This window comes from Thermovirga lienii (genome assembly GCF_036847465.1).
In the GTDB taxonomy this organism is placed as follows: Bacteria; Synergistota; Synergistia; order Synergistales; family Thermovirgaceae; genus Thermovirga; species Thermovirga lienii.
Genome location: NZ_DAITZW010000002.1, coordinates 57,173 through 114,843 on the forward strand (window position 1 = coordinate 57,173; position 57,671 = coordinate 114,843).

The 57,671-nt window shown below is 44.8% G+C and carries 55 protein-coding genes, 4 tRNA genes, 1 other RNA gene and 1 other annotated feature (2 of these 61 running past the window's edge); of the genes, 18 read left to right on the plus strand and 42 right to left on the minus strand.

The window, feature by feature from the left end:
• Positions 1-764: the 5' portion of an L-seryl-tRNA(Sec) selenium transferase gene (gene selA / locus V7Z69_RS01500; RefSeq protein ID WP_014163290.1), read on the minus strand. 637 nt of this gene lie to the left of the window's left edge; the window shows 764 of its 1,401 coding nt (coding positions 1-764); it begins with the start codon at positions 762-764; its stop codon lies off the left edge, out of view.
• Positions 765-899: 135 nt separating this feature from the next.
• Between selA and yedF the strand changes: the two genes are divergently transcribed.
• Complete coding sequence (yedF, locus tag V7Z69_RS01505) at positions 900-1,502, plus strand: sulfurtransferase-like selenium metabolism protein YedF (RefSeq protein ID WP_014163291.1); 603 nt, start codon at positions 900-902, stop codon at positions 1,500-1,502.
• Between the two features lie 7 nt (positions 1,503-1,509).
• Here yedF and hemW read toward each other — a convergent pair whose 3' ends face one another.
• Together hemW and lepA are read right to left on the minus strand one after the other, a co-directional pair.
• Positions 1,510-2,640, minus strand: a complete 1,131-nt coding sequence (gene hemW, locus V7Z69_RS01510; protein WP_014163292.1) for a radical SAM family heme chaperone HemW — start codon at positions 2,638-2,640, stop codon at positions 1,510-1,512.
• The gene (gene lepA, locus V7Z69_RS01515) at positions 2,637-4,454 is read right to left on the minus strand and encodes a translation elongation factor 4 (protein ID WP_334138180.1); all 1,818 of its coding nucleotides are present in this window, start codon (positions 4,452-4,454) and stop codon (positions 2,637-2,639) included. Before lepA ends, hemW begins: the two co-directional genes overlap by 4 nt.
• Before the next feature lie 265 nt (positions 4,455-4,719).
• On the opposite strand from lepA, the gene purC reads away from it, so the two are divergent.
• From purC to mnmL, 11 genes are read left to right on the plus strand one after another with little or no spacing between them, the layout of a single operon-like run.
• Complete coding sequence (purC, locus tag V7Z69_RS01520) at positions 4,720-5,439, plus strand: phosphoribosylaminoimidazolesuccinocarboxamide synthase (RefSeq protein WP_014163294.1); 720 nt, start codon at positions 4,720-4,722, stop codon at positions 5,437-5,439.
• On the plus strand, positions 5,439-5,693 hold the full coding sequence (purS, locus tag V7Z69_RS01525; protein ID WP_014163295.1) for a phosphoribosylformylglycinamidine synthase subunit PurS: 255 nt from the start codon (positions 5,439-5,441) through the stop codon (positions 5,691-5,693). The genes purC and purS overlap by 1 nt, the downstream gene beginning before the upstream one ends.
• Positions 5,690-6,397, plus strand: a complete 708-nt coding sequence (gene purQ / locus V7Z69_RS01530) for a phosphoribosylformylglycinamidine synthase I (RefSeq protein ID WP_014163296.1) — start codon at positions 5,690-5,692, stop codon at positions 6,395-6,397. Before purS ends, purQ begins: the two co-directional genes overlap by 4 nt.
• Complete coding sequence (purL, locus tag V7Z69_RS01535; protein WP_334138185.1) at positions 6,398-8,551, plus strand: phosphoribosylformylglycinamidine synthase subunit PurL; 2,154 nt, start codon at positions 6,398-6,400, stop codon at positions 8,549-8,551. It abuts the gene before it with no gap.
• A 7-nt stretch (positions 8,552-8,558) separates the two neighbouring features.
• Complete coding sequence (purF, locus tag V7Z69_RS01540) at positions 8,559-9,941, plus strand: amidophosphoribosyltransferase (protein WP_014163298.1); 1,383 nt, start codon at positions 8,559-8,561, stop codon at positions 9,939-9,941.
• Complete coding sequence (gene purM, locus V7Z69_RS01545; protein WP_014163299.1) at positions 9,925-10,914, plus strand: phosphoribosylformylglycinamidine cyclo-ligase; 990 nt, start codon at positions 9,925-9,927, stop codon at positions 10,912-10,914. Before purF ends, purM begins: the two co-directional genes overlap by 17 nt.
• The gene (gene purN, locus V7Z69_RS01550) at positions 10,911-11,504 is read left to right on the plus strand and encodes a phosphoribosylglycinamide formyltransferase (protein ID WP_014163300.1); all 594 of its coding nucleotides are present in this window, start codon (positions 10,911-10,913) and stop codon (positions 11,502-11,504) included. The genes purM and purN overlap by 4 nt, the downstream gene beginning before the upstream one ends.
• Entirely contained in the window at positions 11,504-13,033 is a 1,530-nt protein-coding gene (gene purH, locus V7Z69_RS01555; protein ID WP_334138187.1) for a bifunctional phosphoribosylaminoimidazolecarboxamide formyltransferase/IMP cyclohydrolase, read from the plus strand. The genes purN and purH overlap by 1 nt, the downstream gene beginning before the upstream one ends.
• Positions 13,034-13,068: 35 nt before the next feature.
• Positions 13,069-14,352, plus strand: a complete 1,284-nt coding sequence (gene purD / locus V7Z69_RS01560; RefSeq protein WP_014163302.1) for a phosphoribosylamine--glycine ligase — start codon at positions 13,069-13,071, stop codon at positions 14,350-14,352.
• Complete coding sequence (gene purE / locus V7Z69_RS01565; RefSeq protein ID WP_014163303.1) at positions 14,345-14,863, plus strand: 5-(carboxyamino)imidazole ribonucleotide mutase; 519 nt, start codon at positions 14,345-14,347, stop codon at positions 14,861-14,863. Before purD ends, purE begins: the two co-directional genes overlap by 8 nt.
• A gap of 29 nt (positions 14,864-14,892) precedes the next feature.
• Complete coding sequence (gene mnmL / locus V7Z69_RS01570; protein WP_014163304.1) at positions 14,893-15,831, plus strand: tRNA modification radical SAM protein MnmL/YtqA; 939 nt, start codon at positions 14,893-14,895, stop codon at positions 15,829-15,831.
• Positions 15,832-15,844: 13 nt separating this feature from the next.
• Here mnmL and V7Z69_RS01575 read toward each other — a convergent pair whose 3' ends face one another.
• The 6 genes from V7Z69_RS01575 to V7Z69_RS01600 all read right to left on the minus strand — a co-directional run bounded on the left by V7Z69_RS01575 (position 15,845) and on the right by V7Z69_RS01600 (position 21,787).
• Complete coding sequence (locus V7Z69_RS01575) at positions 15,845-16,057, minus strand: hypothetical protein (protein WP_014163305.1); 213 nt, start codon at positions 16,055-16,057, stop codon at positions 15,845-15,847.
• A 21-nt stretch (positions 16,058-16,078) separates the two neighbouring features.
• Entirely contained in the window at positions 16,079-17,062 is a 984-nt protein-coding gene (locus tag V7Z69_RS01580; protein ID WP_014163306.1) for a threonine ammonia-lyase, read from the minus strand.
• A 17-nt stretch (positions 17,063-17,079) separates the two neighbouring features.
• Entirely contained in the window at positions 17,080-18,075 is a 996-nt protein-coding gene (locus tag V7Z69_RS01585) for an ornithine cyclodeaminase family protein (RefSeq protein WP_014163307.1), read from the minus strand.
• A gap of 37 nt (positions 18,076-18,112) precedes the next feature.
• Positions 18,113-19,369, minus strand: coding sequence for an OmpP1/FadL family transporter (locus V7Z69_RS01590; RefSeq protein ID WP_334138193.1), 1,257 nt, complete (start codon positions 19,367-19,369; stop codon positions 18,113-18,115).
• Positions 19,370-19,488: 119 nt separating this feature from the next.
• The gene (locus V7Z69_RS01595) at positions 19,489-20,517 is read right to left on the minus strand and encodes a homoserine dehydrogenase (protein WP_014163308.1); all 1,029 of its coding nucleotides are present in this window, start codon (positions 20,515-20,517) and stop codon (positions 19,489-19,491) included.
• A 25-nt stretch (positions 20,518-20,542) separates the two neighbouring features.
• A complete protein-coding gene (locus tag V7Z69_RS01600; RefSeq protein ID WP_014163309.1) occupies positions 20,543-21,787 on the minus strand; it encodes a cysteine desulfurase-like protein in 1,245 nt (414 codons plus the stop codon).
• A gap of 131 nt (positions 21,788-21,918) precedes the next feature.
• On the opposite strand from V7Z69_RS01600, the gene V7Z69_RS01605 reads away from it, so the two are divergent.
• Positions 21,919-22,518 carry an HD domain-containing protein gene (locus tag V7Z69_RS01605; RefSeq protein WP_014163310.1) on the plus strand — a complete coding sequence of 200 codons (600 nt, stop codon included), beginning with the start codon at positions 21,919-21,921 and terminating at the stop codon, positions 22,516-22,518.
• A 5-nt stretch (positions 22,519-22,523) separates the two neighbouring features.
• Here V7Z69_RS01605 and V7Z69_RS01610 read toward each other — a convergent pair whose 3' ends face one another.
• The 5 genes from V7Z69_RS01610 to V7Z69_RS01630 form a co-directional block, all read right to left on the minus strand.
• Positions 22,524-23,681 carry an iron-containing alcohol dehydrogenase gene (locus tag V7Z69_RS01610; protein ID WP_014163311.1) on the minus strand — a complete coding sequence of 386 codons (1,158 nt, stop codon included), beginning with the start codon at positions 23,679-23,681 and terminating at the stop codon, positions 22,524-22,526.
• Positions 23,682-23,713: 32 nt separating this feature from the next.
• On the minus strand, positions 23,714-24,706 hold the full coding sequence (locus V7Z69_RS01615) for a 2-hydroxyacid dehydrogenase (RefSeq protein ID WP_014163312.1): 993 nt from the start codon (positions 24,704-24,706) through the stop codon (positions 23,714-23,716).
• Between the two features lie 26 nt (positions 24,707-24,732).
• Positions 24,733-25,920 carry a trans-sulfuration enzyme family protein gene (locus tag V7Z69_RS01620; RefSeq protein ID WP_014163313.1) on the minus strand — a complete coding sequence of 396 codons (1,188 nt, stop codon included), beginning with the start codon at positions 25,918-25,920 and terminating at the stop codon, positions 24,733-24,735.
• Between the two features lie 95 nt (positions 25,921-26,015).
• Positions 26,016-26,498: a hypothetical protein gene (locus tag V7Z69_RS01625; RefSeq protein WP_014163314.1), complete on the minus strand. Its 483-nt coding sequence runs from the start codon at positions 26,496-26,498 to the stop codon at positions 26,016-26,018.
• Positions 26,499-26,535: 37 nt separating this feature from the next.
• A complete protein-coding gene (locus V7Z69_RS01630) occupies positions 26,536-27,723 on the minus strand; it encodes an alanyl-tRNA editing protein (RefSeq protein ID WP_014163315.1) in 1,188 nt (395 codons plus the stop codon).
• Positions 27,724-27,841: 118 nt separating this feature from the next.
• On the opposite strand from V7Z69_RS01630, the gene V7Z69_RS01635 reads away from it, so the two are divergent.
• Entirely contained in the window at positions 27,842-28,120 is a 279-nt protein-coding gene (locus V7Z69_RS01635; protein WP_014163316.1) for an acylphosphatase, read from the plus strand.
• Positions 28,121-28,130: 10 nt separating this feature from the next.
• Here the strand turns inward: V7Z69_RS01635 and V7Z69_RS01640 are convergent, their stop codons facing one another.
• The 10 genes from V7Z69_RS01640 to hpf form a co-directional block, all read right to left on the minus strand.
• Complete coding sequence (locus V7Z69_RS01640; protein WP_014163317.1) at positions 28,131-29,372, minus strand: argininosuccinate synthase; 1,242 nt, start codon at positions 29,370-29,372, stop codon at positions 28,131-28,133.
• Positions 29,373-29,426: 54 nt separating this feature from the next.
• Positions 29,427-29,644 (minus strand) — a binding site (T-box leader).
• A 167-nt stretch (positions 29,645-29,811) separates the two neighbouring features.
• Positions 29,812-30,600: a 5'/3'-nucleotidase SurE gene (gene surE / locus V7Z69_RS01645; protein ID WP_334138200.1), complete on the minus strand. Its 789-nt coding sequence runs from the start codon at positions 30,598-30,600 to the stop codon at positions 29,812-29,814.
• Between the two features lie 26 nt (positions 30,601-30,626).
• Positions 30,627-31,232: a site-2 protease family protein gene (locus V7Z69_RS01650; RefSeq protein WP_014163320.1), complete on the minus strand. Its 606-nt coding sequence runs from the start codon at positions 31,230-31,232 to the stop codon at positions 30,627-30,629.
• A 15-nt stretch (positions 31,233-31,247) separates the two neighbouring features.
• Positions 31,248-33,869: a CBS domain-containing protein gene (locus V7Z69_RS01655; protein WP_014163321.1), complete on the minus strand. Its 2,622-nt coding sequence runs from the start codon at positions 33,867-33,869 to the stop codon at positions 31,248-31,250.
• Positions 33,866-34,756 (minus strand): dephospho-CoA kinase, encoded by an 891-nt coding sequence (gene coaE, locus V7Z69_RS01660; RefSeq protein ID WP_014163322.1) that lies wholly within the window; start codon positions 34,754-34,756, stop codon positions 33,866-33,868. Before coaE ends, V7Z69_RS01655 begins: the two co-directional genes overlap by 4 nt.
• Complete coding sequence (locus tag V7Z69_RS01665; protein WP_014163323.1) at positions 34,716-36,695, minus strand: ATP-dependent helicase; 1,980 nt, start codon at positions 36,693-36,695, stop codon at positions 34,716-34,718. Before V7Z69_RS01665 ends, coaE begins: the two co-directional genes overlap by 41 nt.
• Positions 36,692-37,348, minus strand: coding sequence for a hydrogenase nickel incorporation protein HypB (gene hypB / locus V7Z69_RS01670; RefSeq protein ID WP_014163324.1), 657 nt, complete (start codon positions 37,346-37,348; stop codon positions 36,692-36,694). The genes V7Z69_RS01665 and hypB overlap by 4 nt, the downstream gene beginning before the upstream one ends.
• Complete coding sequence (gene hypA, locus V7Z69_RS01675) at positions 37,332-37,697, minus strand: hydrogenase maturation nickel metallochaperone HypA (protein ID WP_014163325.1); 366 nt, start codon at positions 37,695-37,697, stop codon at positions 37,332-37,334. The genes hypB and hypA overlap by 17 nt, the downstream gene beginning before the upstream one ends.
• Before the next feature lie 31 nt (positions 37,698-37,728).
• Entirely contained in the window at positions 37,729-39,615 is a 1,887-nt protein-coding gene (locus V7Z69_RS01680) for a molybdopterin-containing oxidoreductase family protein (RefSeq protein WP_334138204.1), read from the minus strand.
• Positions 39,616-39,735: 120 nt separating this feature from the next.
• Complete coding sequence (gene hpf / locus V7Z69_RS01685) at positions 39,736-40,284, minus strand: ribosome hibernation-promoting factor, HPF/YfiA family (RefSeq protein ID WP_334138206.1); 549 nt, start codon at positions 40,282-40,284, stop codon at positions 39,736-39,738.
• A 189-nt stretch (positions 40,285-40,473) separates the two neighbouring features.
• Here hpf and V7Z69_RS01690 point away from each other — a divergent pair, with 189 nt between their 5' ends.
• The gene (locus V7Z69_RS01690) at positions 40,474-41,664 is read left to right on the plus strand and encodes a pyridoxal phosphate-dependent aminotransferase (RefSeq protein WP_014163328.1); all 1,191 of its coding nucleotides are present in this window, start codon (positions 40,474-40,476) and stop codon (positions 41,662-41,664) included.
• Between the two features lie 78 nt (positions 41,665-41,742).
• On the opposite strand, the gene arcC is transcribed toward V7Z69_RS01690, so the two are convergent.
• From arcC to rpsB, 5 genes are all read right to left on the minus strand, one after another.
• Positions 41,743-42,687: a carbamate kinase gene (gene arcC / locus V7Z69_RS01695; RefSeq protein WP_014163329.1), complete on the minus strand. Its 945-nt coding sequence runs from the start codon at positions 42,685-42,687 to the stop codon at positions 41,743-41,745.
• 221 nt (positions 42,688-42,908) lie between these two features.
• Complete coding sequence (gene frr / locus V7Z69_RS01700) at positions 42,909-43,466, minus strand: ribosome recycling factor (protein WP_014163330.1); 558 nt, start codon at positions 43,464-43,466, stop codon at positions 42,909-42,911.
• Between the two features lie 5 nt (positions 43,467-43,471).
• Positions 43,472-44,194 (minus strand): UMP kinase, encoded by a 723-nt coding sequence (gene pyrH / locus V7Z69_RS01705; RefSeq protein WP_148256343.1) that lies wholly within the window; start codon positions 44,192-44,194, stop codon positions 43,472-43,474.
• A 76-nt stretch (positions 44,195-44,270) separates the two neighbouring features.
• Entirely contained in the window at positions 44,271-44,864 is a 594-nt protein-coding gene (tsf, locus tag V7Z69_RS01710; RefSeq protein WP_014163332.1) for a translation elongation factor Ts, read from the minus strand.
• A 3-nt stretch (positions 44,865-44,867) separates the two neighbouring features.
• The gene (gene rpsB, locus V7Z69_RS01715; RefSeq protein WP_334138209.1) at positions 44,868-45,725 is read right to left on the minus strand and encodes a 30S ribosomal protein S2; all 858 of its coding nucleotides are present in this window, start codon (positions 45,723-45,725) and stop codon (positions 44,868-44,870) included.
• A gap of 195 nt (positions 45,726-45,920) precedes the next feature.
• Here rpsB and V7Z69_RS01720 point away from each other — a divergent pair, with 195 nt between their 5' ends.
• Entirely contained in the window at positions 45,921-46,250 is a 330-nt protein-coding gene (locus V7Z69_RS01720) for a metal-sensitive transcriptional regulator (RefSeq protein ID WP_014163334.1), read from the plus strand.
• 26 nt (positions 46,251-46,276) lie between these two features.
• On the opposite strand, the gene V7Z69_RS01725 is transcribed toward V7Z69_RS01720, so the two are convergent.
• The 9 genes from V7Z69_RS01725 to V7Z69_RS01765 form a co-directional block, all read right to left on the minus strand.
• On the minus strand, positions 46,277-46,774 hold the full coding sequence (locus V7Z69_RS01725; RefSeq protein ID WP_014163335.1) for a hypothetical protein: 498 nt from the start codon (positions 46,772-46,774) through the stop codon (positions 46,277-46,279).
• A 31-nt stretch (positions 46,775-46,805) separates the two neighbouring features.
• Positions 46,806-46,905, minus strand: an RNA gene (ffs, locus tag V7Z69_RS01730) — signal recognition particle sRNA small type.
• Positions 46,906-46,959: 54 nt separating this feature from the next.
• Positions 46,960-47,047: transfer RNA gene (locus V7Z69_RS01735), tRNA-Ser, on the minus strand.
• Positions 47,048-47,096: 49 nt separating this feature from the next.
• Positions 47,097-47,189: transfer RNA gene (locus tag V7Z69_RS01740), tRNA-Ser, on the minus strand.
• A 15-nt stretch (positions 47,190-47,204) separates the two neighbouring features.
• Entirely contained in the window at positions 47,205-47,660 is a 456-nt protein-coding gene (gene tadA, locus V7Z69_RS01745) for a tRNA adenosine(34) deaminase TadA (protein WP_334138210.1), read from the minus strand.
• A gap of 97 nt (positions 47,661-47,757) precedes the next feature.
• A complete protein-coding gene (locus V7Z69_RS01750) occupies positions 47,758-50,148 on the minus strand; it encodes a hypothetical protein (RefSeq protein WP_334138212.1) in 2,391 nt (796 codons plus the stop codon).
• A 41-nt stretch (positions 50,149-50,189) separates the two neighbouring features.
• Positions 50,190-50,558: a GrdX family protein gene (locus V7Z69_RS01755; protein ID WP_014163339.1), complete on the minus strand. Its 369-nt coding sequence runs from the start codon at positions 50,556-50,558 to the stop codon at positions 50,190-50,192.
• Between the two features lie 129 nt (positions 50,559-50,687).
• Complete coding sequence (gene grdB, locus V7Z69_RS01760) at positions 50,688-51,998, minus strand: glycine reductase complex selenoprotein B (protein ID WP_148256345.1); 1,311 nt, start codon at positions 51,996-51,998, stop codon at positions 50,688-50,690.
• Positions 51,999-52,013: 15 nt separating this feature from the next.
• A complete protein-coding gene (locus V7Z69_RS01765; protein ID WP_014163342.1) occupies positions 52,014-53,300 on the minus strand; it encodes a glycine/sarcosine/betaine reductase component B subunit in 1,287 nt (428 codons plus the stop codon).
• A gap of 153 nt (positions 53,301-53,453) precedes the next feature.
• Between V7Z69_RS01765 and V7Z69_RS01770 the strand changes: the two genes are divergently transcribed.
• Together V7Z69_RS01770 and V7Z69_RS01775 are read left to right on the plus strand one after the other, a co-directional pair.
• Positions 53,454-54,629 (plus strand): CdaR family transcriptional regulator, encoded by a 1,176-nt coding sequence (locus V7Z69_RS01770; protein WP_014163343.1) that lies wholly within the window; start codon positions 53,454-53,456, stop codon positions 54,627-54,629.
• A 56-nt stretch (positions 54,630-54,685) separates the two neighbouring features.
• On the plus strand, positions 54,686-55,963 hold the full coding sequence (locus V7Z69_RS01775) for a B12-binding domain-containing radical SAM protein (RefSeq protein WP_014163344.1): 1,278 nt from the start codon (positions 54,686-54,688) through the stop codon (positions 55,961-55,963).
• Between the two features lie 59 nt (positions 55,964-56,022).
• Here the strand turns inward: V7Z69_RS01775 and V7Z69_RS01780 are convergent.
• The 4 genes from V7Z69_RS01780 to V7Z69_RS01795 form a co-directional block, all read right to left on the minus strand.
• Positions 56,023-56,099: transfer RNA gene (locus tag V7Z69_RS01780), tRNA-Arg, on the minus strand.
• 16 nt (positions 56,100-56,115) lie between these two features.
• Positions 56,116-56,209: transfer RNA gene (locus V7Z69_RS01785), tRNA-Ser, on the minus strand.
• A gap of 49 nt (positions 56,210-56,258) precedes the next feature.
• A complete protein-coding gene (locus V7Z69_RS01790) occupies positions 56,259-57,326 on the minus strand; it encodes a SurA N-terminal domain-containing protein (RefSeq protein WP_014163345.1) in 1,068 nt (355 codons plus the stop codon).
• Between the two features lie 98 nt (positions 57,327-57,424).
• Positions 57,425-57,671, minus strand: partial view of a DNA polymerase gene (locus V7Z69_RS01795; protein WP_014163346.1) — the end only. Its footprint extends 2,303 nt past the window's final position; 247 of the gene's 2,550 nt are visible here — the last part of the coding sequence; its start codon lies off the right edge, out of view — the gene reads right to left on this strand; its stop codon occupies positions 57,425-57,427.

Below are 57,671 nucleotides of genomic sequence, written 5' to 3' on the forward strand. Positions count from 1 at the left end.
AACACGAGGTCATTTTCCTTTGCTACTTCCGCAAGCTCTTCTCTTGAGGGCACACTTTGGAATCCAATTATACGAAAATTAGAAGGATGGACCTTTAGAAGCATTTTCGTTCTTTCCGTTATTGCTTCCCTGTAATCCTTGATATGGGTCTTATTGGTGGTACCAACCTCTACCATTTCGACTCCAGATTGGGCCATTATCTCAGGAATTCTGAAAGAACCGCCAATTTCCACCAGTTCTCCTCTTGATATTATGGCTTGGCCACCTTGGGCAAGAGCCGAAAGACAAAGAAGCACCGCACCTGCGTTATTGTTAACTACAACTGCCCCATCGGCTCCAGTTAATTGGCACAGCAACCACTCCACATGGTCCAGCCTCTGACCCCTTTCCCCTTTTTCAAGATCATACTCCAGGTTACTATAACCTCTTGCGACCTCAGAGACCGCCTTTATGACCTCTTCCGAAAGACATGACCTGCCCAAGTTAGTATGTACAACAACTCCGGTGGCGTTTATGACCCTTCTCAAACTATTTCTTTTATATCTTTCAAGCCTCTTTATAACCTCTTTCTCAAGCTCTGGTACGTTAATCCCTTTCTTGGTTCCTTTAAGAATTTCTTTACGGTATTCGCCTATCACGTCAGCGAAAACAGATTTTACCGTATTTCTTCCCAATTTCTCCTCATATGGAGCAACCCACGACCTTGCAAGGAGTTCATCCATTGAAGGTATCTCTCTGAGAAGTTTGTTTATTTCAGGCTTCATATCTACATCCTCCTAACTAAATTACCTCTTGTGACCATTTCGATTTAATCAATCTGCGTCTTGTCACTTATACTATAATAAGTTTCCTCAAAAGCTATGTTTTATTATAAACTTTTTACGAAGGAGGCCGTAAAAATGAATATAATAGACGCAAGAAACAAGCCCTGCCCTAAACCAGTCATGATGGTAAAAAAAGCAGTGGAAGCAGGACATCATCCCATTCAAGTAATTCTCAACAGCGAAATTTCAGCCACGAACGTAAAGCGATTCATGGAAACGCAAGGTTTCAATATCATGGAGGAAAATAAAACCAACGAAGAGATAACGCTCACATTTACCAAAGACACCGACACCAAGCAAAGCTCTGCCCATGATGAGGTTCAAATAGAACTTTCAACTAAAGACACAGCCCTTCTCATAACCACAGCTCATCTAGGTAAAAACGATACCGACCTAGGAGAGGTTTTAATGAAGGGATTCTTGGGCACCATTGCAGAAATGACCACCCCTCCAAAGGTTATAGCACTTATGAACGAAGGGGTTCTGTTGGCATTGCCTGAATCCAGCACTTCCGAAAGCCTATCACAAATTGAAGATAAGGGCTGCCGCATCTTAGTATGCGGCACATGCACAAACCATTTTGGAGTCACAGAAAAAATCAAAGTGGGAACCATTTCCAACATGTACGAAATCACGGAACAAATATTGGAGGCCCAAAAAACCATCACCATATCTTAAACTGAAACTAGGAAACAAGCTTCTCCCAAATCGCATTTCCGACTCTCATACCTCGCCGCGTAAGCACAAGCTTATGCGGCTTTTTTTTCAACAAATGCTCCGGGACGTCCTCAAGCCTAAGAAGAACTTCTTGAGCCTTTTCTTTGCCGAACTCCTCAATCAGGTCTATTTCATCTATCCCCCATCTAGTCCTAAGTCCCAGCATAGCAGCCTCCAATGCCCCATGAAGGCCAATCAGTCTCTCGGACCATTCTTTAATGCTTCTTCCCTCTTTAAGTCTTGATACATAATCTTTCAAAGAGGAAACGTTCTTGTATCTTCTTCCCCTTATAAACCCCCAAGCTCCCGGCCCAATGCCGATGCAGTCCCTTCTGTACCAATAACCCAAATTATGACTACATTCAAAGCCTCTTAGCGCAAAACTGGCAATTTCGTACTGATAAAGACCTTTTTTTTCTAAATAATATTGAGCCCACCTATAGAAGGGATACCCTGAAGGGATGCTTTGGGGAGGAGATTTTCCCCATTGGGTGCCCTCCTCCAATGTGAGTTGGTAACAGGAGACATGATGTACTCCAAGTCTTAAAGCCGTCTCTAGGTTTGCATGCCACCTCCTTATAGTCTGCCCCGGCAAACCAAAGAGGAGATCACAGCTGACATGAAACCCCTTTACAAGCGCCAACTCCAAGGATTTCATTCCTTCAAGCGCACCATGGGGACGACCTAAAATGAGAAGGTCTTGTTTATCGAAACTTTGACAGCCTATGCTGACTCGGGTTATTCTCCATTCTTTCCAGAAAGTCAACAAGTCTTCGTTTAAAGACCCAGGGTTTGCTTCTACGGTGGCCTCCTCCAAAAAATCCAGGTTAAAATTGCGCTCTAGTATGTTTTTCAGCCTTTCCCATTCACCCACGGAGAGCAAGGAAGGGGTTCCGCCACCAATATAAAGAGTCCTTATAGGGCGCTTGCAAGTTCTCCAGTTAGACCACTTCGAAGCTTCCAACTCCACAGCATCAAGGTAAACTCCAACAAGCTCGCGGTTGCTCATTGGAACACTGTAAAAAGCACAATAAGGGCACTTCCTAATGCAAAAGGGAACGTGAAGGTACAATGAAATGCCCTCTGAGAACTTCCTCAACTTTGCTTTTCTTCCTCCGTCTTCAGGAATGCAAGGAAGGCCTCCTGAGGAATGGATACTTTACCTATCTGTTTCATTTTCTTCTTGCCTTCCTTCTGCTTTTCCAATAGCTTCCTCTTCCTGGTCACATCGCCCCCATAACATTTAGCCAAGACATCCTTCCGCAAGGGTTTTATGTTCATTCTAACGATAACACGCTTGCCTATAGCAGCCTGTATGGGCACTTCGAAAAGCTGCCGAGGTATGATGTCTTTCAGTTTCTTAACTGCGGCATGCCCTCTGTGGTAAGCTTCGTCCTTGTGACAGATAAAGGAAAAAGCATCAACCACTTCTCCTCCTATGAGTATGTCCACCTTGACCAGGTCGGAAGCTTTATATCCTACATGCTCATAGTCAATTGAAGCAAAACCCCTGGTTAAGGATTTTATCTTATCGTGAAAATCTATTATAAATTCCGCCAGAGGCAATTCATAAACAAGCCGCACTCTCTCAGGGGTTATGTAATCCATACTTATATAGTTGCCCCTTTTATCTTGACAAAGCTGCATCACCTTGCCAACGAATTCGTTAGGAACGAACACCGTCACCTTTATGTATGGTTCCCTTATCTCCTCTATATCACCTATCTCTGGAAAATCAGAAGGCTTATGAGTTACCACTAAAGTGCCGTCTTTCTTTGTGACCTGATATACAACATTGGGCAAAGTGGCCACTAGATCTATCCCAAACTCCCTGCTCAACCTTTCCTTTGCGATATCCATATGAAGAAGTCCCAAAAAACCGCACCGGAAACCAAAACCCAAAGCAGCAGAGGTTTCCGGTTCGAAAACAATGGCTGAATCGTTCAGCTGCAGCTTTTCCAAGGCGTCCCTTAGATTTGGGTAATCATCCCTCTCCATGGGATAGAAACCGCAATATACCACTGGCTTAACGTTTTGATAGCCAGGAAGAGGTTTCTCCGCAGGCCTTTCAGCACTGGTGATGGTATCACCTACTCTAGCCTCGGACACCGATTTGATGTTTGCTATGATATAGCCCACGGCGCCAGGTCCAAGCTGTTCCACGGGAGACATGTCTGGCTTGAATACCCCCAACTCCTCAACTTGATAATTTCTACCGGTCGCCATGAAAGTGACGTTTTGTCCTTTCTTTATCACACCGTCAACGACCCTTATGGAGCATATTACCCCTCGATAGTTATTGTAAATGGAGTCAAAGATCAACGCACGAAGAGGTGCTTTTGGATCCCCTTTTGGGCTTGGTATCTTTTCGATAATGGCATTCAACACCTCTTTGATGCCTTTTCCTTCCTTAGCGCTGACTAGACAGGCATCACTTGCATCAATGCCCACTATATCTTCTATCTCCTTTTTCACTTCCTCTGGCCTTGCCGATGGTAAATCTATTTTGTTTATCACCGGAATAATTTCGAGCCCCTGATCTACCGCCATGTAAGCATTCGCTACAGTTTGGGCCTCAACTCCTTGTGCTGCATCCACGACAAGCAATGCTCCCTCACAAGCAGCAAGAGAACGGGAAACTTCGTAGGTAAAATCTACGTGCCCTGGCGTATCAATCAGGTTCAATATGTATTCTTGTCCATCATCCGCTCTATACTTCATTTGGACTGGGACCAGCTTTATGGTTATACCCCTTTCCCTCTCCAGCTCAAGGGTATCCAAAACTTGCTCTCGCATGTTTCTAGCATCTATAGTCATAGTTGCTTCCAAGAGTCTGTCAGCAAGGGTAGACTTGCCGTGATCTACGTGAGCAATTATGCAAAAATTTCTAATGTTGGCCATATTCCAATCCATAAAAGCACCTCTCATTTTCTTCTTGTTGTAAGGCATCGTAAGTCAACAGACATATATTATATACCGCCTAAACCAGGGACGACAATTTTATATCATACAACACAAAACTGAAGAATTTTATCAAAACCCAAATATATCGCAACGCCCTCCTGTCGCATTTATTATAACCACTCTTCACGCTTTATAGTCAGCTATATAGTTGACAATAATAACGATAAGTCTAATAATGTTAGGTATAATTTCGATTTTAGGGAGGTATACACCAATGGAGAAATTGGAACCTATCTATGAAGGCAAGGCAAAGAAGCTATTTGAGACCGACGACCCCGATATCCTGCTACTTGAATATAAAAACACGCTGACAGCTTTCAATGCTCTTAAAAAAACCACCATGGAGGGAAAAGGAGCTCTAAACAACAAGATAAGCTCTTATATCTTGCAGTATCTCGCATCCAGGGGCGTACCTAATCACTTTGTAAAAATGGTAGATGAAGTAAGGCAACTAGTCAGGAAGGTAGAAATAATACCTCTTGAGGTCGTAGTAAGAAACATAACCACCGGTTCGATTTGCAAGCGGCTAGGCGTTCCCGAAGGAATCAACCTTAACCCACCTCTAGTGGAGTTCTACCTCAAAAACGATGAATTAGGGGATCCGATAGTCACAGAGGATCAGGCTATATCCTTTGGCTGGGCCTCAGAGGAAGAGATACAAAAAATAAAAAACATGGCTCTTCAGGTCAACCAATTATTAAAGGACCTTTTCAAACCTCTGGGGATAACATTGGTGGACTTCAAACTCGAATTTGGAAAAACCAAGGATGGAGAGATCATACTGGCAGATGAAATTTCTCCAGATACTTGCAGGTTTTGGGATAGCTCCAGTGGAGATCGTCTTGACAAAGATAGGTTCAGAAAGGACTTGGGCAACGTACTAGAGGCATATCAAGAAATATGGAGACGCCTATCCGCTAAGGGGGAAGAATAATGTTGTATCATATAAAAGTACTCGTATATCTAAAAGATGGGGTTTTGGATACCCAAGGTAAAGCTGTATTGGGTACGCTGCATAGGATGAATTACACAGAGTTAAAGGATATAAGAATCGGCAAGTACCTTCAACTTTGGATAGAAGCACCAGATAAAGAAACAGCCAAAAAGAGAGTCGTAGAAATGTGTTCGGATCTTCTAGTAAACGATCTCATTGAAGACTACTCGATAGAGGTAGATGATATATCATGAGAGCTTATGTGGTAGTTTTCCCCGGAAGCAATTGCGACAGAGACGTGGTCCATTCTTTAGCTACAAGGCTGAAAACTCCAGTCCTTACGTTATGGTACGAAGAAAACCACTTACCTAGTGACGCTGATCTAGTAGTACTGCCAGGAGGGTTTTCATATGGGGACTACCTGCGCTGTGGAGCCATGGCAGCCACAGCACCGATCCTACAAGGAATCAAAAATTATGCAGAAAACGGTGGACTAGTGCTGGGCATATGTAACGGATTTCAAATTCTCACAGAGGCGAGGTTGTTGCCAGGGGCTTTGCTTGCAAACAAAAACCTGAAATTTATATGCCGCCAATGCACCGTAAGGGTTGAAAGAACAGATACCCCTTTCACATCAAATTTACAAATAGGACAAGTATTAAAGATGCCGATAGCCCATCACGAAGGCCTATACTTCCTTCCGCCTGAGGACTTGAAGCGCGTACTTGCCAACAGACAGGTGGTATTCCGTTATTGCAGCAATGACGGCACAGTCGATGAAGAAAACAACCCCAATGGATCAATAGAGAACATTGCTGGAGTTGTAAACGAAAGAGGAAATGTTCTAGGGTTAATGCCCCATCCAGAACGCGCTTCTGAAAAAATTTTAGGATCAGAAGATGGCGGACTTATATGGGACTCTGTAGCTTTATGGCTCGCAAAAAGGGGGCGCCGTTAAATGAACTACAAAACAGTAGGCCTAAGGAAGGAAGAATATCTAGCAATAAAGAAAATGCTAGGCAGAGAACCCAACGAATCGGAACTTAGGATACTTGGCGTTATGTGGTCAGAACATTGCAGCTACAAATCCACACGTTCGATCCTGAAAATGTTCAATTCAGAAGGCAAACATGTCATCCAAGGTCCAGGAGAAAATGCCGGAATAGTCGATATAGGTGGCGGGTGGGCCGCAGCATTCAAAGTAGAAAGCCACAATCACCCTTCCGCCGTTGAGCCATATCAAGGCGCAGCAACTGGGGTGGGTGGAATCATACGAGACATATTGGCAGTAGGCGCTTGGCCTACAGCTTGCCTTGATGGATTGTTCTTCGGGAAGACACCTAACAACTCCACTCTATCCCTTATAGAGGGAGTTGTCGCCGGCATAGGCGGTTATGGCAACGCTGTAGGAGTCCCAACCGTCGGGGGCAAAACCTTTTTCGACGACAGCTATGAAGGAAACCCTCTGGTCAATGCCATGTGCGTCGGAACAGTACACCAAGAAAGCGTCATAACTTCAAGAACTGCAAAAGTAGGCCAATGGGTCGTGCTCTTAGGTTCTAGGACAGGACGAGATGGCATCGCCGGAGCAGCCTTTGCCTCCACGGAATTGGCTGAAGATACTAAATCCAGTAAGCCCCAAGTTCAAATAGGAGACCCATTTGTGGAAAAACTTCTAATAGAGTGCTGCCACGAACTACTTAAGGATAAACTAATAGCCTCGATGCAGGACATGGGTGCGGCTGGCATAACCTCATCAGCCAGTGAAATAGCTGCAAAAAGTGGGACTGGCATACACATATATGCAGAGAAAGTACCTACACGAGAGGCAAACATGACTCCTTGGGAGATAGCACTATCAGAATCTCAAGAGAGAATGTTGTTGATAATTGAACCAGACAACTTCGACAAAGTCAAAAAATGCGCCGAAAAATGGCTTTTGGAGTGTGCTCTCATAGGAGAAATAACAAGTGACAAACGCTTCAGAATAACGAACCATGGAGAGACAGTAGTGGATCTGCCTGCAGAAATGGTTGGAGGCGGTTGCCCGGTCATTGACTGGCCCTCTCAAAAACCAGCTTATTTAGAGAACATCAAGGTTGAGAAAAAATATGAAGTGCCACAAGAGCGCTTTAAGGAGCTCTTTTTGTCCGTTCTTACGGACCCCAACGTGAGAGACAAATCATGGATATACGAACAATACGACCATATGGTGCAGACAAATACAGTAGCAGGACCAGGGAATCCAGTTAGCGTCATACGGATTAAAGAAAACGGGACATTTCTGGCTTTGTCAATGGATTGCGACCCTTGGAGCTGCTGGCTTGACCCGTACAATGGAGGAGCTGAAAGCTTCCTCAAAGCCGCTCGTCCTTTGTGGGCTTGCGGAGCAGAAGTCTTGGGTATGACAGACTGCTTAAATTACCCTTCCCCAGAATCACCAGAAAATTATTGGGTATTAAAGGAATCAGTAAGAGGACTCGCTCAAGCTGCAAAGGACTTGGAATGCCCTGTCGTCTCTGGAAACGTAAGTCTATACAATGAATCACCAGGGAAAAAAATCCTCCCCTCCCCTCTCGTTGGCATAGTAGGACTCCTAAGGGATCTTGACACCTTCCTCCCCTCTGGAAGAATGGAAGCAAAAGACATTTTATTCCTGGTGGGTCCTGAGAAAGGTTCCTTAGCAGGAAGCCTCTTCCAAAGGATTATGGACGGAACCATACAGGGTAAACCTACCCCATATGATGCCGACCTAGAAAGAAAATTCAAAGAAAGGGCCATCAAAACTTCCAAAGAAAAATGCTGCTCATCTGTAAGAGTCATAGGAAGCGGTGGCCTTGCAATCTCCATTGCCAAGGAATGCATCTTTGCTCAGAAAGGAGCTAGGATAAATATAGCCCCCGAGCTGCTCAAAAGACCTGAATTTTTGTTCGGCGAAGGAAGACCAAGAGCAATATACTCTGTCAAACCCAGCATGGTAAGCCTCTTTGAAAGCATATGGAGGGATTTTGGCTTATTAAAGATCGGTACTGTCATTGAGGATCATACATTGGATATATCTGGGCTTGCCAACTTTACCCTACAGGAAATATTAGGGTGCTGGAGAGGATGATATAACGATGTGCGGAGTGTTTGGAGCTTTCTCAAAGAACGGCCAATCCGTGCTTGAGGACGTTTATTTAGGCCTATACGCCCTTCAGCATAGGGGACAAGAATCCTCCGGAATGGCCTGGATTGCAAAAAACAGCGCAGGTTGTGAGCTCAGGGTCACAAAGGGAATGGGCCTTGTACATCTTGCTTTGGACCAGAAGGAACTGTCATCCTCCCATTCCAACTGTGCCATAGGGCACACTAGGTACTCTACAGCGGGGGGATCCTTTCTATCCAACGCTCAACCCATAACTGCCAACTACTCTCGGGGCTCCGTGGCTATAGCTCACAACGGCAACATAACCAACGCCACAGGCATTAGAAGGTATTTGGAAAATCGCGGAGCCATTTTCCAATCTACGAGCGACACCGAGACCATCCTTCATTTAATGGCCCATCAATCACATAAACCTCCTCTCGATGCCCTTATCAGTGCTCTAAAAACCCTTAAAGGAGCCTACAGTCTGGCTGTGATCATAAACAACCGCCTGGTAGCAGCTAGAGACCCATGGGGATTCAGACCACTCGTTTTAGGCAGAAGAGGAGAAACCACTTACATAGCATCGGAAAGCTGCGCGCTTGATATTGTCGGAGCCACATTGGTAAGGGACATAAAACCTGGAGAAGTGGTAGTAATAGATGAAGATGGAGAAAAAAGCCTACTCATCCCCAAAGAAACAGAACGCAAGTTTACTTGTGCCTTTGAGTACGTCTACTTCGCAAGACCAGACAGCTTTCTCGACGGAAAATCAGTATATGACGTCAGGAAAAAACTTGGGCAAAAACTAGCACAATCGGCTCCATGTCCAGAGGCAGACATGGTAACTGGGATGCCTGACAGTGGCACCATCTCCGCCATGGGATATGCCGAGGAATCGGGCCTGCGCTACGAAAAAGCCATAGTAAGGAACCGGTATGTCGGAAGAACGTTCATAGAACCCACCCAAAGGGTAAGAGAGCTTGGGGTAAGAATAAAGCTGAACCCCATAGGGGAAATCATGAAGGACAAAAAGATTGTAATAGTCGATGACTCGATCGTCAGAGGAACCACCGTACAACGAGTCATCGCAATGGTGCGAGAAAGCGGTGCCAAAGAAGTACATATAAGAATAGCATCTCCTCCTGTAAAGTTTCCCTGTTATTATGGGATCGACACTCCAACCTCCGAGGAGTTGGCTGCAGCACGAATGAACATAGAAGAACTATGCAAAGAGATAGGGGCTGATTCTTTAAGCTACATATCAGTATCGGAGATGTTGGATGCCATTGGATTACCTCACCACAACGTCTGCACTGCCTGTTTCAGTGGGGACTATCTGAATGGAGGCAAAGACGATGAATTGGACTTATGAGAAAGCAGGGGTGGACCTTAAAAAAGCTCAAGACTGGGTAGATGTCATCAAGAAAATCGTATCTAAAAATAAAAGTTCCCGAACTATTGGTGGCATAGGTGGGTTTGCAGGACTTTACAGGTTAGATGAAGAGAACTTAATAGCTGCCTGTACAGATGGAGTTGGGACCAAAGTAGAAATAGCAAGAATCTTAAACAGATACGATACCATTGGACAAGATCTGGTGGCCATGAACGTGAACGATTTGGTAACGTGTGGCGCTAAGCCCCTATTTTTCCTTGATTACATAGCCTGCTCAAAGCTTGATATCGCAGTGTTGGAGCCCATAATACAAAGCATCGCGGACGCTTGTTACCAATCTGGCTGTGTGCTGCTAGGCGGTGAAACCGCTGAAATGCCCGATGTCTACGATTACGGCAAGCTTGATTTAGCAGGCTTTGCAGTTGGCATTGTAAAAGAAAAAGATCTAATTACAGGGCAAAACATTCAAAAAGGGGACATAGTCCTGGGGCTTAAAAGCTCTGGCCTCCATAGCAACGGTTATTCACTAGCCCGGAAGGTATTGTTGGGAGAAGACACTGGGGAGCTTGACAGCACCTTACCCATTTTGGGAGAAAAACTTGGAGACAGCCTCCTTAAGCCCACAAGGTTATATGTGAGGCAAGCCATGAAGGCAGCAGAAACCGGCCTCGTCAAGGGAATGGCTCATATAACAGGAGGAGGTCTGAAGGAGAATATTGAAAGGATCCTTCCTCCATCCCGAACCCTTTTCATTGATTTCAACTCTTGGGAGCGTCCATCAATCTTCAAGCTTATATCCTCTAAAGGTGTTTCAGAAGAGGAGATGAGAAAAGTATTCAATTTAGGAATTGGTTTCGTCTTCATCGTCTCACCTTCTGATGTACCTACAATAAAAGAAGTGATGAAAAAGGAAAACGAGGACCTCTACGAAATTGGGGAGATAAGCCGATGACATCTGTAGCAGTGCTTATATCTGGTAGAGGCACCAACATGGAAACCATCGTAAAAAACTGTCAAGCAGGCAAGATACCTGCGACCGTGGCATTCGTGGGAAGCAGCAAGAAAAACGCAGAAGGCCTCAAGAAAGCAAAAAACCTTGGTATTCCAACTGTAGTGTTACCATACCAAGAAGGAGTCGAGACAGCAGAAAAAACACTACTCGAAGAGCTTAAAAACCACCACGTAGAATGGATTATCCTAGCAGGGTTCATGAGAATACTGTCTCCTAAGGTAGTAAGAAGCTATCCAAACAGGATAGTCAACATACATCCATCCTTACTACCTTCCTTCCCAGGGGTCGATGCCATAAGACAGGCATTCGAATACGGCGTGAAGGTGACTGGAGTTACGGTACATCTGGTCGATGAAGAAGTGGATCATGGGCCTATATTGGCTCAAATGCCCGTTAGAATTTCCCCTTATGACACTTTAGAGACACTGGAGGAAAAGATACACCGGGTAGAGCACTATCTGTATACCGAAGTATTGAAAGACCTATTTACAAACGGACAAAGTGCAACAAGAATGAGGAGGGATGTGTAATGCCTAGAAAAAGAGCCCTTGTCTCTGTATACGATAAAGAAGGAATTGTGGATTTTGCGAAGGGGCTAGTTGAATTAGGATATGAGTTGGTATCAAGCTCTGGCACCGCAAAACACCTTGCCGCCTCGGGGGTAAGCGTAAAGGAAGTAGCAGATCTTACAGGATACCCCCACATGCTGGGAGGCAGAGTCAAAACTCTCCACCCATCAATCATAGGCGGCATTTTGGCAAGAAGGCATTTTCAGGAAGACTTGAATGACGTTGAGACATTCAATATCCCCCTGATCGATATGGTAATATGCAACCTTTATCCCTTTGAACGGGCATGGGAAGAAGGTGCCGATCTGGAAAATCTCCTAGAAAACATAGATATAGGAGGTGTAACCCTTATAAGGGCTGCAGCAAAAAATTATCACCAGGTAGTTTGTGTCGTCGATAAGGCTGACTACAATAGGATACTCAAAGAAATAAATGACGAGGGCAACGTAACCCTAAAGACCAGGGGCGAATTGGCTCTTAAAGCTTTCTCATACACTTCCTGGTACGACACTGCCATTTACAGGGGGTTAATGTCTCAAATAGCGGCCATAGATGAGGAACTACCTGAGATGATACCCTTATCGCTGCGAAGGGACATATCCCTTCGCTACGGCGAAAACCCCCATCAGAAAGCGGGCCTTTACACCATTCCGATAGCCGATAAGGCTTGGATTCAACTTTCAGGGAAACCTCTGTCCTACAACAACATCCTGGACATGGATTGTGCATTCAGAGCCATATCCATATTACAGCAGGATTGCGCATGCGTAATAATAAAACATACGACGCCCTGTGGAGTCGCCGTGGGAGAAACGACACAGCAGGCCTATAAAAAAGCCCTAGCTTGCGATCCAGTATCAGCCTTTGGAGGTATTATTGGCTTTTCAAGAAAAGTTGATCTTGCAACGGCCAAGGAACTCGCAGAGAAATTCGTGGAAGTGGTTGTTGCTCCGGGATATGAACAGGAAGCAGTCGAATATATAAAAGAAAAAAGAGAAAACACTAGACTAATAGAATGGAAAGGGCAACGTTTCATGCCCCTACAGCTCACAGGAACTTGGAGCGGAATCCTCGTTCAAGAAGACAAACTTCCACCCCTTCCAGACCCGAACGCTGGCGAATGGGTGGGTAAACCAAGACTTGACCTTTGGGATGACTTAATAACCGCTTGGAAATCTGTCTATCTATGCAAAAGTAATGCTATAGCTATAGTAAAAGACCTAGCTACCGTTGGACTAGGCTCGGGCTTTACCAGCCGTGTCGATGCAGTCAAATGGGCAATCAATCAGGCCGGCGAAAAAGCCCTAGGAGCTGTGTTAGCATCCGATGCATTCTTCCCATTCCCCGACTCCGTTGAATATGCTAAGGAAGCAGGAATAGCAGCCATAATACAGCCAGGAGGATCCGTAAACGACCATAAGGTCAAGGAGGCCGCAATGAAGGCAGGGATAAGTATGTTCCTTAGTGGCTGGAGAACCTTCCGCCACTAACAGCTATGCCTTCAAAGAAAGGAGGAACAACTGGAATGAAAGTACTCGTCCTCGGAGGTGGTGGGAGGGAGCATGCCATAGTTTGGGCCCTTTCCAGATCTCCCAGAGTAAAGGAAATTCATTGTATGCCTGGCAACGGGGGAATACAGGACCTTGCTGCTCTCCACAAGGGGGACCACACAAATCCTGATGAAGTCTTGAAGATATGTAAACATATAAATCCCAATCTGGTTGTTATAGGTCCTGAAGCTCCCCTGGTAAATGGCGTAGCAGACACATTGAGGCAAGAAGGATTTCTGGTGTTTGGCCCCAACAGATTGGCAGCTCGCCTCGAGGGAAGCAAAGCCTTCGCAAAATCTTTCATGGCCAGAAACAACGTTCCCACGGCGCCATTTGACATATGCACGCAACTTCCCGAGGCCTTGGAAGCTCTAAAGAAGAGGACCCCACCATATATAGTGAAAGCAGATGGGCTGGCTGCTGGGAAAGGGGCCTTCGTCATAAACGACTTTGAAGAAGCCCGCGAAATATGCGACGGACTCTTGAACAAGGGATATCTTAAGGAAGCTGGCAAAACCATAGTCATAGAGGACTTCCTGCCGGGCCGTGAACTTACTGTATTAGTCATAACTGACGGCTCTGATTACATAATGCTGTCGCCAAGTCAAGACCATAAAAGAGCATGGGATAACGACAAGGGACCCAACACGGGAGGAATGGGTGCTTACTCTCCTGTGCCCTGGGTTGATGAAAGGTTATCATCAAAAATAGAAGAGAAGATAATCAAACCGACCATAGCAGGACTCGAAAAGGAAAACATTTCATTCATGGGTGTTTTGTATTTTGGCCTGATGATAGACAAAGAAGGCAACTGCAATGTGCTGGAGTACAACGTTAGAATGGGAGACCCTGAAACTCAAGTGGTCCTTCCTATTTTTGAAGGAGACCTAGCAGAAGTTATGTTGGCCTGCAGCATGGGATCTTTAAAGGATGTAAGGGTTCCCAAACCTGAAAAAGCTGCAGTGGGAGTAGTTGTAGCTTCCGGGGGCTACCCCGAATCTTATGAAACGGGCTTTGAGATTCACGGTATAGAGAAGTTGTCTTGTATAGATGACATACTGGTGTTTCATGCTGGCACCAAAAAGGAAAAAAATAAATACCTTACTGCAGGTGGAAGGGTTCTCACCGTAGTGGGACTCGGTGAAGACATAACCGAAGCAAGGAAAAAAGTATATGAGAATATAGGTGCCATATCCTTCGAAGGTCATTTTTACAGAAAGGATATTGCAGCAAGATTGGAGGGACCCCAAAATGAATAAACCGCTAGTAGGAATAGTCATGGGATCATCGTCAGATCTGAGAATAGGCCAAAAGATATATGAGGAACTCAAATCTTTCAACATTCCATGCGAGGTAACGGTAGCCTCTGCGCACAGAACCCCAGAGGATGCCGCAAAGTACGCTGCAAATGCATGTTCAAGGGGGCTTAGGGTAATAATAGCTGTAGCTGGATTATCTGCGGCCCTACCAGGAGTTATCGCCGCTCATACAACCCTCCCAGTAATCGGCGTACCCGTAGCTGCTGGAACCTTGGGAGGCATTGATGCCCTCTTGGCAATTGCTCAAATGCCTCCAGGGGTTCCAAGTGTATCGGTAGGAATAGATGGTGCAAAAAACGCTGCCCTAATGGCCATTAGGATCCTGGCCCTAGAGGATGAAAAATTGCAAAAAGCTCTTGATGATTACCGGAAAAAGAACGAAGAAAAGATTAGAAATTCAAGAACCAGCCTTACTGGTGTAACAACTGCCCCACCAGAAGCCTTCCTTTAAGCCAAAGGCGGGCTGACGGGAGTAAAGCGATGGAAAAGGAACTATTTCGAAGCTGGTCCAAGGTCCTTAAAGAGCGCTGGGGGAAAAGAGTTCAGAAGATCTCCCTCGACGTGGGGGCTGGTTGCCCCCACAGAGAGGGCCTTGAAGCAGGAGGCTGTATTTTCTGCGATTACCTAGGAGGTGGAAGTGGAGCTTCGTTGCGTGGAGAAACGCTGCAGGAGCAGATAGAAAAAGGTTTCAAGGTTCTAGCTAAAAGATATAAAACTGATATGGCCATACTCTATTTTCAAAGCTATTCATCGACCAACATGCCTTTAGATAAGCTCAAAGATGCCATCCTATTTGCCATAGAAACGGGCATGAAGCTGGGACAGGTCAAAGGGCTCTCCGTCGGTGCGAGGCCTGATCAGATTCCCAAAGATTTTCTGGATTTTTTGGCCAGCTTAGAAGGCCCCGACATGGGAATATGGCTTGAGCTAGGTATTCAGACAATTGATCCTTCCGGCCTTGAGTGGTTAAACAGAGGGCACGGCTTTGAAGCCATAAAACGGAGTCTCGACCTGATACGAACCTATGAGCAAATACAGCTCTGCGCCCATCTCATAGCAGGAATACCAGGGGAAAACCCAAAGCAACTTGCAATATCAGCCAAATGGCTTTGTGAGAACGGTGCTAAGGGGCTTAAGTTCCATCCACTTCACGTACTAAAAAACACGCCCCTGGAGCGGCTTTATGTGAACCAAGCCTACCATCCCTTGTCAATGGAAGAATACATAAGGAAGGTGGCTGAAGCGCTGAGATTCATAAGCCCAGAAACCATAATTCAGCGCTTAACTGCAGATGCAACATCCCACAGGCTAGTAGCACCCAAATGGATATCTCAAAAAGCTATCGTAATAGAGAGGCTTAAGAAGTATATGGAAGAGAATGGAATTACGCAGGGGGATTCTTGGGGGAAATCCCCCTAGCGTACTTTCTGAATCAATGCCTTATCTTTGTTCCCAAATACCCCAAGAAGAGCAATATAGGAACGAACACGAACTTTGATGGACCCTCTATGGCGCTTCTTACGGCATCCACGGAAAGCAGCATCTTAAACCCCACCGCCATGGAGATACTGATCAGCAAAATCATACCCCAAAAGTTCCTGCTGCTCCTGTTGTTTTCGTTCCCGGAATTATCTTCTTTTCTCACCGCGTTTGACTCCCTAACATTTTAGGATGAGTATTTATTTAAAACCTTTACTAACTTTTTATCGTCTATATTACCTCCTGATATGAACACACCGACCTTCTTACCTTTAGTGTCCACCTTGCCTGACAGGAGCGCGGCAACTCCTGTGGCTCCTGCTCCCTCTATTACCTGGTGATGCTTTTCGTGAATGAAAGCTATAGCCTTCTCCAGATCCTCTTCAGTTACTGGTATGACACCAGCAAGCACTCCACGCAAATGTTCATACAAGATTTGAGAAGCTGCTCCCGATAAAGCATCGGCCAAAGTATCTTCTTCCTCAACCGGCTCTACTCTACCTACCTCCCAGGCCTTGCTCCATGACGGGTTGGCATCGGCATGGACACCCCAAATTTCTATTCCTGGGCGTAGCGCCTTTGCTGCCAAGGATATACCGGTTATGAGCCCTCCTCCACTGATAGGTACCAACAGCACGTCCAAATCTGGATAATCCTCTAAAAATTCCAGGCCCGCCGTACCCTGGCCGCTGATCACATATCTATCCTCATAGGCGGAAACGTACACTAATCCTTCCTCATCGCTCAACCTTTTGGCTTCAGCCTCGGCTTCATCATAGAACCTCCCTATGACCTTCAACTCTACCCACTCGCCACCACGCCTCTTGATGGCTTCTTTCTTCGTATCCGGGCAATTGCCTGGAACACAAATTACAGCCTTTACTCCCAACATCTTTGCCGCAGTTGCCACGCCTTGGGCGTGGTTGCCAGAGGAAGAGGTTATGACACCTTTTTCCCTCTCTTCTGCAGTTAGAGAGAACATCTTATATAAAGCCCCCCTTATCTTAAAGGAGCCACAAAGCTGCATGTTCTCCCACTTTACAACCACCTCGCCATCGGCTATGTCGCTCAAAAATGGCGATACCTCCGAGGGAGTATGTCTAACCCTGCCCTTGAGGAACCTTCTGGCAAGCAAAACATCCGTTATCGTGGGAACAACACCTTGGCTCATACTGGATCCCTCCTATCCTACATCTGAACCAACATCCCAATGTCTTTTTTCTCCGCCCTTTCCAGGGCCATTTGAGCGGTAATTATATCCTGCAAAGCCATCCCTGTGGAATCAAACACCGTTATCTGCTCGTCAGAGGTTCTTCCCTGAACTTTTCCTTCGAGCACATCGCCTATCTCAAGGATATCTTCAGGCCTTAAAATACCTTTTCTGCAGGCTGTCTGACATTCTCCTTGCCGTACCACTTGCTCCCTGGAATCCCCTACAACAAGGGCTTTGGACAAAATTCCTTCCTCCAGTTCCTGCTTGCCTGGGAAGTCTGCCCCAATTGCATTTATATGGGTCCCAGGCCTCACATAATCCTCCTTGATCAAGGCTTTGTGAGAAGGCGTACATGTCACGATGATATCCGAATTCAGTGCAGCATCCTTAAGTTCCTGGGAAGATACAGCAGAGAAACTTACATGGGGATACTTGGCACTCATTTCCGCAACATAAGCTTCCACGTTCGAGGGGGTTCTACCGAAAACCCTTATCATCCTTACGGCGGGCATAACATGAAGCAACCCCTCAATCTGAGCCCTTCCCTGAGCACCAGTTCCCACCAACAGGACCTTTTCTGAGTTGGGTCTTGCGAGGGCTTTTGCGCCCACAGCTCCTGCTGCTCCCGTCCTGATATTGGTTATGGTCATACCGTCCACCAAACCCAGGGGGCGTCCTGTCTCAACAGACATCACTATAACAAGTCCCGCAAGAGCCGGTATTCCTCTAAGTTTAGGATTATCTGACGAATATCCTACGACCTTCAAGCCATAAATCCCAGCGCCCTCAAGGTGCCCCGACTTTATGTCCATCTCCTTTTTTTCTGGCTCAAACTCATGGGCTATTATGGGGAAAACTCCCGCTTCCTTCCTTGCAAAAAGCCTGTAAGCCCTTTCTACGGCCTCGATAGCATCGGCCATCGAAATAACCTTCATTACATCTCTTCCGTTCAACACACGCATAGAGTACATATTACCCCCCTCCCCCTCAATATCTAAGTCAAAGGAACTAAAAGTATCTAGTATAGGTAATCCCTACTATGTGGGTCTGACCATTATGCAGGTCTCCCTCGTAAACTCCATCACTTGATCTTTCATATATGTGTCTGTCCTCGATTATCAGATAGGAATAAGAGAAGTCCAAATTCCAGTCATCTTCGGAGTACCCGAACCCCAAGGAAATAATATGCCTGTCGTTGGCCGGCAGCTGGTAATCGATGGTTTCGTCCGGTATAGGAGATTCGTCGTACACATATCCCACTCTCCATGTCCAATTGGGTGAGGTAACCCATTCAACTCCTACGTTGTACCTCCACGTGTCCTTGTAGTTTTTGACAGAAGTGGTTTTGTTCGATGATGGATCTAGAGGATTGAGAGAATCATCGTAGTTTATCTCCAGTTTGTCGTAGGAACTCCAGTTGGTCCTAACTACACCTAACTCTACAGTAGTCTTATTGCCCGTTTGTATGCAAACACCTCCAAAGAACATCTCAGGAAGAGTTATTTTCGCATTGGCTCCCGTATCAGGAAAATATCCTGGTGGGGTTTCATCGGGCTTAATAAACGTAGCTTCTCCCTTTATTTTTTGCTCCACCTCGCTTTTGTAAGCAAGGCCCCACCTGACCTTTTCTGAAGCTTGTTGCCATATACCCACGTTCCACCCATAGGCAGTACCGTCACCTTTAAGTTTTGCATCTATGTCTCCAACACCTGGGAATAGTTTCTTCTTAGACTCATATTCAAACCACATAGCCTCTATCCCTAAAGCAAAAGACGTGTTTTCCCCAATTTTTCGCACGTAGTTGGGATTTACGCTGACGCTTTTTATCGCAGCGTAGTAGCTGTTATATCGACCTTTCCAGTCAGGTTGGAATTCTGTACCCAAGCCAAACCTGGAAAAGACGCCCAAACCGAACCATGATTGGTCACTTAGCTGTTTCGTGTAGTAAAAATGAGGGGGTATCCAGATGTTCTCCTCCGACGAGAACCTACCGCCATCGGTAAAGTCCATATCCACCTTTGGCAATATAAAGGAAGCCCCTAACTGAATGGCAGATCCGTCAATCTGCACTATGCCGGCAGGATTAAACGCAATTGCAGAAGGGTCATCGGCTCTACCCACCATTGCCCCTCCAAGAGCGTTACCCCTAGCACCGAACTCATAAAGAGCAAAACCTGCCGCTAAGGCTCCGGTGCAAAAAAATCCGAGTAAAAATCCCCCAAGACCATACATGTAAGCAGCTTTTTCATCGTATTCCTCCTTCACTCAACATAGCAATGGAGCCATTATAACCTAAGGAAGCACCCCATAAAACAACTAGAAGGGGGGAGCTGCGTTGAGGGGGAAGCCTCTGCTTCACTTCCCCCTCGCATTCCGTTTGAACATCATGAGGTCTTTCTGTATATGGTCAATAGGTCGTCGATAACTCCATAAGCGGTATCATATAGGTCTGGCGCTTCTTGGGTGATCATGATGGGACCCATTAGGTCGGTTTTAATGCGAACAACAGATCCCTCTCCCCTGACGGTAGCAAAAAAGTGTTCTTTGTCTATCAGTGTGGGTTCCACCGTTGCCTCCACGTGTTGATCCCTTTTTTTCGCACTGCAGACCAGCTTAATGCACTTGTTTTTTTGCCTGGCCCCTTTTAAGTCCTCAGGAGTTACTTCTTTTATGCCCTTTCTTTTAACTTCCCTTGGGGTTATTTGAGCTCCCATGATGACGTTGGCAAGGACACATATCTTAGCCGCTGCATCCCATCCGTCGACGTCATTGGAGGGATCTGCTTCTGCAAAACCTTTCTCTTGAGCTTCCTTTATTGCATCCTGGAGGGTTGCTCCCTCTTCCATTCGCATCAAAATGTAATTGGTGGTAGAGTTCAATATTCCATCTATTTCAACCACACTGCACCCCTTAAGGCAGTTTCTGACCATGTTGAACACTGGGGCTCCATCCATTACCGTGCTCTCGAACAGCAACCTGACATTTTTTTCTTCAGCCAGCCTTTTAAGTTCGTGGTAAGCGAAAGCCAAGGGCCCCTTGTTCGCCGAAACAACATGCTTTGCCCGTCTTAAGGCTGCTTTTATATGCGAGAGCGCCGGTTCTCCCTCCCTCTCTATGGACAAGGTGGAAAGTTCCAACAGCACATCGTAATCAAGGGTTTGAGCTGCCTCCTGAGCTTCCATGTCGCAGTATCCTTTCATGGTTGGTATGAACCTGCCATACCGTTCCACAGTCTCCACAGCGGAAGCCAAATCAACTCCCTCGTGGTCTATTAAGCAACCCTTGGTCCTCGTAAATATCCCAACCACCCTGATATCAAGATCTTGCAGCCCCTGAAAACGATGTTTCTCCACTGACAATATTTTTGCTAGGGTTCTACCGACGTTTCCAAATCCAATTAAAATAGCTCTCATCCTGCTGTTCCTCTTTACCAACCATCTATCTGCTCTTGGCAGCAATTTCTGAGACGGCCTCTATTAACCTTTCCACTTCTTCTTTGGTGTTATATAGGGAAACTCCCACACGGGTAACTCCGCCCTTTTCCAGTAAGCCTAAGACCTCTATGGGCCTTATGCCGTAAAAATGCCCATCCCATGCACATATGCCCTTCTCATTCAAAAAGCTGCACACTTCGATTGGGTCTTTTCCCTCCAGAGTAAAGGAGATCGTAGGAGCCCTCCTTGGAACATCGAAGCTAGGGCCGATGATCTGCACTCCAGGGATTTCAGACAAACCATCATATATCATCTTGCCCAAATAGTGTTCATACTCAGCCAGCCTGTTCATTGCCGATACAATTTGCTGTCTTAATGTCTGACCTTCTCCAAAACTCGCTATATATTCAATCGCAGCCTTAATCCCCGCTATCGCCGCATGGTTTAAAGTACCGGTCTCTATGCAATAAGGGGCCCTTTGTTCTTGGGTCCGCAAGGAGTAAGTTGGAAGCATCTCCAACAGCCCCTCCTTACTGTAAAGGATACCCATGTGGGGGCCGTAAAATTTGTAGGAGGAACAAAGCAGGAAGTCCACACCCAGGGCAGAAACGTCAATGGGAAAGTGAGGGGCGTAATGCACTGCATCCACCAAAAGCCATGCTCCTACCTTGTAGGTCATCTCCCTTACCTTTTCAACATCGTTCACGGTTCCCGTCGTATTGGCGGAAAACCCCATGGCTACCAACCTGGTCCTTTCGTTCAGCTTATCTTCAAGGTCCTCGTAGTCAAGGGTGGCATCTTCTTTTATCCTGACTTCTCTAACCACTATGCCCTGCTCTCTTAGGGCCAACCATGGACCTCTGTTTGCCTCATGGTCCAACTGGGTTATCAAGATCTCGTCATTTGGTTGCAAGAACTTGCCTATGGCCCTACTGAGCATATAGTTCAACGTGGTCATGTTGTGGCCAAAAGAAATATTTTGGCCGCTTTTAGCACCTAAAAACGTTGCCACGACTTCTCTTGTCTCCTCTATCATCCTGTCCGATTCATTGGTCGTTATGAAAAAACCATGGGTGTTAGAATTGCAAGTTTTGTAATACCACGAGACGGCATCAATGACCTTTGTTGGAACCTGAGTCCCACCAGGTCCATCGAAATAAGCTAGCGGGTATCCATTGTGTGTCCTCGCTAACGATGGAAAATCTTCCCTGTGCTTGATGAAATCCTCGTACTTGCTCAAACTTGCCATTTTCTCTCTCCCCCAATTTCTAATGTTAAATTTTCCTTCGCTATAAAATTGTCCATATCCAACATGATATGATACCATAAATAGCATACATCCTTAATGCGTATCATACTACTTTTCATGGGGGTAGCGAAATGAATGGTGATGACCTATCAAAGATCCTAGATTTTATGTTTGTCGTGGACAGGGCTAAAACCATTGAAAGAGCAGGATATATACATGACCAAACCAGACATGAAACCGATGGAGAGCATATGTGGCACGCAGCATTATGGGCCATGGTACTCCATAAAACAACGAAGGCTGATTGGGATTTATGCCGAGTGCTGTGCATGCTCTTAATACACGACCTAGTGGAGATATACGCGGGAGATACATATGCCTACGACGAAGGCGCAAAAGCATCCCAGGCGGAAAGAGAAAACAAAGCCGCAGCAAAACTGTTCTCCTCTCTGCCTGAAGATCTGCGTCATTGGATAACAGAACTATGGACGGAATTTACAGAAGAACAAACACCAGAAGCCCTATACGCAAACGCGATAGACAGGCTGCAAGGATTCGCTCAAAACTGCATATCTGGAGGCCGATCCTGGAAAGAAAACAAAATAACCAAAGAAACAACCTTTCCCAGGACCAGCCTTCCGAGAAGCCTAGATAACTACATGGCTGCAATCGTAGAGAAACTCTACGAAATCGCCGACTCCAAAAAATTGTGGCACGAACAGGATAAATAAGACCTTTATTGCTCCATCAATTTCTTCAGCACTGTCAGGTAATCTTCGACATCCATAGGCCTTGGATTGCTGGGATTACTCCCGTTTCTGAAGGAGTTGTTGGCTAGCTCCTCCAAATCTTCCTCTCTTACTCCCAAAGAAGAAAAAGGCGGTAATCCCACATCCTCTGCCAATTTCTTCACTTCAAGCACAGCCATCCGGGCTCCTTCCTCCACTGAAGAGAAACTTAATCCCATGGCCCTAGCTATCTCGCTGTACTTTTCCAGACAAAAAGGTAAATTGTATTCCATGATTTCCGGCAACACCACGGAATTGCACAACCCATGGGGCGCATCGTACTTACCTCCCAAGGCTTCAGCTATACAGTGGACAGAAGCAACGTCAGAGTGACTGAAAGAGATGCCCGCCAGTATACTCCCCACCAGCATATTGCTTCTAGCCTCCAGATCTGATCCATCTTCCACTGCTTTTCTTATATTTTTGGATATCAGCCCTACGGCATATAATCCACATGCCTCCGCAATGGGTTCTGCTTCCGTGGACGTATATCCCTCTATAGCATGGGTAAGAGCATCCATGCCTGTAGCTGCCGTAAGTAGGGGCGGTAAGGATACAGTAAGCTCTGGATCAGCAATAGCCACCCTCGGAGCGATGTCTTCAGCTCTTATGCTGAACTTGAACTTTTCTTGGCTGTCGGTAATCACAGAACTAAACGTAACTTCACTGCCGGTGCCGGCAGTTGTGGGAATCGCAATCACCGGAACCAGGGGAACTGAGAAATGGTTTTGCCCCTCATAATCTCTCGGCCTACCTCCAAGGGTCACTAAAATCGATATGGCCTTGGCGCAATCTATGGAGCTTCCTCCTCCCAAAGCTATTATGAGGTCTGTGCCATAATCTTTTGCTAACTTTGCCCCTTCCTCGACGTTGCTATCCTTGGGGTTGGCTTCAACTCCCTCAAAAACCTTATATTCAGATACAACCTCCGACAACAAACTCTCAACTATGGACAATATACCAGCCTTTACGATGCCTGGATCTGTAACAATAAAGGGTCTTTGGGCACCTTTTTCCCTTACTATTTCGGGCAACATTTTTATCTTCCCGACCCCAAATTCTATCCTGGTCGGCAAAACGAAACTGAAATCCTGCACCTTACCCATCACGATCTGACTCCTCTCTACTTATCTGAAAGTCAATCCCACATATAATCTTCAGGATTAACTATATTTTTGGGTTTCTTTCCTTCAAGGAATCGTTTTACGTTTTCTGCTGCCCTTTCCGCGGCCAGCGGATAAATCTCGGGTACCAGGTTGGAGTTATGGGGGGAACCCAAGAAGTTGTCCAAATCAAAGAACGGATAATTCACCTTGAATTCACCGTGGGTAAAGGGCTCTATCCACCAAGCATCAATGCCCACTTTGAAATCTGGATGGGTCTTCATGTGCTCAAAAAGGGCCTTTTCTTGGATTATCTCTCCCCTTGCCGGGTTGATTAGGATAGCATCGGGTTTCATCAAGCCAAGTTCTCTCTCTCCTATCAGCCCCTTAGTATGACGAGTAAGAGGTACAGCTATTATTACCACATGAGACTCAGACAAGACCTTGTCCATGTCCTTTATAGAGCCAATAAAATCTATGTTATCATCTGTTTTGCCCGAGGTATTGACGGCCATGATTTTCATCCCCAGGGCCTTGAGAAGCTTGGCTGTAGCCTTTGAAATTCCGCCATATCCTATAAAACCTGCGGTTTTGCCCAAAAACCAAATATTGTATTCGTCTCGGTAAAATTCCCCTGCAGCCAGTTTTTTATGGCATTTGAGCAAATTTTTCCCAAGAGCCAGCATCATACAAAGTATATGTTCTGCCATTGGTTCTGCCCAAGCTCCAGCATTGCAGCACAAAACCACGCTTTTGGGGATTATGGAGAAAGGTACTGCATCAACGCCTGCAAGGAGAGTCTGAATTAGAATACCTTCTCTCAAGTACTCAAATTCTTCCTTTTTAAGCTCGTTGTGCACCATGAAAGAAAGTAGTGCATCAGCGTTTTCGATGGCTTTCCTTCTCTCCTGCTCTGTTTGATATTCCGCCAGATAACTCAAGTTAGCTGCTTCGCTCAAAACTTTTTCCATTGCTTCTTTCCACTCTGGTTCTGGAGAAAACGTAACAAGAACATTCTTTTTTCCCATATCTTTCTTCACCTCTTGTTTCAGGATTAGGATAATTTGTCCAAGGAATTGCTAATGTCTTTCCATATGACTTCCAGGGGTTCTATGCCTACTGAGAGTCTTATCAAGCTGTTCGATATCCCCTTGGACAAACGCACGTCCTCTGGAACAGCCCTGTGCGAAGTTTTGGCAGGAATTGACAATATAGTTGACACCGAAGCCAAACTAGGAACTAATTCTATTAACTCCAAGTTTTCCAAAAAATTATTCAGTTCAGCCTCATCTGCCAAAAGCTCGAAGCTGAGCATTCCACCAAAGCCACCCTCAAGCACCTTGCGGGCTATACCATAGGTTTTTTGCCTTTCCAAACCAGGATAATAAACTTTTCCTACCTTTGGGTGGTTCTCTAAAAGCCGCGCTAAGGCCATGGCGTTCTCCGAATGGACCTTCATTCTTGCATGGAGGGTTTTGATTCCTCTCAACGTCAACCAAGCATCAAAAGGACTCATGCAACCACCAATTATTGTCCTAATCTTCAATAATTTCTCCATAAATGTTTTTTCTCCAGCAACCATACCCCCTGTAACATCGCTATGGCCGTTTATATATTTCGTAAGACTGTGAATGACCACATTGGCCCCCAACATTACGGGATTACATAGCACTGGAGAAGCAAAAGTATTATCGACAAAAAGTAAAATGCCGTTTTCCTTCGCCAAACTAGACAGAGATGGAATATCAGCAACTTCCATCATGGGATTTGATATGGTCTCACAATATATGACCTTGGTGTTTTGCCTTATAGACCTTTTTACTGCTTCTACATCGAATATATCCACGAAATCTACTTCCACATCCCATGAACCAAGAATATCCTTGAACAAAGCATAGCTTCCTCCATATATAACATCACTTACAACCACGTGATCTCCAGGCTTAAGAGCGGCCATTAAGGAATGAGATATAGCCGCCATGCCAGAGGAAAAAACTAAAGCCTGCTCTGATAGCTCAAGTTCCGCAAGAACATCTTCAAGCAACTTGTTTGTGGGGTTGTCTATCCTCGAATAAATAAATCCATGACTTTTCCCCTCAAAGACCCGGTCCATATCTTCCAATCGATCGAAGGAAAACACAGAGGTCGCGTAAATTGGAGGGACTTCTGGCCTGGAAACTCCGAGACGCTCACTTTTTTTGCTTCCGCTGAATCCTCTATAAACCTTTTCAAACCCCTTCACCCTTACTCCTCCCCCCTCCACAATTCAAAATATAATAAAGTATACCCTCAAAATCGATATTCTTATTCACCTGTAAAACTCTCAATTAATATACGTCAGAGGTGAAAATGGGACACTAGCCACGGGTAGTACTGTTCCAATGCTCTGGGAACCAAGCAATATACTACGTAGCTTCCCATTGCTATAGATGATTGAATCACTACTGTTATATCTTTCCTGGGTTCCTTGTGAGCCAGATAACCTAGCGCGGAAAGACAAGCTATAAAAGCAGCGACATGAAAACCCCAGCCTTGCGTTAAACCTCTTGAACTTATTGCCTCTAAAGCGCGCAAGACACAGTAGGCCCCCCAACCGGCCTGGATGTAAGTTTCACCTAGGAAAAAAACCGCCTTCAATGGGTACCATACTGTTTTTAACACCTTATGCGATGTAGCTTCTTCCATGACGCCTTCCCCGTCATTACCAACAAGACTGGCAAAAACACGGGTCACAAACAGAACTGGCATCCTTACTAAGTAGGTATATAAAACCCCAAAGGAAATAGATGCCGCCAACATCGAAATAAAAAATAGAACCATAAACTTCCCCCCGTTTGAAGTTTTAGTAACTTCAAATTTATATTTTATAATATTTCTGAAGGGCTGTTCTCCACTCCTTCATGGAAACACACTCAGTTATTCCCTGTACCCAATTGGAGGCCCCTCCACCTTTAGCCTTTAAAGTCGGAGACCCTTTCAAAAAATCTCTTACATCTATATTGCAAGATTCTCCTCTCGCCATTATGAACCGCGCAGATCCTTCTGAAGCTTGATCTTTAAATAGGCATAAAACAATGGATTTGGGAGACTCTAAGACCTTTTTCTTTACAGCCGGGGAACACATATCGGCCAACGCTCCTTCAACGAGGGCATAGTAGAAGTCAGCATCGCCAAAGGAATCTTTCTCCCAAGGAAGACATATGTACTTTCTTGCTTTATCCATTGCGTTAGACAAATTTTTTCTTTCTTCTTGCAGCGAGGCAAATACTGACTCTAGTTTATCTAGAGGACAGCCGATCTTCCTCATTAGTTTCCTGACTGCTTTTGAGTAGTTTTGAAGATATTTATCTACATGCACTGTAAACGAAACGCTCCAGTTGGGTGGGGAGCCATTGAAACCTGTAACAAAAATTCCTCCAACCTCCAATGTAGATCCGACATGAGACCCTGAACACGCTATCAAGTCAAACTCAGGGACAACCACCACCCTGACGGTATCCCCCTTTATCCTGTCTATGTTTATCTTCAGATCTTTCATGGCCTTTGCCTCTTCTTTTGTAAGGTTCTTTACATATACAGGTAAGTCTTTCTGGATTATTTCATTTGCTTTCTCTTCTGCAGAAAAAAGTTTTTCCCAATCTAGATTTCCGTCGTAAGACAAATAAATGGAACTCTCTTCCTCTGATATGTTCACCTTATTAACTCTTAAGCCCTCAATCTCCGTCTCAAGCACCCTGGATAATATATGTTCTCCCGTGTGCATTCGGGACAGAACCCTGTGCCTTTCCTCGTCAACTGAAGCTTTGACTTTCATGCCCACCTTTGGAACTCCCTTTATGATATGAACGTCCAGAAACTTCCTACCATCCACGAGCAAGCAATCTCTGACATCGCCAAGGAACTCTTCCCCTTCCAATGTCCCGCTATCGCCTGGTTGACCCCCTCCAGCTGGATGATAAGGCATATGAGCCAAAGAAATAATACATCTTTTACCCTTTAGATCCCTTACTTCCACTATATTCGTTAGATTCTCATCGTTCCTCATGACCTATCACCCCTTAAAAGCAACCAACCCTGTAACGCAATTTATTAATAGCTTATCTCTTTTTGAGCATAAAATAAATGGTAGACTTTACAAGGAGAGCTCGACAGGAGGTGGTATTTTGTCACAAAAGGCAGCCCACGTACGCATCATCGGGCACGTTCAGGGAGTAGGATTCAGATGGCAAGCAATGCTTCTAGCCAGATCCCTCAATATAGATGGATGGATCAGAAATTGCCAAGACGGTACAGTGGAAGCTTTCATCCAAGGAGAGAAAGATGCTGTAACCCAAATGCTTCAATGGCTAAAGATCGGTCCTCCAAGAGCCAAAGTTGAAGCCCTTGAAGTTTCATGGTGTGAGACAGGCCACGAAATCAAGGGCTTCAATATAATCGGCTGAAGTTGATCAACTAATTTGCGCCGTTTCCTACGACCTTGAGGAAAGAAGGCTTCTCCGATTTTTCCTTGTGGACGCTCTTCCAAGTCACAGCGGGTAGCCCCCATATGGTGATGAACCCTTTTGCCGCCTCATGGTCAAATGCATCCTTATCGGAATAGGTCGCAATATCTTCTTGATAAAGAGCCTTATCCGCTTTTATTCCCACCACCACTGCATTCCCCTTATACAGACGGATCCGAGCAGTTCCATTGACATATTTCTGAATATTGTCAAAGAAAGCATCCAGCGCTTCTTTTAATGGCGAGAACCAATATCCCACATAGGTTAGCTCCGCATACTTTAGAGACAAATCCATCTTGGTAGTTATGACTTCCTTAGGAAGCGTCATTGATTCAACAGCCTGGTGGGCTTGCAGCAAAACAACCGTGGCCGGGCACTCATAAACCTCCCTGCTCTTGAATCCCACCAACCTGTCTTCAATCATATCGATTCGACCTACACCATGTTTTCCAGCTATCTCGTTCAATTTCAATATCAAAGTTACACCATCCATCTGCTGGCCGTTGAGCGACACAGGAATACCATCTTTGAAACCAATTTCAACGTATTCCGGTTCATCGGGAGCCTCCCATGGATCAACAGTCATGGTAAAGGCATCACTTGGCGGTTCCACCCAAGGATCTTCGAGGGGGCCACATTCGATGGACCTTCCCCAAAGGTTAGAATCTATGGAATAGGGGGATTCTTTCGTTATAGGTATTGGAATATCGTTGGCCTTGGCGTATTCTATCTCAGCATCCCTGGAAAAATGCCAGTCCCTCACCGGTGCTAGGACCTCAAGGTCCGGGTTCAATGCTTTGGAACAAACCTCTATCCTCACCTGGTCTTGTCCCTTTCCGGTGCAACCATGGGCAACAGCTACGGCCCCCTCCACTTCAGCAATCCAGGCCAGATATTTAGCTATAAGAGGCCTTGAGAGCGCAGAGTTGAGAGGGTATTTGCCCTCATAAAGCGCATTGGCCTTCAAAGCAGGCCATACCATGGTCTCAACGAATTCCTTTTTTAAATCCATGACATATGCATTGACAGCTCCTATCTTGAAGGCCTTTTCCTTTACTTCGTCCAGATCAATATTCTGCCCCACATCCGCAGTAAAGGTAACCACATCATATCCTTGCTCCTGGAGCCACTTAATGGCAACTGACGTATCCAAACCTCCGCTGTACGCCAAAACTACTTTCCCTTTATACATTCTGTATTCCTCCTTTTAAAATTATATTTGTCCAAATAAAAAGAGCTCGTCCCTGTCAGGGACGAGCTCTTTTGCCCGCGGTACCACCCTTTTTGCCTTTTCGAGGCCCCTCACGGTCTTTTAAACCGTTTTGTCCCTACTTGGCCTAAGCCTTTCTTCGGGACCGGCTCAGGGGCTCTCTTCAGTCGGTTTCGTCAAGGAACGCTCTCAGCCTAGACATCCCCTCTCTGTTGACGAGCATCCGACTTACTCTTCCCCATCATCGCCGCATATTCCACCGCAGCTGTGAAAGAGTACCGGCGTCTTATTCGTCTAGCTCGTCTTATTCGGTTCTGCCACATATCTAGCGCTCCCTTTGTATCTTTGAAATTGCGAACATTATACTGTTAGTCATTACGAAAGTCAATAATCCGCGCGGAAAATTTTATTCAAAAAATCTTCAAAATTGTATCTTTATTTCTTCAAGTCCTGCCCTTTTCAGTTTATCGATAGAGGGGTAGTGAGTTAAATCCATATGTATGGGCGTAATGGACACAAATCCATCTTTTACCGCTTTGACATCTGCTCCATCTTCAAGCTTGTCCTCTATTCTACCAGAAATCCAATAATAAACGTTACCCTTCGAATCATTGAGCTTTGTCACCTTTTCCTCATACATTCTTATTCCCTTTTTGGTAACACTGAAACCCTTTATTGCTTTTATAGGCAGATTGGGTACGTTCACGTTGAGAAGCAAACTATCATAAAATCCTATATCGCAGAATTTGTTCAATATCGCTATGACAGCCTTTGCCGCAGTATCATACAGATGACCATTTTCGTTTGCTTCACAGCATAAAGATACAGCCACAGCAGGTTTTCCTAAAAAATGAGCTTCCATTGCAGCAGAAACAGTACCAGAATATGTAAGGTCATCACCTAAGTTGGGCCCTCTATTGATACCTGAAACAACAGCATCAGCTTCAGGCAATATTTCCTCAATTCCCAGCACCACGCAATCTGAAGGAGTACCATCACAAGCCCAAACTTTAACGTTGTTTGGATAGACCCCACTCTCTATATTCCATAGCCTCAAGGGCTTGAACAAAGTTATAGCATGCCCTATGCTGCTTCTTTCTCTATCTGGGGCCACAACCCACACCTCGTGTCCCTCGGCCGCAAGATTGCTGGCCAAAGTTATAAGTCCTGGGGCAAATACTCCGTCATCGTTTGTCAATAGTAACTTCATTCTTCGATCACAGCCCCTTCCCAACTTCAGAATATGATTCTGAGCATAATGCTGATCAATGGGCTCATTATGGCCTGAATTACACCACTCACAAGTAAAACCATGAGAATAAGGAAACTATATCGTTCCAAAAAGAAAAATTTGCCCAACCATCTGGGGGGCAAGACCAAGTACAAAAGCTTGGAACCATCAAGAGGTGGTATGGGTATGAGATTGAACACGCCTAGACCAAGATTTATAACGGCCAATAATACGATAAACCTTCCTAGGGCCGGATACAAAATCAAAAATTTGCCCGGAATGATTCTGGCCAACACTCCACAAAAAGCAGCAGTTAAAAAATTACCTGTAACTCCAGCTATAGAAACCAAAGCTATATCTCTTGACGGTTTTTTGAAGTACCTGGTATCTATAGGCACAGGCTTTGCCCATCCGAACCTGAAAAGCAAAAGCATAAGAGCCCCTATGGGATCTAAATGCGCCAGGGGATTAAGGGTCAGTCGACCTGCTCTCATGGCCGTGGGATCCCCTAATTTAAACGCCACGTAGCCATGACAAAATTCGTGAAAAGTAATAGCCCACAGTACTGCGGGAACACTCAAGATAAGATCTCCTAATGCTGGAAAATGCATGGTTAATCTACACCCCTACTTTCTATCCATCTTGGGAAAATTTTTCAACACCCATTCTATTTCCTCTTCCCTGGTTTCAACAAGACCATCTAATCTGGCGTTTCGTAAGCCCTTCAGAATATATCCTATCATTGGGCCCTCCCTGTAGCCCAAATCCAATATATCTCTTCCGATAAGCATTGGTTCTATCTTCCTTAGCCTAGTCAGGTAAAGAAGGATCCTCCTTCTTACGCGCCACCTATTGGTTGCGGCTGCCCAATACAATGCTATAGCTGGATGGACCTTTGACAAAAATTCATATATCCTTGAGTTAGGTTTCTCTCCTCGCCCCCCTAGTATATGCTCGGCAGATCCCATTCCATCAATGCTTTCTATCACTATAGCTCTTTCTTTATCTGAGACATGGAGGCGATCCAAAACAGAAAGCATTCCATCCCTATGGGATTCAGAGACCAGAGCACTTAGGTACGGCAACCAATCAGCACCTGCCATACTGGGTAAATCTCCGCTAAGTCTCCTTTTAAAGAAGCTTATTCTTCTCATTATCTTTATTGTATCCCGTCCAGGGTTAAGCCCCGGGAATAATGATCTCCACAGGCCAATCTGAGTGCACCTTTTGACTATCTTGTATGGAGCATCTTCTTTGAAGATTAGTTCCAATTCGCTCCTTAGTCTTACCCCTGAAAGCAGCGATACCAAGCCACCCTTTATACAATTAACCAACAACCTAAAGGTGTTTTCCTCTATAGTGAACTCCAGTCGCTGCTCAAGCCTTATACCTCTTATCACCCTCGTGGGGTCCTCTACGAAGCTCAAATTGTGAAGAACCCTTAAAAGCTTTTTCTTAAGGTCCTGCCTACCTCCAAAATAGTCCACTAACGTTCCCCAGGTAGAACAATTTATTGAAATAGCCATGGCATTGACAGTGTAATCCCTTCTATAAAGGTCGTGCTTAAGAGAATCACTGGACACGGAAGGTTGAGCAACCGGATACTCATAAAATTCCCTTCTGGCTGTAGCTACATCTACCTTTTTGCCGTCAGGAAAAACTATCGTTCCTGTCTTGAACTTCTTGTGGATTGCGACACGGCAGCCATCTTGTTCCCAAGATTTAATAAATTCTATAGCATCTCCTTCAATAACAACATCTAGATCCTCGTTTTCTCTACCCAATAAAAGATCCCTTACAAAACCTCCAACTATGTATGCTTTTAGTCTCATCTCTTCTGCCCTTCCTCCCAGCTTGGCAAGAAGAGATATAACCCATGGTTTCAGCCTCTGAGCCATCGTTGAGGCCACATTTTCTGTCCAGGGCATCTCAATGGCGTGAGAACCTTTCTCGCTGGGCAGGGAACGGGGATAAAGAGCTCTTAAGATATCCGTTCGAGTAACTATCCCGACCAACACTTCGTCCTTTACTACAGGCAATCTTCCTATGTTGCGCATTACCATGAGCCTGTGGGCCTCTGCTATGGAGGCTTCTGGAGAGATCCACACAGGGCGTTCAGTCATGAAATCTTCAACGGGAGCTTTCCCAAGACCGTGGACCGTGGCCTTGTCCAGGTCTTTTCTGGTTATTATCCCCCTCAGTTTACCTTTATCCGCCACTGGCAGCGCAGCGTGCCCATAGCGAATCATGACCTTGTAAGCATCCTCGATTAGGATCGAAGGATCCACGGCCATAACTGGACTTGTCATTATATCGCCTATGGTAATATTAGGTTTGATGGCATTTCCTAGTTTTCTCTCCAGCTCGTCTATAACCCTTTCGGGGTTACCTTCTGGCAACGTAACGGAAGCCGCCTGAGGATGACCGCCACCCCCCAAGGGGGCTAGAAATTGAGCCACGTCCAGAACATCTTCCCTGCTTCGCGCGACCACATAAATATGCCTTCCCATCTTAACGGCCGCTATTGCTACATCTGCCTCGAAATAATCTCTGAGCCTGTGAACGAAAAGAGACAAACCTTCTACGTATTGTTCAAAGACAAGGGTGGAAAGCACTACCTTGGCTCCATTTATCAATCTTTCCCTGGCATTTTCTATAAGTTTATCTTGGATCCTACGTTCAACAGGATCCAAAGAAAGCTCTATATGGAAAGGAATGGAGGTTAAGTCAGCTCCTATACTCTTGAGAAACATTACGGCGTTAATATCCCTAATGGTGGTAGATCCGAAGGTCAAAGCCCCTGTATCCTCGTATATACCCATAGCAAACAATGTTGCTTCATGAGGAGAAATAGGGATATTTTCAGAAATCAGTTTCTCGACTATCAGCGTGGTAGTGGCTCCAAGGGGTTCTATAAGGGCAAAATCTGCCGGTATATCTTCGATCACCGCAGGGTGGTGATCGAAAACATGAACCTCCACTCCTGGTTTGTTTAAAAGCTCCGCGAACTGTCCTATCCTGTTAGGAGCTCGGGCATCAACGACCACCAATGACCTTATAGACTCAAATTCCACCTGTCTTGGAGTCAAAACTTCCCATTGGCCAGCATGCTTCATCAAAAACTCTCTAACGTTTCTACCTGCTGAGCCTGAAAAACAAAGAACTCCCTCTCCATACAACTTCTTTGCGGCAACCATGCTGGCCAAAGAGTCAAAATCCGCACCTATATGCGTAGTTATAACCCTCAACTACCACATTCCTCCATTATCCATTTTCTAACATCGATAGAAGCTTTCTTCATCCTCTGAGCCGTGACAACTGGAAGATCGTAGCTGTGCTCATCCCTAACGACCCTTTCTATCTCTGGAAACAAACTCTCTATGCTTTTAAAAACAACCAAATATTCAGTTTCACTTTCTAGATTGCCCAGCCAAAGGTACCGAGATTCCACGTCAACTATGTTCGTACATGCCACAAGGTTCTTCTCCAATAACTTCTTAGCTATGCGCTCCGCCTCTTCGAAGGATCCACAGGTAAAAAAACCCTCGATGCAGCATGATATCTTCTTAAGGAAAACCATAAGTTTCTTAACTTCTACCCTTAGCTCATCCAATCTCCTATCGTTAGCTATCACCCAATCAGAAGCTTTGAGTTTGATCTCCTGGGGCATAAGCCATTTCTCGCGCCTTGTAAGTTCCAATTCATCCCAGCCTCTTTCGCTGTTTCTTTTAATCCTTTCCTCCATAGGAGATGTAACATAAACGGTAAAATCCACCCACCACGGGACACCATTTTCAAACAATAGAGGAATTTCAGCCACAATCAGACCAGAACCAAACAGTACTTTTGCCTCCATCTGCTCTCTGACTCTGGGATGAAGAAGATTGCATAGCCATTTGTATTCTCCTTCATCTTCAAAAATAATCTCAGAGATCCTCTCTGGTAAGGGAGTCCCTCCGTCTGAAAAGACCCTTGTTCCCCATCTGTCCTTCGCCGCTTTCAAAATATCTTCATCTTGCCAAAGTTCAGAAACTATTCTATCTGCGCTGATATACTGCGCACCCAGTTGTGACAGCATGGACGCAACTGTTGTCTTACCAGCCCCAACGTCGCCTGTCAAACCCACCACGAACATCTGGGCAGACCTCCTCTCCCTGATCTTTCGTCTCCTTCAGGCTCTCTGGTATTTCCCACAAGAACCTAGAGAATCCATTCCGGGAAAGAGTACCAAAGAGAACTCGGCTCCGGGCTGCCGTAAGGTATAGTTTTTCTTCTGCTCTGGTCATACCCACGTAACAAAGCCTTCGTTCTTCCTCCAATAGCTCCTTATCGTCAATGCATTTATAATGAGGAAATATTGATTCTTCCATGCCAACTAGGAATACTACAGGGAACTCCAATCCCTTCCCAGCGTGCAAACTCAACATGTTTACTTTATCTGGACTTGTCTCCTTGGAAAGATCCATATCTGTCAAAAGGGTTATCCCCGCCAACATGGACTCCAAGCCTTCGCTTGTATCGGCCACAGACACAAGTTCATATATGTTTTCTACCCTCTCCTGTCTTTTCTCCGTTGATTCGCCATCAAAGGTCTTCTCATACTCCATCTCTCTCAAGATGTAGTTTATGATGCCTGGGATATCGTTTTTAATTCGCAACATATTCAGCATATCCTTGGCAAGGGCCTTTACTCCAGTGGCAGCTTTCCCTCCAAGATTAGCTCCGCTCTTAGATAACTCTTCCCACACCTCTTCTGGTTCCATGTACCCGATTCCATTGATATAGGAAATCAACTTGCTCATACTCTTAGGGCCTAATCCTCTTGCAGGCACGTTACCAACCCGCTGTAATGAAACAGCATCCAGAGGGTTAACTATCAAGCGCATATAAGCCAAGATATCCTTTACTTCTTTCCTTTCATAGAAGGCAGTTCCTTTGAGAATGCTGTAGGGCACCCCATTTCTCAAGAAATATTCCTCGTAGAGTCGGCTCATGGCGTTTACCCTATAAAGCACGGCCATCTCGTTCCATCTATACCCTTGGGACCGCAATCTTAGGATCTCATCCGTAATGAACGCCGCTTCTTCGTGTTCATTGCGGGCTAAAAAGACGGAAATCGGCTCTCCCTTTTCCCTATCTGTCCAAAGGACCTTGTCTGGCCTTTGTAAATTATTTCTTATGACTGCGTTTGCTGCCTCTAATATGGTCTTAGTCGACCTGTAATTCCTTTGAAGCATAAACACCTTGGAGTCAGGAAAGTCTTTATCAAAATTTAAGATCATCCTCATATCGGCTCCACGCCATCCATAAATGGACTGGTCAGGATCTCCCACAACCATGATTTTACTGTCTTTGCCCTTCAGAGTTTTCAGCAAGAGGTACTGGAGTCGGTTGACATCCTGGTACTCATCCACCAATATCCAGGCATAGCGAGACTGCTCAAGCTCCCTTAGTTCTTTGTCCATATGTAAAAGCTTCAGAGGCAAAACCAAGAGATCATCAAAATCTGCTGCACCCTGTGCCTTGAGATGATCTTCATACTTCTCCATGACCATGTCCAAAGGACTGGTCAATTTTCTATAATCATAATAAGGAGGCAGGACATCCGATTTGCTCTTCGATATCTCTTCCATAACCCAATTTACTTCGTACTTTTTGGGATCTAGGTTGACATCCTTTATTATCCCTTTCAGCAGCGACTTGGAATCCTGTCTATCGAAAATCGTCTTCATCTTTCTACCCAAAAGCCTCTCCATCCTCTTGGCATGCCTCATCAAAAAGCGCAAACCAAAAGAATGAAAGGTGGAAACTTCGAGGGAGGTACCCATCTCACCGATAAGGGTCTGCACTCTATGCCTCATCTCTCGCGCCGCCTTATTGGTGAAAGTCACGGCCAGTATCCTTGATGGGTGTATGCCTTCCTCTGCCACCAAATACGCAAACTTATGAGCCAGAACCCTTGTTTTGCCACTTCCAGCTCCAGCAAGAACTAGCATTGAGCTATCAGTATGTTTAACCGCTTCAGCTTGCTCCTTGTTCAAAGATTCAAGAAGTTTTGACGTTTCTATCTTCATCTTCTTTTTTCCACCAACCACTTCTCAATGATCTCGCTCCATGCATCCATGCCTATGCCCGATGGAGACGCAACTTCCAGTTGGAAGGCATGAGGATTCAATTTTCTTACATCCCCCCAAAATAGCTCTCTGTCAAAATTAAAGTGTTCCAAGAAATCAACTTTGGTTAAAAGAACCGCACCTGCGCGATAGAAAAGATGAGGATATTTGAGAGGTTTATCAGGCCCTTCTGGAACACTGCACACAGCAACTTTATGGTCCTCTCCTAGGTCAAACTCAGCAGGACAAACAAGGTTGCCCACGTTTTCCACGAATATGATATCCAGCTCATCCAAAGAAAAATCTTGGAGAGCCTTCCATACCAAGTGGGCCTCAAGATGACATCCGCCCTGAGTATTTATCTGGATGGCCGGAGCACCTGCCTGAGTAATCCTCTCTGCATCTCTTGAAGTAGCTACATCTCCTTCTATCACGGCTACTTTGTAGGGCAATTTCTTTATGGTTGCTTCAAGCAACGTCGTCTTTCCAGCTCCAGGTGAACCTATTATATTCAGCATTAATATGCCTTTTTCCTTAAGCATCTCCCGTATCTTTAAAGCATAACGTTCATCTGCCGCGAAGACAGATTGTCTTACACTAATTTTCCGTGACATTGATATCCTCCACCTCCAACGACTCTATTTCCAGTTCCATGCCATTCAAAAGTTCCACATCTACACTTCCACATTCTTCACATAAGCCTGTCGTAGCCTTTTCTTCACTCCATTCTTTCCCACAAGTCCTGCACTTCCACCTTATTGGCACCACATCCAGTTCCAACTTGGCCCCATCAAGGAAGGTTCCCTCCGTAGCTACTTGAAATGCAAACACCATCACCTCTGGAATAACTTGTCTCATGGCGCCAACCTTAAGGTTGACCTTTAAGATCTTACCCCATTCGTTAGACTTACTTTGGTTATCCAGCTCCTCTATTAGAGCCTCTATTAAAGATAGTTCGTGCATCTATTTTCCCCCATCCCATCCGCAAGTTCACCTATAGTTTTCTCAAGGTCACAAAACTTTCATGGAAAGGCGCTCCGTATCCTGGTGAAACCCTTGGGGTTGTTAGCTCGTTTACCCAAGGATACCCCTGAACCATGATACAGTAACCCGAATTCATTGTTTTGTCGATTCGACAAACTCCTTTGAGGTCGAATCCTTTCGCCGTAAGTACCACAAGGTCATTGTCTTTTATACCCCTATCAAGGGCATCTTTCTCTGAAAGGAAAATTTCCGGTACCTCTGGTTCTCCAACTCCGAAGGTTTGTCCATTTATGAACTCTGAGGAGTGGACAGATACCAACCTTAACGTTTCATAACTTTTATTCTCTTCTGTAATCGCTGTAAGATCGTCGGGAAGGAAAACTTCAATAGCCTTTTTTTCACACCACGTATCTTCCTCTTTGAAAGAATAAACTCCCTTAGAGATCTGTTTTACCAATGGCGAGCTTTTCAACATTTGATCCATTACGTTTCTTGCCTTTTCTAAATCTATGCTTAAACCCAATTTTTGAGCCAAGAGAGTGAAAATGGTTGTCTCGGGAAGGGCCTCACCAGGAGGATCCATAACCTTTTCGCTCCTCAAGAGATATCCGTGCCACCATGAGCCCAACCAATCTGGCCCTTCTTCCAAGAAGCATGCGGCCGGAAGCACCAAATCACAGAGCTTGGCCGTCTCCGACATTTCTATATCTATGCATACCTTGAAAGAAATATCCGCCATTGCTCTCCTGAAGGCTTCGCCTCCAGGAGACTGTTTAGCAGGATTGCAACAGGTAAAGAGCGCTGTTTTTATCTTTGGACTGTAGCGAGAGACGTTTAAAACCCAATCGCCTATGGGGACTCTTCTACGCACTGGCGGCACACCCACCAACTCCACAGGAAACATCCGATCTTCGTCTTTTCCAAATACCACTCCCGCCCCTCTTAAATCAAAGGCACCAAGCAAAAGAGAAAGGGCCACAAGCAAGTGAAAGGTAGACGATCCTGACATGTACCTTTGCGGTCCATAACCTGCATATATGGCAACTGGCCTATTAGCCAAAAGCCATGAGTAGATTGTTTCAAATGTAGGTTTGTCCAAACCAGTAAACTCCAACAACTTCCCTTCATCCAGCCCCTCTAATGCTTCCTGGAAACCATCGGCGTTTTTTGCCCTTTTGCGCCAGGATGGCCAAGCATCACCACTCTCCAACAACTTCTTACAAAGCAATGCCGCAAGCGCCCCGTCACTCCCAGGCCTTATCCTCCACCACACATCTGCAAAATCTGTCGTTGATGTACGTCGTATTTCCAAAGCTCCAACCTTGACATCTTTTTTAATCCTTAATTCTCTAATGATTGGCAATAAGTGGGGGTGAGTTTCAACTGCGTTTCGTCCCCAAAATAGAACCCCTCGCACATGCTTTAAGTTATCTGGCTTATAAACAGGCGTAAAACCAAAAGCCTTTTTGAGTCCTGCACCTCCGGCTGAACCACACAAAGAACCTCTAGGCTCAGTATAGCCACCTAGATCGACAAATAATTTCTTGAAAAGCTTCTTCGAATAGTACAAAGAGCCTGCTCCCTGATAGACAAAGTTAGAAAGAGGTCCTTCGGACGATACTGCCTCTTGGATTTGGTGAGCCCAAAGCGCAATTGCCCTTTCCCATGAAATCTCTTTCCACCCGCCACCATCTCTGACAAGAGGTAGCTTTAACCTTCTAGGTGACCTAACTCGCTCTTCCCATCTCTTTCCTTTCTTACAAATCCAACCTCCACCTGTCAAAGGAAACTGAGGGTTGCCCTTCAATTTAACAGTTAAACCATCTAGTCTTTCCACCAGGATGGAACAGCTGTCTGGACAGTCATAAGGGCAACAAGAGATAAAGCTTTTTACCATCTAAACACCTCTTTCCTTCTACTTCAAACATTCAATATACATGGTAGATGGCAATCATGCAAAAAAATTATGGCGGGATTGTTCCCGCCATAATGCTTAAACTTTAATTTGCAGCTTTTATCATTCTTCGGGGACCAAAAGACCGAACCCTCCATTTTTTCTCCTATATATTACGTTTATCCCTCCATTTTCTGCATTTTTAAAGACGTAAAAATTGTGCCCCAACAGATCCATTTGCATTGAAGCTTCTTTTGCAGTCATGGGCCGAAGGGGGAAACGCTTTACCTTCACGACGTCATTGAAGGTCTCCTCTGCTTCCCCGCTAACCTCGTTAATAAACTCGCCGATCTCAAAAGTCAATTCTTCATGGGATTTCATCCTGGCCTTGTCTTTTAGAAATTCTTTGTGCCTTTTAACCTGTCGCTCAATATTTTTTAGTCCCTTATCGAAGGCCTTTCTTATATCTTGAGCGTATTCCTCACCTCTCATTATGACTCCGTTCACATCAGCCGTTATCTCAACTACATACATGCCTCTGGTGAAATCAACCTCAACCTGGACGTCCAATATCCGGTCGAAAAACTTCTCCAACTTTGAAAGCTTCCTTTCCATGTACTCCTTCATTTCATCCTGCAACTCAACGTGCTTGGTTACAAAACGGACATCCATGAGATCCCCTCCATTCTCTTTCTATCTATGGTTTTATTTTACCACTATCCTTTATTATTTTAAAGTATTCTAGCAATTTATTGTTCTAACGTTCTATTTACTGTTGTTAATTAACACGACCCACCTTATAATTCAACTTGTTGGCTACACCTTGTTGTGTATCTCTTATGAGACTGGAGGGGTTTTCAGATGAAACTTTCACAAAGGGCTCTCAGAATGGAGCCATCTGCTACTCTCGCGGTAGTAGGAAAAGCCAAAAAACTTAAAGCGGAAGGGAAACCGGTAATTTCCTTTGGCGCCGGCGAACCAGATTTCAATTCCCCCGCCGCGGCTCTGGCATACGCCAAAGAGGCAATGGAGAGAGGAGAAACCCATTACACTATAGCTACAGGCATTCCAAAACTGAAAGAACTGGTGGTCGATTATTATAAAAACAGGTTCAACATAGAGACAAAGCCTGAGCAGGTCATAATAGGAGCAGGAGCAAAACCCCTTATCTACGAGGCTTTGGCTTGCCTTTTGGATCCTGGGGATGAAGTGTTGGTGTTCTCTCCCGCATGGGTAAGCTACGTGGAACAGATAAGATTATGTGAAGGAAAAGAGGTAATAGTCGAAACATCGGATACCGATTTCATCCCTTCCATAGAGAGAGTCAAACAGGCCATAACAGATAAAACTGTCGGCATGATCATAAATACCCCCAATAACCCAACAGGTGCCGTTTATGACAAAAAAACCCTTGCTGAGTTGGCAGAACTGGCCAAGGAGAAAGACCTTTGGATAATTTACGATGAAATCTATGAACGGCTAGTTTATGAAAATGAAACTCATCACTGCATTCTAAGCCTCGTTCCGGAGATAGAGGACAGAACAATCCTTATAAACGGTGTAAGCAAGGCTTTCGCTATGACAGGATGGAGAATCGGCTATGGAATAGCTCCAACGTGGCTTGCACCTAAGATGGGAGCTTTCCAGGGACATCTGACCTCAAATCCATGTTCCATTGCCCAGTGGGCCGCTGTGGGGGCCCTTGAAAAGGCAGAGGACGATGTAGTAAAAATGCATAAGGCCTTTAGTGAAAGAAGAAAGCTTATAGTGGAGCTACTAAGTACGATGCCCCATATTAGCTTCACAGCCCCTAAAGGTGCCTTTTACGTGTTCGTCAATATAAAAGGAACTTTGGGCAAAAAGCACGGCAACGATTTAATTGACACCGATATCACTTTTTGTACTCAACTCTTGGAGAAAAAATACGTGGCCGCTGTACCTGGAACAGCGTTTCTTGCGCCTGGCCATATCCGCTTGGGATATGCGAATTCCGCCGAAGAGATCACTGAAGGAATGAACAGACTTAAGAGCTTCCTAGAAGAAATAAAGTAAAAAGGAACCAAGAAAACAAAAAATGGGGGCACAGAGATGCCCCCATTTTCATTACATAAAGCTGAACAAACACAAAAGTTAAGGGGTTATCTGAGTTCCAGCTTCACCCTCGAGAGCCTGAAGGGCCTCATTCAGGCTTGCAATGATGGCTCTCTTGCCTCCATTTTTGACGAAGCGTAAGGCCGCAGCAACTTTTGGCCCCATGCTTCCGGCCTTGAAATGCCCCTCTTCTTGATACTTAGCCAACTCTTCGGCAGAGACATGACCCAACCATGTTTCATCAGGTTTTCCGTAGTTCAATGCCACTTTCGGAACATCGGTGAGGATCATGAAAACATCAGCGTTTACTTCCTGAGCAAGCCTTTCAGAAGCAAGGTCTTTATCTATAACGGCTTCCACTCCCTTGTAAAGGCCATCTGCTCCTTTTACTACAGGGATACCGCCACCTCCTGAAGCTATAACAGTGTAACCCCTGTCTACAAGATCTCTTATGGGATCAGCCTCAACTATATGGATAGGATTAGGAGATGGAACGACTCTTCTCCAGCCTCTTCCAGCATCGTTTATCCAAGTCTCTTGTTTTTCGGCCATTCTCTGTCTTGCAACTTCCTCTGAATAAAACGGTCCTACTGGTTTAGTGGGGTTCTTGAAAGCCTCATCGTTTGGATCAACTTCAACCCTGGTCACGCAACAGACAGGACGTCTACCTTCTATGTTTCTCAAGGTCAGCATGTTATCTATTGCCTGAACGAGCATGTATCCAATTAAACCCTGGCTTTCCGCGCCACATACATCCATCGGCATGGGTGGCACCTGTTTAGAACCAAGCTCGTTTTGTATGAGTATCGCTCCTACCTGTGGACCATTTCCATGGCTAACCACCACTTCATATCCTTTTTCTATCATCTCCACTATTTGACGTGCAGTAACCATGACGTTGGCCATTTGCTCTTCTGCAGTACCTTTTTGACCTCTCTGAAGTATGGCGTTACCCCCTAGAGCCACTACAACCTTTTGAACCATTGGATTTCCCCCCGTTTAATATCATAAATTTCTGAAATCACGTCTTTGTGTTGCACGACCTATAGCATAGGAGGATTATATATCTTTTGGGAAAAACTTGGCAAGCATTTTATAAACTTTTCTCTAGGTGCAGTTTAATAACCCCCGAAGCATAGACGTTTTGGTTGACGTCTTACCTCGGGGGTTTCACTTGCAGCTATGCGCCTGTAGCAAGAAGGCAATTACTTTTCCAGTATTTCCTTCTCCTTTTCCTCGGCCAATTCGTCTATCTTTTTGATAAACTCATCGGTTATTTTTTGTATACGCTCCAAATAATCGTGCATTTGGTCTTCGCTTATCTCTCCGCTTTTCTCTTTCTTTTTTATGTTATCGTTACCCTCTCTTCGAAGGTTTCTTACTGCTATTCTGGCATCTTCAGCATATTTCTTGACCAGTTTTGAAAGCTCCTGTCGTCTTTCGCCTGTTAGTTCTGGAATATTAAGTCTTATAACATCTCCATCCACCTGAGGATTTATTCCCAAGGGGGAAGCCTGAATCGCCTTTTCTATGGGCTTCACGGCTGTCTTATCCCAAGGAGCTATTAGAATCTGTCTTGGATCCGGTATGGAGACCGTTGCCATCTGAGAAATGGGGACCATGCTTCCGTAATATTCCACCTTGATATCCTCAACTAATGCTGGATGGGCCCTCCCTGTCCGTATACCTTGCAGCTCTTTCTTTAGATGCTCTACGGCTTTTTCCATGCGCTCCTTCAAGTCTTTGAATTCTTTTTCAGCCATCTCATTCACTCCTTTTTAGCGTGGACAATTGTACCTATTTTCTTTCCTTCCAGTAATATTTTGGTCAACGTACTTTCCTTCAATATATTGGCAACAATTATTGGAATATTGTTTTCCATGCACAGGGAGAACGCTGCAGCGTCCATTACTTTGAGTTGTTCTTTTATGGCTTCTTCATAGGTTAGCTCTTTCAACAACTTGGCATCAGCATTCAACGATGGATCCTTATCATATATACCATCCACCTTGGTAACTTTCAATAGGCACTCAGCACCAATTTCTGCTGCTCGTAGGGCGGCCGCCGTATCTGTAGAGAAATAGGGTGACCCTGTACCGGCAGCAAAGATAACTACCCTGCCTTTCTCCAAATGTCTAAGGGCTCTTCTTCTGATAAACGGTTCCGCTATCGCTTTCATTTCTATGGCTGTTTGGACTCTAGTTGGCACTCCAAGCTTCTCCAAGGCACTCTGCAAAGCCAAGGAGTTAATTACCGTGGCAAGCATTCCCATATAATCGCCTTGCGCCCTGTCCAGGTTGAGCTTTTCAGCATTTACGCCCCTAAAAATATTCCCTCCACCCACAACTATTGCTATCTCAATTCCAGCCTTGGCAAGTTCAGCCATGTCCTTACATATTCTCAGCACCACATCCATATCAAGCCCAAAACCTTTTGCTCCCGCTAAAACCTCACCTGAAAGCTTTATAAGAACACGCTTGTAAGGCAACATCCCTACTTCTTCCCTCCTGAAATCAATACTAAAAGAGCGGGGATTAATCCCCGCTCTTTTTTCCTGCTTGATCAAACTATTCTCCTATCGAAAAACGAGAGAACCTTCTTACCACGATGTTTTCACCAAGAACGGCTATTTTCTCAATTATGAGGTCCTTTATCTTCTTCTCAGGGTCCCTAATATATTTTTGCTCCAAAAGACATGTCTCTTCGTAAAATTTAGCCAATCGACCCTCTGCTATCTTTTCAACTATATGCTCTGGTTTGCCTTCTTCGAGAGCCTGAGCCTTGTATATTTCCTTTTCCCTCTCCAAGTCTTCAGCAGGCACGTCGTCAACGGAAACATACAAGGGAGCAGCAGCTGCTATATGCATGGCTATTTCCTTGCCAAGCTCCTGGAACTCATCAGTTCTGGCAACGAAGTCAGTCTCGCAGTTGAGCTCAACCAACGTTCCGATCTTTCCATTAGTGTGAATGTAGCTGAAAACAAGCCCCTCAGAAGCCGTTCTCCCTGCTTTCTTTGCGGCTTTGGCTAGCCCCTTTTCTCTCAAATAATCCACAGCTTTTTCGATATCTCCATCGCACTCCTGTAAGGCTTTTTTGCAATCTAAAACCCCAGCACCAGAGCGATGTCTAAGTTCTTTGACAGCTTCCATATCAATAGACATAAACTAATCCTCCTTCCAACCTTTGCGGCCTTCAAGTTCTTTATCCAACAATTTATCTTCCACAACACCGTAATTTTCTTGGAGTTTCTCCCTTACTGTGATAGTATCTTCCTCAAATGCACCCACCGTCTTGACGGGCTCTGCTTCTTCCTCGCTTGGGGCCTCTGCAACCCCGTCTACACCCTGTTTGCCTTCTATGATTGCATTAGCCAGCGTCCCAATTATCAATCTGATTGCCCTTATAGCATCGTCGTTTCCCGGGATAGGAAAGTCAATCAAATCGGGGTCACAGTTAGTGTCAACTATAGCAACGATGGGGATATTAAGTTTTCTAGCCTCCATAACAGCTATGTTCTCTCTCCTGGGATCTACTATAACCAGTGCATCAGGAAGACTCCTCATATCCTTAATGCCCAAGAGGAATTTCTCTAATTTTGCTCTCTCTTTTTTCAATGCAGCAAGCTCTTTCTTGCTCATTCTTTCCATAGACTCTTTCTCTTCTAGTTCCTGGAGTTCGATCATCCTGTTGACCCTGCGCCTTATCGTAGAAAAGTTTGTCAGAAGGCCACCCAACCACCTGTGGTTGATGTAGAACTGTCCACACCTTAGGGCCTCATCCCTTATGGTTTCCTGGGCCTGCTTCTTGGTCCCTACGAAAAGAACTGATCCTCCGCCTTTGGAAACCTCTCTCAAAAAGTCATAAGCTCTTTCCAAACCTTTGGCAGTCTTCTGGAGATCCAATATATAAACCCCATTCCTCTCGGTGAAGATATAGGGTTTCATCTTTGGATTCCACCTGCGAGTTTGGTGACCAAAATGGACACCACTTTCCAACAACTGTTTCATAGAAACTACCGACACAACTATCCCTCCCGTTTTTGGTTTTCCCTCCACATCCATCCTCTGGAATCACAATCCCGATGAAAGGACACCAGTGATCCCATCAGAATGTGTGAGTATTAAGACCAAAGGGGAGTATAACATAATTGGGCATTGACCAGCAACAATTTTCTGTTTAGCATATACCCTGTATCACTATCAAAAAGGAGGAGCATCATGTCAAAAAAATCTCTAATAGACAAACTGGAAAACATGCCTTCCGATAGAAAGGCCTTGCTAAACAGGCTCAAGAGAGTTGAAGGTCAGCTGAGAGGAATACAGAGAATGATAATAGAGGACAAGCCGTGCCATGATATCCTTTTACAATTATCGGCAGCACGTAAGGCAATGCAAAATGCTTGTATAGCAATTCTAAAAAATTATATTAAAAACTGCATAGAAGAATCCAAGAGTCCTGACCTGGAACAAATGGAAAGACTTATAGGAACCCTCATAGAGATAAGTCCCCCAGCTTCATGCACATCAGAAGACGAGGACGACAATTAACGTGACACCCATGTCCTCAGAGAGAGTTAGTTTCCTTCGACCAATCCTTTCTCTGAGGACATTACTATGGATAGCCACACGCTCCCAGCTATTTTCTTCGAGGTTACAGTATCCACTGCCTGGTTGTCATCCAAATACCATATACGCCAGCATATACATACCTTGTCTTCAGCAACAGAAGGCCAAACAGACCTCAGAAAAGATCTCCAGCCTCCTCTACCTTCCATCTCAGCGGCCATCAAAGCCCTGCGTACAGCCTCGCCCTTCTCTATATTAACAGGAAGCCTCACTCCCACTGGTGGCTCCTTGTCCTCTATCTTGATCTTTTTAGTTGGAAAAAACTCCACAGTACCGCCTGATGCCTCAACGACAGCTAACTTATGCACATATTGGGGACGAGACAACAATCCTGTTTTGAATATCTCTAAAGGAATCACATAGACCGGTTGGAGTATCAGTTTATTTGAGGTTAGATCTTTATCAGTTTTTATGTATCCCTTTGGGGTTTCTTTTTCTTTGTGCAACTGTTCTTTACCTTCCTTTCGGTTTCTTCGTGGAGATCCAGTTTACTCGCATCACCCAAAAATATCCGCTTACCGTTGCTCCCTTCCAGGCCTGGCGGGGTTCGCGGCTTTTTGCCGTGCGAGGCTGGATCTCCACGAAGAAACCGAAATCTTGGTCTTAATTTAGGCCTAGCTTAAATAAGAAATGGCGGAGAAGGAGGGATTCGAACCCCCGGAGCGTTGCCGCTCAGACGCTCTCCAAGCGCCCGCCTTCGACCACTCGGCCACTTCTCCGCATTGCGCACCAATTCATATCTATCATTTATTATATCATCTTTTCCCTTGGCGGAGAGAGTGGGATTTGAACCCACGAGACGGCTCATCACCGCCTAGACGATTTCGAGTCGCCCGCCTTCGACCACTCGGCCACCTCTCCACCTCGCTGAAAACTCTAAGCTCTTAGTTTCTCGAAAAACCCTTGCAGGATTTTAGCACATTCTTGCTCAAGAATTCCACCTGATATTTTACAGTTGTGATTGAGCCTGCCGTCCTCAGGTATATCGTAAAGAGTTCCACAGGCACCCCACTTGGGGTCGAAGGCTCCAAAGTAGACATGCCTTATCCTAGCTAGAACTAGAGCCCCTGCACACATGGGGCAAGGCTCTAAAGTAACAAAAAGATCGCAATCGTTGAGCTTCCAAGTGCCAACTTTACGAGCTGCCTCCCTCAAGGCTAGGATCTCTGCGTGAGCTGTAGGATCCTGCATCTGGATGGTCTTATTGTATCCTTCTCCTACAACCTCTCCGTTTCTTGCGACTACAGCCCCGACCGGAACCTCTCCTTGCGAGGCGCCCTCCTCCGCAAGCTCAATAGCCCTTCTCATCATTCTTTTCAAGGTATCATCCAACGGGCCAATCTCCCCTCGAACACGGACCGGGAGGAATTTTACCAAAATTATTTTAAGTTGAGAAGAGGCAATTTAAAATTAGGCTCTCCATGCATATTTATCTTTGTCGTTTAATGCTTTTGAAGCTGAGGAGGATAAACAAAAGCACAAGTCCAACACAGATTGATGCTACAAACAGCACCAACCACGAGATATGGTACCCTACCCCCAGCAAACCCGATCTCTTTTCTTTTGTTCCTTTCTTTTCTCCAGTGTCTAAGCCCTTTATTTGCAAATCGCCACTCTCGCTCTTAGTAACGAAAACAGCCCCACCATCAAAGTTCCATCCTCGATACATTTTATCCCACAAAGAAGCAAGTATTTCTGGTTTGTTTCTCATTAGAAGCAATAATAACGGTTCTTCATTCTCGCCACTCAGCGTCATGAAAGCAAAAAAAACCTTATTATTCAAATCATTGTTGGACAGTTTTTCACCAAATAAACCTTGAAACTCCTTCAAAAGATAATCTTTCCCTCTCTCCCCCACTTTAGCAATAATGATCCCAGGCTTTCTTTCCTCTAAAATGGATTCTATTCCCTTGGCATCCTCCAGGAAAAAATTGACCTTTCCTCTGGTAACGTTTTCCAGGCTTCTTAGGATCGAAGTCAGCAAACTCAAATCCTCAGAACCAATTGAGGGAACACACCATATGCCTATCTTTTTGCCAACCCATAGGTAAGGTAAATCCTTTAATGTAAAATCCAAAACCTTTTCTCTTGTGACACTTTCCACATAAAGGGAAAGTTCATCCAAAACCACCCACATACCTTTTACAGGATTCTTCATCATATCAGCCTTAATGGGTTCCATCTTTAAGCCAAAGGTCACATCAAGAGGCCTACCTGTCACTATATCTTTGGGTTCTATGGGGATTGAAAGCTCCCCAAATCCCTTCGACATTGTCGCCTCTTCTAGCTTTCTTTTTTTCTTTTTTCCTCCTATCTCTATCCAAACCTCGGTTTTTCTTGAAGAGACAACGGGAGAAGCCTTAAATTTGATAATCAACTTACTTTTTGTGATCTTTCCCAATTCCTTTGGCAAAGAAAACTTGTAGGTCCTCTTATAATCAAGGACATTCCTGATAACTACACTCTCATTTACAACTGGCACTTTAAGCAAGTAGTTATCTAAATATAGGTTAACCATATTATTCAAATCTTCATCTTTCAGCGTCAAGGTAGCCACAGAGGGCAAGTTTACAGGATCTCTAGAAGAAATGAATTCTACAACCCTCTGCAGTAAAACCTTGTCTTTCGAAGCAATAATGAAGCGGGCTGCCCCTTTTTTGTTCCTGTAGCAGGATAAGAAAGCTTCATCCTCTTCCACATCATCTCCGATTTGGAAGCTTTTTTTCAAAAAATCAGGAAAACCTTGCAATAATCCTAAAAATATCATGTTACGCTCTGAAAAATCGACACCATTTGAAGATCTTTCAAGCACAGATGCCATGGATTCAAATTTCAACTTTCCTTTTGCACTAAGTGCCAGAGAAAGAGCAGCTTTATAAAGATCAAGCGGTGGGTTGTCAGGCATTACGAGCAGAACCTCTGGGAGCTCTCCATTATCCTGATCCATAAGTTCATACAGATCAGAAAGCACCAAAGGCCCTTCTGATTTGGAAGTAATAGTCACGTTGCTGAACTTAGAGATCTTGATCCATCCTTTAGGGCTATCCAGAAAAGCCAATATCTCCAGCTCATTGATACCCTTTTTGATCTCTTCGTTATTAATGGGCACCTCAAAAACTTTGTCTTGCTCTTCAAAACCCTCTAGGACAAAAGTCTTTTCTGGGTATCCATTGAAAAAAACAGTAATATACGATAGACCCGTTACTATGCCACCATAGCTCAAATTAAACGCAACCACAGCATTTTCGTTCTTGAGCAATCCTTCTTCGAAATCTAGTTTCACAACCTTATGTGTAATTCCTGGCCTGAAAACCACGTCTTCCTGAAAGATTCGAAAGGTACTTTTTTCTTCTGTTACGGAAGAGATGTCATTGCTCTTGTCCAATCCCAGGTTGCGATGGGATCTTGCCCTTACTCCCCCAAAATAAAAGGTCTTCAGAGGAAAAGGAGGAGTTTCACCTTTTGGATATAAGTCCACCACTATACGAGGTGGATTGTCCACTTTGTAAACGTTTGCTTCCATTCCCACTTTGCCAGGATCTATAAAAATCTTTGTGACTGAATTCTTCACCTCAACACGATAAGAAGCATTAGATTTGCTTCCAGGGAAAGAGCCAACTCTAGGAATTCTTTCCAGAGGCAGATCTTCTATTACCAAGATAACAAGCTTTCCATTAGTCTCATAGGCAAAGTGAGACTCTTCGGTTAAATCTGCCACCAACCTCAACCCTTTGGGCTGGACTCCTGTCCTTATCGAAACTACTTTCGCTTCTGCACAGCGGGATAAAAAGCTTTCTGCACAAATGAATAGAACTACCAAAGCTAGGAATCGGCAAAATTGCTTAAAATGCATTTTCCAGATTACCTTCTTCCTAATAAATTGTCCAAAAAATCCAAATCCAAAAATGCGTAATCCTCTGGTTTATTGGCCTTTATTTTATTCCATTCTTCAATGTGACAAGAAAGCTTATCCAAAGCATTTTGAAGAAGTACTAAATCATAACTTCTTGTCTGTGCATACCCCTCGAATTCAACAACTACCGTTCGGTAGGGACTTTTAAACAAAGAGACATTAGGTGGCAGGGGTAAGCTGAAAAGATGGTAACCATTCATTACATACTCCATGGCTTTCCTCAGTACGTCGGAGGGCATTCCTTCTACTTTGATTACTTCATCAGGGTATTTCTCCACCACAAGGGGATTATTGGTTATCAAAATCTTATGACCCATCAATCATGCTCCATTCTGCGAAATGGTAAATTAGTAGCTTTCATTATACATCTACAATTATGGGGGAGGGACAACAAAAATTCCAGCTTCCCTCCCCCTCAATAAACGGCTTTAAAAGATAACTTTTTGCTATTTATTGAAAATGGTTTGTTCCTTTATTTCAGTCTGTATAGCCTTGAGGGCCCGTTCAAGGAGCTGGCGCCTCACCATTTTATCGACCTCTTCACCTTTATCTGGGGCTCCAACTGGATGAGGTATTGCTACACCAGGCACTATCCTATTGGCACCCACGGTCAACATTATGGGAACAATCGTTGCTATCTGGACCACTGGAATGCCAGCTGCAGCCTCGATTTCTCTTGCCATCGATGCACCGCATCGCGTGCAGGTTCCTCAGGTAGATGTAAGAATTACGGCATCCACTCCTGCTTTTTTGAGCTCCTCACCTATTTCCTCACCAAACCTCTCAGCATTGGCTACAGAAGTTCCCGTACCCGTTGTGGTGTAAACGTAATCATACAACTTCCCGAAAACTCCTTCTTTCTCCAGCTGGCGCATTACGTCCACTGGCAGCACCACGTCAGGATCCTCGTTAGCCCATACCCTATCGTAGCCCCCGTGTATAGATTCGAATATTTCAGGAGTGAGGTCATCTATGCCCGAAATATCATACCGTCCGTAGCTTTCTGCTGATGAAACCCTTATCTTATCAGGGTTTCCTTTAGGAACTATTCCACCGGAAGACACAAGAGCTATCGTTGCTTTCCTAATGTCCTTCACCGGTTTTGCAGGGGGAACCCTCTTAAATACCGGCATCTCGTACTCCGTCTTGAAAGGTTCACCCTTCAACTTCTTCAACAGCATGTCCACGGCCCTTTTCGCTCCATTTTCCTCGTAGAAGAAATTCTTCCTTACACCCCTGTGGAAGTACCCCTCTTCCTCAGCAGGTCCCATCTCTTGTTTTTTCAACAATTTAAGGCCTAGCCTTGCCATGTTTTCTAGCGCTTCCTTCATCCCCCTGGCGCTGTCGGCAGTCTTGACTATAAACGTCTTAGTAGAATAAAGTTCCACACCGGGGTTTTCACAGTACATCCCTGTAACTGTAGGAATCCCTAATAGCTCACCTGTAATTGCGCATATATCACCACATGCTACTCCATATCTTCCTGCATTGAACGCTGGTCCAGCTATTAACAAATCTGGAGAGAAGCTCTTTATTAGTTCCATACACTTCTCTCGTGCGGCTTCCATATTCTCCCCATAATAACTGTCACCGCAAACTACTGTCCCCACAACTTGGGCGTCTTCCCCCAAAAGAGAGTTTATTTGAGCCGCAGGGCCTATGGGTTCCCCCTTGGCAAAGGGCTCCTGATGAGCTGCCTCTTCTCCACCCATTCCAGCAAAAAACTGGTTTATATAACATACCACTCTGTAAGCCACCACATTCACCTCCATTTAAACCCATCGGGCCCCTATGGAGCCAAATCCTAATTCGCTAGTCGAGCCTATGATGGCTTGGAGCTCCACGTACATAGACCCATCCTCTCTTAAACTCTCCTCCGCTCCACCGGACAAGTTTTCTATAGCTTCTGAATATCCTATAACCTTATCCATCGGCGGCAACTCGACCATCTCGTTGACATTACCTGTGGATACGAAGGCATCCATTTCCGGAGTAACGTCTGCCAAGCCTTGGCTCTTGCCGTCAGTGCCAGCCGCTTCATCGGAGATGATAACTGTCTTTATACCCAGTTTCTCGCAAACTTTCGCATTCATACATAGATCAGTATCAGGATTACCGTAACCCTCCTCAGAGATCACCACCCCATCAGCACCCAGCATTTTGGCAAGCTTGGCATTGAACCACGCTGCGCGCTCCTTTCCAGCTAGCCTGGTATCCTCAATGGTTGGAATTACCCCTAGGAAATTAAGGTCTTTCCCGTGACGACTATATAGTTCCTTCACTATGGGATCATTCTGATGATGATACGTAGTATTTTTATCGCACGCTGAAACACAGTTTCCAGAGACCATTGCCCCGTCAAATTTCTCATTGGGATGTATCAAAGTGGGTACTATGTGTTTCATGTCAGCACCGTAAAGGTAGGTATCATGCAATAATCCTTGGGTTATGGACATACAAAAATAAACCACCTTGGGAAGGTTTGGATATTTGGCATTTTCTTCGTCCAAACTACCTTTCTCATAAACCCTAACATTATCAGGTTGTGCGTTTCTACATTTATCTGCCAGGTAGTATGCCAACTTCAATCCCGCAATCCTTAAAGCTTCCTCATATTCATGTTTATCCAGTCCTTCCTTGGGCTTTGCTATCATAACTACATTGTTTGTGCGGGAAAAAGGAGTGTACATAGCCCCAGGTCCTGACATGTCTATTAGGCCCTCCTGAAAAGCTACTATTGGTCCACACGTTACAACTGCAGCTCCTTTAAGAACCAGAGTGGCCCCTTCTCCTACTGTTTCCATGCCTCCAATGAAGCCTGGAAAAACCTCTCCTCTTCCCTCCAACTTGCAGCGAGGCTCCACGACATCCTTGACCGGTATTATCCTAACGCTCTCGCCCGGCCGGGCCAGATCCAACTCCACAGAGTCAAAGCGAGGATCGTTGGCAACATAATCAATGGCTTCATCTTTATTAACGAACAATACACCATCGTTGACCTCGGTCTTTTCACCCCACTTTACGTCCGCAATCGAAACCTCTCTTAGCTCCAGCCTCACATTGGTATCCCCCTTCTTGATTTTGTAGGCTTTTTTAAAAGTATATATTCATAAAGCTTATTTGTTATTGGTAGATTGAACTAAAAACCCCTCCCACATATTTTATTTTTGTGCTATTGCACATATAATTTTAGTCGAAAGAAGGTGATTACTTTGTTGGAAAGGTTTGCTCAAATCATATGTGAGACCACATGGAAGATTATTGGCTATGAGGTAATAATCACCGACCCAAAAGCAGTAATCATTGGCTCCAGCAACCCAGAGAGGATAGGAACAATACATCAACCATCGATTGAAGCCATGAAGTTAAAGCAAGAAATTTTCACAGATGAAATTGAGGCCACGAATTGGCCAGGGGTCAAACCTGGAGTTACATTGCCCATCTCTTTGGGAGGAGAAGTCGTAGGATCCATAGCCATAGCGGGAAATCACAAGGAAGTTGCTAAATACGGGCATTTAGTTCAAAAACACGCAGAGATATTCCTTCATGAACAAGTCCTCACCGAATCTAGCCTTGCAAGGGAAAGGGCCTTAAGTGATTTGGTATCTCTTTTGGCGTCTTTCAGACCATCAGAAGACGATCCTTCGGTGATACTTGTTAGAGGAAAGGAGCTTGGCTTCAACTTAAATAAACCAAGGATATGCCTGGCCATAGAATTGAACAACCCTAACACAGGGGAAACGGGGGAAATGGTCACGTTTAACACTGTAAGAAACACGATACTGCCCATCCTACGAAACGAATTCAATGATCCGGAGGATATAGTGGCTCACATAGGGGAGGTGCGCTTCTCTGTGATAAAAAGCCTCCCTTCCAGGATAGTTGAAGATCCCAAAACGATGCAAGACAAATTCATTGAAGCTTATCAAGCTCTGCAGAGAAACCTCGACAAGTATTCATACAAGGTTTACGTTGGAATAGGAAATCTTGCCAAGGGAGTGGAAGCCCTTCACGAATCATATAAAAACTCATGGAAAGCCATAAACATAGCCTCCGACAAAGCCTTAGGCATATATTCCATTGGCAGCTATAGGATCGAAGAACTCCTGTCTACTGTGAATAAAAGCGATGCCAAGAGCTTCGTATCCCAAACCCTAGGCGATCTAGAAAAGCTAAGTGATTGGAATGAGATAAGAAGAACCTTTATGGCCTGGATAGAAAATCCATTCAACCCCAGGATAGTATCCAAGAAACTCAACATCCACAGGAACACACTGAATTACAGGCTGGACAAGATAAAGAAGACATCCCACCTGAATCCCCGAAATTTTAAAGATGCTTTCTGTTTGTTTTTGGCTATAACCATGCAGTCCAACAAAAACATATAATTTGACATGAAATACAGCAGAAAGACAGCCACCACGTTTTATGTTATATTTCCACTATGCCGGATTACGCAGATTTTCTTTTCAAATTAAGAAATAAAAAAATCCTAGGAGTGAACCCTCCCGTCAGAGACTTTGCCTTCTTTGATCTCTGGGCAAAACCCTTGGGTCTTTTGTACCTTCTAGATGAACTTAGAACTTTAGGTAACCATGTAGAGCTCATCGATTGCATCTTTGAGGCAAAAGACAAGCCAAAGAGATTCGGAAGATATATACCCAGAAAAACACTAATTCCTAAACCTGATGTATACAAAGCAGTTCCCAGAAAATATTATCATTTTGGACTCAATGAAGATGAATTTGCAAAAAGACTGAAGGAAACGGAAAAACCCGATTTAGTCTTAGTTACCTCTGTAATGACCTATTGGTACCCCGGTGTGATATGGGCCATAAAACTTATCAAAAAAATATTCCCCCACACACCTGTACTGCTAGGGGGCATCTATCCCAGGTTGTGCTCAACTCACGCAAAGCTCTCCGGGGCGGACATGATTCAAACTCAACCTTTATTCTTAAAGTTCGAAAAACCTGCAATGGACCTATATACAAATCCCCATTATGGGGTAACCCTTACCTCTATAGGATGCCCCTTAAGGTGCAATTACTGCGCCTCTTCGATACTCTGGCCTGAACACAGAAAAAGAAACATACAAAAGATAATAAAAGAAATACAGTGGCAGTTGAGCTTGGGCAACATAGAAGATGTGGCATTCTATGATGATGCGCTTCTGGTAGGCAAGAAAGAGCACTTCTATCCCCTTTGTGATAACCTAATAAGCGACCTACCCCCGTTAAGGTACCACACTCCTAATGGACTTCACGTAAAACTCATTGATAAAACCTGTGCTCGCTACCTGAAAAAAACTGGTTTTAAAACCATAAGACTGAGCCTGGAAGGTATAGATGAAAACACACTACGAGCAAGTTCTTACAAAGCTGACGAAGTGTCCTTCGCTCAAGCAGTAGAAAACTTATTGGAAGCCGGGTTTACCAGAGAGGAGTTAGAAACGTACATACTCATCGGAGTACCTGGACAAACACTAGGTGATATAGAGAAAACTATCGCTTTTGCACATTCGCTGGGGGTGAAGGTTAAGACTGCTCAATTTTCGCCCATTCCTGGCACACCACTGTTTGAGAAAGCATCAGACATGGAACCCCAAATAAGGAAGGAACCTTTATTACACAATAATACTGTATTCTGCACATATGTATCCAAACTCATGACCCCGGAAGAACTCCAATACATAAAAAACTTAGCTCACAATAGCATTTAAAAAAACACATGAAGCAAAGGGGACAAGGAATATTCCTTGTCCCCTTTGTCTTATTCAAATGGCGCGCCGGACAGGATTCGAACCCGTAACCTTCGGATCCGTAGTCCGATGCTCTATCCAGTTGAGCTACCGGCGCGCGTACTTGCTTTAACTGGCGGTGGGACAGGGATTCGAACCCTGGAGGGAGGTTTCAGCCCCCCTACTCGCTTAGCAGGCGAGTGCCTTCAGCCTCTCGGCCACCCCACCACAACCATTTATCATGCGCGGTCTATTCTATGCATCACAGGCCCCTCTGTCAAGAATCAGAAGAGGCATTTTCTTCAGCATTGTCATTTGATGGCTTGTTATCATCAGAAGAAACCTCAACCGGCGGATTAAAGTACCCCTCGTCAACTATTTGAATGTCAGCCTTCTCCAATAGGCTTGAAAGATACTCTTGCTCTGCTTGCTGTCTCTTCTCGTTGGTTATGATATTTTTTACGTCTCCGCTCACTTCATCGTAGGATAATACCTTTGCTGGATTGTATTTTTTCTTCATCAACACAAGGTAATCCTCTTCACCTATTTTCTGGGGACCACCTATTTCCCCCAGCTTCAAATCCGCAAAGGCCTTCAAGTTCTCTGAAGCAAAGTCACTAGAAGAAACGAAAGCTGTCTTTCCCTCTTCCGTAGAACTTATCAAGCTTCCTTTGACCTCAGCCAAGGCTTCATTCCAACCAGTTCCCTCTGCAACCAGTTCTTTGAACTTTTTAGCATCATTCTCATCTTTGAACCTCGCATATGAGACATCATACCCTTCTGGCTGCTTGAAAAAGTAGTCTTTGGTTTTCTCATAGAAATCCTTGGCCTCTTCATCTGATACCTCTACATTGGCCGTAGACTCCTGAATCAACTTTTGCTGGGCAAGCCTTTCGCGGAGTTCTTTTTTGAGATCCTCCATTTTGATGTTGTTGTCATTCATGTAGGCCATGAAAGCTTCTTTGGTCGGGAAGCTCTTCTCTATGTTCTTTATCGCTTCTTCTACTTCTTGTTCGTCAACTACAATCTTTTTGGCTTTAACTTCCTTCTGAAGCTCCTTGTATATAGCTATGTTGTTAAGTACACTCTTTCTCATTTCCGCTATATGCTTGGGATCTAATTCCTCAAAATTCATGTTCTCCGCCGCGTTTCTAATCGCTGTGTCTATCTGGGAGCGCATGACTTTTTGACCATCAACTTTTGCTACCACATAGTCGCCTTGAGCATCGGACCTGCTTCTACTAGTTCCTCTCGAAATATACATGGTCACCAAAGACAATACAAAAACTACAACTATAACCAGCATTATGCTTTTAGTTTTCGTCCTCAACGAGCGCATTAGCACTATCAATCGTCCTCCTTCTTATCTGTTGCGTCGGCTTCTCTTTCAAGCCGCATCTAATGATAAGTAGATATCCCTAAGCTGTCAAAGAATATATTTCTCTAAATCTCTGCAAAAGTCCTTCCTGACTTTATTTCTACCTTGAGTGGAACATCAAGGTTAACTACTTTCTCCATACTCTCCCTGAGGATTCCTTCAACTTCGCTCGCAATCCTCTCGCTACATTCGCACACCAAAGAATCGTGGACCTGAAGCACCAAGAAAGCATCCTTCGAATAGTTCCTAAGGGCCTCATCAACTCTTATCATGGCCAATTTAGCTATATCAGCGGCAGTACCTTGGATGGGA

Bases quoted from the DNA above. Each gene is read 5' to 3' on its own strand.
- V7Z69_RS01720 (WP_014163334.1), top strand. From the start codon at position 45,921: ATGTCAAAAAAATCTCTAATAGACAAACTGGAAAACATGCCTTCCGAT.
- V7Z69_RS01580 (WP_014163306.1), bottom strand. From the start codon at position 17,062: ATGAGCCAAGGTGTTGTTCCCACGATAACGGATGTTTTGCTTGCCAGA.
- V7Z69_RS01650 (WP_014163320.1), bottom strand. From the start codon at position 31,232: ATGCATTTTCCAGCATTAGGAGATCTTATCTTGAGTGTTCCCGCAGTA.
- surE (WP_334138200.1), bottom strand. From the start codon at position 30,600: ATGAAGTTACTATTGACAAACGATGACGGAGTATTTGCCCCAGGACTT.
- purM (WP_014163299.1), top strand. From the start codon at position 9,925: ATGAATTGGACTTATGAGAAAGCAGGGGTGGACCTTAAAAAAGCTCAA.
- V7Z69_RS01690 (WP_014163328.1), top strand. From the start codon at position 40,474: ATGAAACTTTCACAAAGGGCTCTCAGAATGGAGCCATCTGCTACTCTC.
- frr (WP_014163330.1), bottom strand. From the start codon at position 43,466: ATGGCTGAAAAAGAATTCAAAGACTTGAAGGAGCGCATGGAAAAAGCC.
- V7Z69_RS01605 (WP_014163310.1), top strand. From the start codon at position 21,919: ATGAATGGTGATGACCTATCAAAGATCCTAGATTTTATGTTTGTCGTG.
- V7Z69_RS01630 (WP_014163315.1), bottom strand. From the start codon at position 27,723: ATGAGGAACGATGAGAATCTAACGAATATAGTGGAAGTAAGGGATCTA.
- V7Z69_RS01625 (WP_014163314.1), bottom strand. From the start codon at position 26,498: ATGGTTCTATTTTTTATTTCGATGTTGGCGGCATCTATTTCCTTTGGG.
- purE (WP_014163303.1), top strand. From the start codon at position 14,345: ATGAATAAACCGCTAGTAGGAATAGTCATGGGATCATCGTCAGATCTG.
- V7Z69_RS01775 (WP_014163344.1), top strand. From the start codon at position 54,686: ATGCCGGATTACGCAGATTTTCTTTTCAAATTAAGAAATAAAAAAATC.
- V7Z69_RS01585 (WP_014163307.1), bottom strand. From the start codon at position 18,075: ATGTACTCTATGCGTGTGTTGAACGGAAGAGATGTAATGAAGGTTATT.
- coaE (WP_014163322.1), bottom strand. From the start codon at position 34,756: ATGTTCGTGGTGGGTTTGACAGGCGACGTTGGGGCTGGTAAGACAACA.
- V7Z69_RS01640 (WP_014163317.1), bottom strand. From the start codon at position 29,372: ATGTATAAAGGGAAAGTAGTTTTGGCGTACAGCGGAGGTTTGGATACG.
- V7Z69_RS01600 (WP_014163309.1), bottom strand. From the start codon at position 21,787: ATGGCAAGTTTGAGCAAGTACGAGGATTTCATCAAGCACAGGGAAGAT.
- purQ (WP_014163296.1), top strand. From the start codon at position 5,690: ATGAGAGCTTATGTGGTAGTTTTCCCCGGAAGCAATTGCGACAGAGAC.
- purC (WP_014163294.1), top strand. From the start codon at position 4,720: ATGGAGAAATTGGAACCTATCTATGAAGGCAAGGCAAAGAAGCTATTT.
- mnmL (WP_014163304.1), top strand. From the start codon at position 14,893: ATGGAAAAGGAACTATTTCGAAGCTGGTCCAAGGTCCTTAAAGAGCGC.
- V7Z69_RS01610 (WP_014163311.1), bottom strand. From the start codon at position 23,681: ATGGGTAAGGTGCAGGATTTCAGTTTCGTTTTGCCGACCAGGATAGAA.
- pyrH (WP_148256343.1), bottom strand. From the start codon at position 44,194: ATGTTGCCTTACAAGCGTGTTCTTATAAAGCTTTCAGGTGAGGTTTTA.
- purN (WP_014163300.1), top strand. From the start codon at position 10,911: ATGACATCTGTAGCAGTGCTTATATCTGGTAGAGGCACCAACATGGAA.
- purS (WP_014163295.1), top strand. From the start codon at position 5,439: ATGTTGTATCATATAAAAGTACTCGTATATCTAAAAGATGGGGTTTTG.
- V7Z69_RS01665 (WP_014163323.1), bottom strand. From the start codon at position 36,695: ATGAAGATAGAAACGTCAAAACTTCTTGAATCTTTGAACAAGGAGCAA.
- hypB (WP_014163324.1), bottom strand. From the start codon at position 37,348: ATGTCACGGAAAATTAGTGTAAGACAATCTGTCTTCGCGGCAGATGAA.
- lepA (WP_334138180.1), bottom strand. From the start codon at position 4,454: ATGGATTGGAATATGGCCAACATTAGAAATTTTTGCATAATTGCTCAC.
- purF (WP_014163298.1), top strand. From the start codon at position 8,559: ATGTGCGGAGTGTTTGGAGCTTTCTCAAAGAACGGCCAATCCGTGCTT.
- V7Z69_RS01595 (WP_014163308.1), bottom strand. From the start codon at position 20,517: ATGAGAGCTATTTTAATTGGATTTGGAAACGTCGGTAGAACCCTAGCA.
- hypA (WP_014163325.1), bottom strand. From the start codon at position 37,697: ATGCACGAACTATCTTTAATAGAGGCTCTAATAGAGGAGCTGGATAAC.
- arcC (WP_014163329.1), bottom strand. From the start codon at position 42,687: ATGGTTCAAAAGGTTGTAGTGGCTCTAGGGGGTAACGCCATACTTCAG.
- hpf (WP_334138206.1), bottom strand. From the start codon at position 40,284: ATGGATGTCCGTTTTGTAACCAAGCACGTTGAGTTGCAGGATGAAATG.
- tsf (WP_014163332.1), bottom strand. From the start codon at position 44,864: ATGTCTATTGATATGGAAGCTGTCAAAGAACTTAGACATCGCTCTGGT.
- purD (WP_014163302.1), top strand. From the start codon at position 13,069: ATGAAAGTACTCGTCCTCGGAGGTGGTGGGAGGGAGCATGCCATAGTT.
- V7Z69_RS01615 (WP_014163312.1), bottom strand. From the start codon at position 24,706: ATGGGAAAAAAGAATGTTCTTGTTACGTTTTCTCCAGAACCAGAGTGG.
- V7Z69_RS01755 (WP_014163339.1), bottom strand. From the start codon at position 50,558: ATGGGTCATAAGATTTTGATAACCAATAATCCCCTTGTGGTGGAGAAA.
- purH (WP_334138187.1), top strand. From the start codon at position 11,504: ATGCCTAGAAAAAGAGCCCTTGTCTCTGTATACGATAAAGAAGGAATT.
- yedF (WP_014163291.1), top strand. From the start codon at position 900: ATGAATATAATAGACGCAAGAAACAAGCCCTGCCCTAAACCAGTCATG.
- purL (WP_334138185.1), top strand. From the start codon at position 6,398: ATGAACTACAAAACAGTAGGCCTAAGGAAGGAAGAATATCTAGCAATA.
- V7Z69_RS01680 (WP_334138204.1), bottom strand. From the start codon at position 39,615: ATGGTAAAAAGCTTTATCTCTTGTTGCCCTTATGACTGTCCAGACAGC.